Source organism: Brachybacterium sillae (genome assembly GCF_025028335.1).
GTDB classification, from domain to species: Bacteria; Actinomycetota; Actinomycetes; order Actinomycetales; family Dermabacteraceae; genus Brachybacterium; species Brachybacterium sillae.
In genome coordinates this window covers 1,545,691-1,601,153 of the sequence record NZ_JAFEUW010000001.1, presented here as the reverse complement: position 1 = coordinate 1,601,153, position 55,463 = coordinate 1,545,691, and the positions used below count along the sequence as shown (strand labels likewise).

The window sequence follows — 55,463 nt, the reverse complement described above, 5'->3', positions numbered from 1 at the left end:
TGAAGGCCGCCGGGTACGTCAACTACGGCACCGAGCTGACGAACCCCGACTTCGCGCAGCTCGCGCAGGGCGCGGGGATCCGGAGCTGGCGGGTGGAGCAGCCCGACGACCTGCCGGGCGCGCTGGCGGAGGCCTTCGCCCACCCCGGGCCGGCGCTGGTGGATGTGGTCACGGCGCGGCAGGAGCTGTCGATCCCGCCGACGATCACCGCCGAGCAGGCCAAGGGCTTCACCCTGTACGCGCTGCGCACCGTGATGTCGGGGCGGGGCGGGGAGCTGCTGGACCTGGCCGAGACGAACCTGCTGCGGCGGCTGCTGGACTGAGAGGGCGGGCCGGGGGACGGCGTGGCGCCACCCCCCGGCCCCTGTCTCGCGCCCTCGCTGCCCGTCAGGCCTGCGGCTTCGGGAAGGTCGGCAGCGCCTCACCGGCCATGCGCTCGATCACGCGCACCACCTGGCAGGAGTACCCGAACTCGTTGTCGTACCAGACGTAGACGATGGCGTTGGTGCCGCTGGCGTCGTCCTCGCCGCTGCGCTCGTGGGAGCCCGGGTTGACGATCGTGGCCAGGCCATCCACCACCCCGGCGCGGGTGGAGCCGACGAAGTCGGTGGAGACCACCTCGGGGGAGTGGATGTAGTCGATCTGCGTGCGCATCGGCCCGGTCAGCGACTCCGACCGCAGACGCCTGTTGAGCTCGTCCACGCTGGTGGCGCGACGCAGCTCCAGGTGCAGGATCGCCATGGAGACGTCCGGGGTGGGTACGCGGATGGCGTTGCCGGAGAGCTTCCCGGCCAGCTGCGGCAGGGCCTTCGCGACGGCCTTCGCGGCGCCGGTCTCGGTGAGCACCATGTTCATGCCGGCGGCGCGGCCGCGGCGGGCGCCCTTATGGAAGTTGTCCACCAGGTTCTGGTCGTTGGTGTAGGAGTGGACGGTCTCCACGTGGCCGTGGTCGATGCCGTACTCTTCGTCGAGCACCTTCAGCACCGGGGTGATGGCGTTGGTGGTGCAGGAGGCGGCCGAGAGGATCGTGTCCTCCGGGGTGATGTCGTCGGAGTTCACGCCGTAGACGATGTTCTTCAGCGCGCCCTTGCCGGGGGCCGTCAGCAGCACCTTCGCGACGCCTTCGGACTGCAGGTGCTGGCCCAGGCCCTCGGCGTCGCGCCAACGGCCGGTGTTGTCGACGACGATCGCGTCGTGGATCCCGTAGGCGGGGTAGTCGACGGAGGCGGGATCGTTCGAGTAGATCACCTGGATCACGGTGCCGTTGGCGGTGATGGTGTTCGCCTCGCGATCCACGGTGATCGTGCCCTCGAAAGGACCGTGGATGGAGTCGCGCCGCAGCAGGGAGGCGCGCTTGACGATGTCGTCGTCGCCGTTCTTCCGCACCACGATCGCCCGCAGCCGCAGCGAGGACCCGCCGCCCTGGTGCGACAGCAGGATGCGGGCCAGCAGACGGCCGATGCGGCCGAAGCCGTACAGCACCACGTCGGTGGGCTCGGCGACGCCCTCGCCACCCTTGCCGGCCACATCCGCCAGCTCGGTGTCGAGGAACGCGCGCACATCGCCACCACCGGAGCGGCGGAAACGGTTCGCCAGCAGCGCGAGGTCCACGGAGCAGGCCCCGAGGTTCATCTCCGCCATCGCCTCGACCAGCGGGAACGTCTCGGCGATCGGCAGCTCCGCCTCATCCACCTGGCGGGCGTACCGGTGGGCCTTGATGATGTCCACGACACCCTGACGCACCAGAGCCCGGCCGTAGATGCTGGTGATGACGTTGTTATCGCGGTAGAGGGTGCCGATCAGCGGGACCATCCGCTCGGCGAGGGTCTCCATGGAGCTCCAGGCCTCGAAGCGGTCCTGGACGAGAGTGAGGGAATCGTGTGCCACGGTGCGTCCGTCCTGGGCACCTGGCGGGCGACGCGGCGTCCTCGCCGCGGGCGCCCTGGGGTGCCGCGTGTCGTCGTCGAATGAGGAGCTGCCGCGACCACCGGCGGCCGGGCGCGTCCAGTCTACGGAAGGGGGGTGCGGCACCACGGGGCGCGGGCCAGGGGTGGTCCGGAATGCTGGACGGGGTGGGGGCGGGGTGGGTGCGTCGTACGGCGTCCGCACAGCGGAGCGCCCCTATCTTGGCATCCCGCCCCCGGTCGCATCCCTGACCTTCCGCGGGTCCACCCGTCGGGGGACGTCGGATCACCCCTCTGGGTGATCCGCGGAACCCCTTCGCCGGGAAGGATCGTCCTCTGACCATCCCTGCTGTTTCCCCCACCCCCCTGTCCGTCCGCGACACCTCGCCCTCTGAGCCCGCATCCCCCGACGCCACCCGTCCCGAGCCCGACTCTCACGACGCGACCAGGCCCGCCGCCCGCACCGCCCACCCTCGCGGAGTCCGGCCCGGCCTCACCAGTTCCGGTGCCCCGCGTCTCCAGGTGCTCGACGTGGTGCGGGGCCTGGCGCTGTGCGGGATCCTCTTCGCCAACATCGCGCTGCAGCTCGGTATCGACGTGCCGTGGACCTCTCCGCAGCAGCCACCCGTCAGCTACACCGCGCTGCATCTCCTGGTGCAGGAGCGGTTCTTCCCGATCTTCTCGCTGCTGTTCGGCGTGGGCTTCGGCATCCTGTGGCAGTCCGCCGGCCGACGCAGCCCGCACCCGCGGCTGGTCATGCTGCGCCGCCGGCTCTTCCTCGGACTGATCGGCGTGCCGCACCAGGTGCTCCACCCCGGCGAGGCCCTCCTGCCCTACGCCCTGTGTGCGCTGGTGCTGCTGCTGCCGGCCACGTTCCTGCCCCACCGCGCACTCATTCCCGGGGCCGCGGTGCTCGGCGCCGCCCTGCTGGTCCCGGGGGTGATGGCCGGTGGAGCACCGTTGATCCCGGGCCTGCTCCTGTTGGGTTTCGCGGCGGCGCTCGCCGGCCTGCCCGCCTGGAGTCCGACGCCCGCGCGGCCGGAATCCTCACCATGGTGGGTGCGCTCGCGTCGATCCCCCTCATCGTGCTGCAGCTGCAGTCTCCGGAGACGGCCGGGTTCTCACCGATCAGCGCCGGGGCGGGCCTCGCCATGGCCGCGACCTACCTCGGGATCACCGCTCTGCTGATGCACACCCCGCTGCGGGCGGCACTGGTCGCTGTGTTCGCGCCCCTCGGTCGCACAGCTCTGACCAGCTATGTCACCGTCACGCTGGTGGCACTGGGCGTGGCGACCCTGTGGTTCCGCCCGATCAGCTGGCTGCCGCGCACCGAGTACGTGCAGCTCACCGACGTCGGGATGGCGGCGGTGTAGGGCGGCTGCGCGGTGTTCCTCGCGTTGCAGGTGCTCATCGCCCGGTGGTGGCTGGCGCGATATGACCAGGGTCCGCTCGAGGCCCTGTGGCGGCGCGTGACCTGGTGGCGGTGACGCGGTGGGCGTGCGCGGGTGGTCGCGGGCCCGGCACGAGATACCCGAGGTGTTGCAGATGTAAGCGCAACCCCCTACGCCGGGTAGCCCGGGAGCGACGAAGGGGGCGCAATGGCTGGCGTGCTGACGGCCGAGAACATCATCATCGACGACACGGACGTTCGTCTGGCGAGAGAGACCCCGCATTCTCAGGGCGCGACACTCGTGCTGAAGACTGCAGATGGAGCAGAGACAACACTGCCGGGGCGGATCCAAGGCATGCTTCTGGCTGTCTTGGCGTCGGTAGCGGAGAACGGGGAGGCCACCCTTGGCCGTCTTCCGGAGGAGCGGACCAGCACGGTGGCGTCCGAGTGGCTTGAGGTCTCCCGTCCGACCCTTATGAAATGGGTCCATCAAAGGCGGATCTGCGGATTCACAGTGGCGAAGCGGCCAGACCGCGTGCAGCTCGACAACGCCTTGTACCGGGCCGATTGTCCACGATTTGCGGGACGTGTGCGGCAGGCGCTCACGCGGTTGGCCTGAGGGATTGCCGTACGGATTCGTCACTGCAGAGTCAGGCCCGTCGACTGGGCTGAGGGAGAGCCGTTCGCGGCGGCGCGTGCTGCGTCGTGACGTGCGCGCGGCCACAAGGTCAGATTGTCCGAACGAAAGGCCACCCACCGACCCGACGGGCGGGGCGGCAAGGCGCCGCCCCGCCCGTCGGGGATCCGTGAACTGGGGTTCTGGTCACTCCAGCCCCGAGAGCACCAGCTCCCCGTTCTCATCGACCGTGACCGTTCCTGAGACGGTGAAGTCGGTCTGCTCGGAGGTCGGGCCACCGGGGCTCCACAGCGAATCGGGGGCGGTGTAGGAGAACGTCGCCTCCCCCTGGCCGAACTCGCTCGAGACCCTCCACGAGGTGGCGGAATCAGGAACGATCCCGATCTGGGGGTACGTGTCGATCGTCCACGTCCCCTTGGTCTCCATGGGATAGATGTACACGCTGAACGGGCACCCGTCCGGAGCCGGTCCGGTCTCCTTGGTGCACGCGTCGAGCTTCTCCTTCACCATGGCGCGGATCCGATCTTCCCCGGTGGAGTTCAGAGAGGGCTGGATCATCGCCTGACTCTCGGTACTGTCGAGCTGCGCGGGATCCGCGGAGACCCGAGCCGTGACCGGGGCTGCCTCCACATACTTCGAGGCAGACGGCATGGATACCTCGTAGTCACCGGGCAGGGCGGGGAGGGAGAACACGGTGGCGTCTCCGTCATCGATTTCGGCCGCACCCGCGACATCGACATCGACACCGTTCACGGTGAGAGTCGTCGCCCCGCCGGGAGCCACGATGTTCAGGCGTGCACTGTCCTGGGTGGTCAGGTGCCATGCGGGGAAGAAGACGGCCTGACGACCCTGACGCTGGAGAGTGAACGACCGCTCAGTGGTCACACCGTCCTGGGTGACGGTGGCAAGCACCGTGGCAGTGTCGCCCTCGGTCTCCACCTTCGTGATCTCGTGGGCGCTGATCCGGTTCTGCGCCTTGCCGGCAATCTCGTTGGTCAGGAGAGCTCGCTGCTTCGTGGGAACGTTCGGATCCACCAGCTCGGACGCAGTCTTGGCGTCTCCATCCTCCAGGGCCGTGAGGTACTGCTCGACCTGCTTCGACGGGCCGTACATGGTGGAGGACAGCACATTGATGCCGACGATCGCTCCGATGAGCAGCAGGAGGGCGCCACCGGTCAGAGCAAGCCCGAGCCGAAGGCGCTTCCGAGCGGCAGGGCTGAGCTGCTTGGCGGGGGCGAAGGCGACGGGTTCCGCGCCGGCCGTCGTATCCGAGGCTGCATTCCCGGACGCCGCATCAGAGGTCGCACCTGCGCCTGCAGCACCCGATACGGGACCGGGGGTCGCAGCGGCGGTCGACTCGGCGGGAGTCCGGCCAGTCGTGCGCAGCCAGCTGAACATCCGCGGGGGCACGTAGGGCACGAGGGCCGACCCCGCGAGACGGGACACCAGCTCCACGGCCGCACCGACAAGGAGGAACAGCAACGGGGTCCACCCTGCGATACCCACGGAACCACGGAGGACGCCCATCTCACCCATGCTCTCCATGGCGCCGGAGAAGCCCGCGTGTGCCAGCGGCATGGCAACGAGTCCTCCGAACAGGTAGGCGAGTGGCAGCGCAAGCCAGGAACTGATCTGGGCCACCAGGCTGTTGGGCACGCGCGTCCGGCCCGCTGCCCACAGCACGGAGGCGGCGAGAAGCAGCAGAGCGCCGATCACCAGCGTGGCGAGCCACGCCCACCAGGGCAGGTCGAAGATGTTCGCGCGCTGGGTCTCCCGCGTCGCCGAGTCGAGGCTCGTGACCATGCCCGCCGAGACGTAGGACGAGGAGAGCGACGCGAGGCCGGTGGAGTGTGCAATGAGCTGCCCCAGCAACAGCGGGGACATCAGCAGCAGCATGAGCCCGGCGGTGGGAGTGTCGTCGCGGACCCCCTGGACCGTCATCGCGACCGCGGCGATCAGCGTCGCGAGGGCGGTGACGGTGAGAGCGTGGGCAGCTACCAGCCGCAGAGCTGCCGGGATGTCAGCCACCTGAGGCCACCACTGAGGACGGGGCAGGGCGGAGAGGCGTCCGAGACAGAGGGCAGCAGCAATGAGGAACCAGGAGCCGAAGAACGCGTCGAAACCCGCCGCGTGCAGACGGGTCGACGTGAAGGTCTCCGTGAGCGTCGGCAGCGGCTGAGCGAAGATCAGCGCAGCCAGCACCGTGGTCAGGGCGAAGCCGAACCCAGCGACGACAGGCACCACGACGGCATCGATCCGGCCACCACCCCAGCGGCGCTGAACGTACCGTCCGCCGAAGAACGCTGCGGAGACGGCCACCAGCGTGATGAGTGCGGGGATGAATCGCAGCGAGATGGCCAGGTCGCCTCCGACGCCAAACAGCGAAAGGGAGGCTCGACCCGAGTACGACCCGAAGAACGCCTGAGAGACGAGCTGGAACGGGATACGCAGGAGAAGAAGGACCGGGTTGATACCGGGGCCCAGGCCGTCCCCCGAGGTGACATCGGAGAAGTCACCAGTATCAGCCGGGAGGTCCGTGACGCCGTCCACCGCGTCGAACGCGCTGGTCAAGCTGGCCAGGAACGTCGTCAGCATGACCAGGCAGGCGGTGAGGAGTGACAGAACGTAGGTCCCGGCACCGACAGCGAACGTCGGCAGGGGATTGCCGATACCGCCTTTCCGCAACGGCCCGAGGACCGACTCCGCCGTGAACTGGGGCGCGGTCGCGGCACTTGCCGGCGCTTCACCGGCCGGTGTTCCCGTCGGTGTGTCACTGGCCGCCGTCTCAGTCGTCGGTGCCGGACTGGTCGGCGAGGAAGGACCGGGGGGCACGCTGTGTGACGGGGATGGCGGGACAGGGTCGGTCAGTGCGCTGCTGCCCGGCGGGGGTGGAGGAGGCCCGGCGGGGAGGTTGGGCGGGGTGTGCGGCGGCATGCTGCCGTCCGCGGCGGGCGTGGAATCAGTCATGGTGACACCTCTGCGGGGAAGCCAGGAAAACCCTGGCGGGGAAAAGGGAGACTCCCTCCGAAGGATTGTACACTCGCCGCTAGATATCCGATGGCGGGATCCCCGCACGGCCGCCCCAGGGGGAAGCGATGAATGGTCATGTCGGTGGTACGGGCGCCTCGGGGGTGCCGAACTCCGACTACAGTCAAGGGCCGGGAGTGGACGATCACGACGCGTTCGCCGCCTCGTCGGCGGACAGCCCGCTGGAGGAGCTCCGGCGGATCGCCGCGGAGCGCCCTGATCTCCACGCCGCGCTCGCGCGGAACCCGGCGACCTATCAGGACCTTCTGCGCTGGCTGGCCACCAGCGGTGATCCCGAGGTGGCAGAGGCGGCAAAGGCGCGCCTCAGCGGTGGTGGATCCGACGCGGCCTCGGAACCGGACCTGGAGGATGTGGAGCCGTCGTCGCCGGAGACGTCGGCCCGCGGTCGCCGACGCGTTCCGGTCATTCCGCTCGCCGCGGCCTCCGTACTGCTGCTGGCCGTGGGGGCGGGCGTCGGGATCGTGGCCAAGAATGCCCTGCCCGGTGAGGCGTCATCGCAGAGTGCCCCGGGAGCCTCCCAGAATGCAGCACCGTCGGCGGGTGAGAGGGGCAGCGCTCCCCAGGATCCTTCGGCTGCGGTGTCAGACGGGGGTGACACCGCGAGTACGGACGGTACGGCGAGCGCGGGTGCTGAGAACGGCGGGAGCAGTGCCTCCCCCGCGGGCACCTCGAGCGCGTCCGCTGCAGCAACCGACCCCGCCCCCACCTTTGAGGAGCTGTCTAACAGCGAGCTGGAAATCCCCGCGTCCTGCGCGGAATTCCTTGAGCTCGGGAGCGGCTCCGGAGAAACCGTGACGTTCACCGACGGGGTGGCACCGGGCGCGCGGTCCATGTCATCCATCACCCTCGAGAAGCCGCAACCGATGACGGTCAACGGTCAGAACGCAACCCTCGTGCAGGCGTCCTGCTACGGAGGCGGCTCGTATCAGTACCCGGTGATCCTGGTGTACGGCGCGGGGAAGGAGCTCCTGGGGAGCATCTCCACGCTCGACGACGACTACCCGACGCCGTGGGTCACGCTCAAGCCCGTGTTCGACGACGTGGTCGTGAAGGGCCAAACCATCACCTACACACACGGCGCGATCCAGCTGTTCGGCGATGACCCGTGCGCGGGGTGCGGTGGCAGCGGCCAGGCGACCATGACGTGGACCCTGACCGAGGACGGCATGGTCTCCGAGGACATCGTGCTCACGGCACCGTCGAAACCGAAGGTCGGCACGATCCGCCCGGTCGACCCCGACGATGTCAACGAGGTGATCTCGCTGTTGGCGGACGGAGACCGCGCGGGCGCGTGGAAGTACTTCATGCCCGGTCACTTCCCCGAGGAACTGGCGGATGAGCCGACGGTCGATGAGGAAACGCAGATAGTCATCCCGGCACTCTCGACGGTGTTCCCCTCGGACGCCCGGGTGGACGTCTGCCAGGTGATCGGAGGCGGTGATCTCGTCGCGCGGCCGGATGGGTCGCGCGGATACGAGTCCTACTACCTCGGTGGCCAGCAGATGCTTTTGTGGACGCTGGCCACCGGGATGCCGGATCCGTCGTACGACGTGGTCCCTGGCGACACTCTGTGCCGCCTGACCAGCGATGACTCGGAGTACAGCGCGTCCCAGGTGACTCTGATCCTGCAGGGAACGGAGGACGGATCAGTGCGGGTCCGCTCCCTCGACCTTGGATTGCTCGCCACCGATTGACATCCCGCCCCGGCGTGCACCTCCGGGCTCGCGACCTGCTTTTGGTGGCCCGTTCTCCGCGCACCCAAGGCCCGTGCCGCGGACCCTGGAGCTGGTGTCGCGCCTCGCCGGGGTCGCACCTCGGGGGCCCGGCTCCGTCGCCCCTGCCGCCGGGCGGCCACCCTGCGCGTTTTGCGCGTCTCGTTTCCACTTTCTGGAAACCAGGCGCGCAAATCGCGCACGCCGGGCGGGGCTTCGGGCACGAGGGGGGCGGGGCCCCGCGCCGCGCGAGGCCCCGCGCCGCGCCCCCGCACCCCGGGAACGCGTGGCCCGCGACCCCGCGCCGGACCCCCGCACCCCCGGCCTCACCCCCGCGCGGCGGCGTCGGCGATGTTCGCGTAGACGTCCTCGATCTCCAGCTGCACGCGGGCCCGCGGCTCCCCCTGCTGGAGCTCCGCGGCCATCCGCCGCAGCACCTCCTTGCGCTCCTCATATCGGGCGAGGTCGTGGTCGCGCACGGAGATGGTGACGCGGCAGGTGGCCTGGTCACCGGTGATGCCGTTGGCCCACTAGTAGCCCTCGCGACCCTCGGTGCACTCGGGCGTCTGCTCGGGGTCGAGCCGGGCGATGAACCGCCGCGCCAGAAGGATCGGGTTCACCAGCACGCCCTTGGCTTCCATGGGGTGCGCGGTGACACCTTCGATGGTCAGCTCGGCGGTCGCGGCGTTGAAGGTCTCCTCGACGAGCTCGCCGGTCTCCCCGGAGTCGATGGTGTAGGCGACGTCGACGGGGAAGCGGTCCATGTCGAGGGTGCGCACCCCGCGCAGGCCGATCTCCTCGTCGGGCACGAACGCGATCCGGATCTCACCGTGCGGTTCGGCTGCGGCACCCTGGCCCGTGCCGTCCGACCCGGCTGTGGCAGCAGCCCCCGTGGCTCTGCCGCCCGCATCCGCGGCCAGCAGCCGCGCGGCGAGCTCCATGATCACCGACAGCCCGGCCTCGTCATCGGCGCCGAGCACGCTCGTGCCGTCGGCCACCAGCAGCCGGTCGCCCACGTAGCGGGCGATCTCCGGGTGCTCGGCCTCGCGGATGGCGGCGCCGGTCTCGGCATTCAGCACGATGTCCCCGCCGGTGTGCTCGATGATCCGCGCATGCACCACGGGGGACAGGCCCGCATCGACGGTGTCCAGGTGGGAGCACAGCCCGATCACCGGGGCCGATGCCCCCTCGGGCAGGGTGGATGGGATGCACGCGGTGACCACGGCGGTCTCGGAGACGTGCACGTCGGCGGCGCCCAGGGCACGCAGCTCCTCGGCCAGGAGGGTCGCGAGTTCCCGCTGGCCCTCGGTGGTGGGGACGGTGGTGGCGGAGGCGTCGGACTGGCTGACCACCGCGCTGTAGCGGAGGAAGCGCTCGGCCAGGGCGTCCTCGAGGTCGGGGCGGTCACGGCGCGGGGCGGTGGGGCCCTCGGCGCGGCCCGTGGGGGCGCCGGGATGGCCGGTGGGAGTGGGGTTCGTGGAGGACGACGGTGTGCTCATGCCGTCGATCCTGCCCCCGGTCCATGCGGCCGGATCGGGACGGTCAGAGCGGCCCGGTCCCGCCCGGCCTGGCCCGACCGGCCCGGCCGCCACCGGGCCTGGCCGACCGGCCCGGCCGCCACCGGGCCTGGCCGACCGGCCCGGCCGCCACCGGGCCTGGCCGACCGGCCCGGCCCCGCCCCCGTCAGCGCTGCGGCAGCGTCGGATCCCCCGGGAACAGGCGCCGCCCCAGGGCGATCGCCACGTACACCAGTGCCACCAGCACCGGCACCTCGATCAGCGGTCCCACCACGCCGGCCAGGGCCTGCCCGGAGGTGACACCGAAGGTGCCGATCGCCACGGCGATGGCGAGCTCGAAGTTGTTGCCCGAGGCGGTGAAGGCCAGGGTCGTCGAGCGGGCGTAATCCAGGCCGATCGCCCGCCCCAGCAGGAACGACCCCAGGAACATGACCACGAAGTAGACCGCCAGCGGCAGCGCGATCCGCGCGACATCCCCCGGGGAGGAGAGGATCGCATCGCCCTGCAGCGCGAACAGCAGCACGATCATGAACAGCAGCCCGTACAGCGCCCACGGGCCGATCGCCGGGAGGAACCGCTCCTCGTACCAGGTGCGGCCCTTGGCGCGCTCGCCGAGCACCCGCGTGAGGAACCCGGCGACCAGGGGGATCCCCTGGAACACCAGCACGCTCAGCACGATCGCGCCGATCGAGAACTCGGCAGAGGTGGTGGGCAGGCCCAGCCACGACGGCAGCAGCTGCAGGTAAAACCATCCCAGCGCCCCGTAGGCGACCACCTGGAACACCGAGTTGATGGCGACCAGCACCGCCGCGGCCTCCCGGTCCCCGCAGGCGAGGTCCTTCCAGATCAGCACCATGGCGATGCAGCGGGCGAGGCCCACGATGATCAGGCCTGTGCGGTACTCGGGCAGGTCGGCCAGGAAGATCCACGCCAGGGCGAACATGAGGGCCGGGCCGACCACCCAGTTCAGCACCAGGGAGGTGATCAGCAGCCGGGTGTCGGCGCTGATGCGGCGGGTCTCGTCGTACCGGACCTTCGCCAGCACTGGGTACATCATCACCAGCAGGCCGATGGCGATCGGCAGGGAGCGGAGCCGATCCACACCGAGTCCAGAGCGGTGCTGAGGCCCGGCACGAGGCGGCCGAGCAGCAGGCCCACGGCCATCGCGGCGAGGATTCACACCGGCAGCCACCGGTCCAGGAAGGACATCTCCCGCAGCACGGTGGAACGGGCCGCGTCGGTCCCCTGCGGCGCGGTGGGGGTTGTGGTGCTCATCGCACTCCCTGAGTCGTATCGACGGATATCTATCGGTAGGCGATGCGTCGTATAGATGACTGTCAAAGTAAGGTGGGTGCATGAGCGAGACCCCCGGAACCCGAAGCCCCATGGCGTCCCGGAACCCGATGGCAGCCGATGAGGTCGGCCGATGCTGTGCCCTGACCACCGGCCCTCTCGACGCCGACACCGCCGACCGGATCGCCGGGATGCTCAAGGCACTGTCGGACCCCACCCGTCTGCGGCTGCTCTCGCACGTCGCCGCCCAGGGCTGTGAATCCGTGTGCGCGTGTGACCTCGCCGCACCGCTCGGCATCACGCAGCCGACCGTCAGCCATCACATGAAGAAACTCGTCGATGCCGGCCTGCTCACTCGCGAGCAGCGGGGCCGATGGGCGCACTACACGATCGTGGCCCCGGCGTTCGCCGAGCTCAGCGCCTTCCTCGACATCGCCTGACCCTCACCGATACCCGCACACCCCTCCAGGAGGCCCCCATGACCACCCGCCCCAGCGTTCTGTTCGTCTGCGTCCACAACGCCGGCCGCTCCCAGATGGCCGCCGGCTGGCTGCGCGAGCTCGCGGGCGACCGCATCGAGGTGCGCTCGGCCGGTTCCGCCCCCGCCGACAGCATCAACCCCGCCGCCGTCGAGGCGATGCGGGAGGTCGGCATCGACCTGTCGGACCAGTCGCCGAAGATCCTCACCCCCGAGTCGGTGCAGGCCTCCGACGTGGTGATCACCATGGGCTGCGGCGACGCCTGCCCGTTCTACCCCGGCAAGCGGTACGAGGACTGGAAGCTGCCGGACCCCGCCGGCAAGGGTGTGGAGGATGTGCGGCCGATCCGCGACGAGATCCGCACCCGTGTGGAGGAGCTCATCGCGAGCCTGCTGCCGCAGGACGACGCCTCCGACGCCCGCGCGTGAGCGGGCAGGATCCCTCCGGGGCGGCGGCCGACACGCCGACGCCCCGGCCCGGCTCCTGCACGGCCACCGCCCACCAACTGCCCGACCCGGCCTTCCGCGGGAACCAGTGGAAGCTCTCGGCCGCCCAGCTGTTCTCCGGCGTCGGCATCGCCACCGGTTTCGCCGTCGGTGGGATCCTCGCCGAGCAGCTCACCGGCCGCACCGACGCCGCAGGCTTCGGACAGACCGCCTCGATCCTCGGTGCGGCGCTGCTGGCCGTCCCGCTGGCGCGGCTGGCGGCCGCCCGCTCGCGGCGCATCGCCCTGTCGCTCGGCTTCTCCCTCGCGGCGCTCGGCGCCCTGCTGGTGGTGCTCGCGGCGGCCACCGCCGTCGCCCCGCTGTTCTTCGTGGGCATGGCGTGCTTCGGTGCCGCCACCGCTTCCGGCTTCCAGGCCCGGTACGCCGCCATGGACACCGCAGCCCCGCATCAGCGGGCGTGCGCGATGTCGATCGTCGTGTGGGCCACCACCGTCGGGTCCGTCGCCGGGCCGAACCTCGCCGGACTCGGAGGACGCCTGGGCCGCGCCGTCGGCATCGGGGAGCTCGGCGGGCCGTTCCTCGTGTCCCTGGCGGGGTTCGCGCTCGCCGCGGTCGCGACCTCGCTGCTGCGGGCGCCGACGACTGCCGCCGCCCCGGTCGCCACCGAACCCGGCCCGGTCGCCACCGAGCCCGCCCCGGCCGCCACGGCCCCGACCCCGCTGGCCCGCGTCCTCACCCGCTCACCCGCCGCGCTGCTGGGCCTGCTGGCCGCCGTGGTGGGGCACGTGCTGATGGTCGCCGTGATGGTGATGACCCCGGTGCACATGCACGGGCAGGGGCCAGCATCCGCGTCGTCGGCCTGGTGATCAGCCTGCACATCCTCGGCATGTATGCCCTGTCGCCGCTGCTCGGGATCCTCATCGACCGCATCGGCCCGCTTCCCGTGATCCGTCTGGGCCTGGCGTGGTTCGCCGTCGCGCTCGGCCTGGGGATCTGGGACGGCCTGGGTGCCTCCGACCATCTGCGCGTCACCCTTCGCGCTGATCGCCCTGGGCATCGCCTGGTCGCACACCTTCCTGGCCGGCTCGGCGCAGCTCACGCAGGCCCTTCAGGGTGAGGACCGGGTGCGGGTGCAGGGCGTCTCCGACGCGGCGATGAACTTCGGCGCCGCGGCGTTCGGCGCCGCGGCGTTCGCCGCCGGGGCCGGTCCGCTGCTGGCGCTCGGAGGGTTCGCGCTGATCAACGGCGTCGCCGCGGTGGTGCTGGTGCTCGCGGCGGTCACGATCATGGTGCTGGCGCGGCGCGCCCGGGCCTGAGCCCCGCGCCCGCGCCCGGGCCCGAGCCCCGCGCCCGCGCCCGGGCCCGAGCCGTGCGCCCGGGCTGGCCGGCAGCCGACGGGCTCGCCGACGACAGCTGCTGCTCGGCCCGCCGCACCCTCAGCCGCGCCGCCGCACGGCCTCGCCCATCCGCTGCACCGCCTCGGTGAGGATCTCCGGTCGCGTCGCGTAGTTCAGGCGCACGCACTGCTCACCGCCGCCGCCGAAGGTGTGCCCGGCGTTCAGCGCCACCTGCGCCTCCTCCAGGAAGAACCGGGCGGGGCCGTCCATGTCGCGCACGTGGTGGCCGCCGTCGGCCGGGCCGGGCAGCCCCAGTGCGGAGCAGTCCAGCCACGCCAGGTACGTCGCCTCCCCGGGCCGGTACCGCACCTGGGGCAGATGCTCGGCCAGCAGCTTCCGCAGCAGACGCTGGTTGTCCGCGAGGGCCGGGAGCAGAGCGTCGAGCCATTCCCGCCCGCTGGTCAGGGCCACCGTGTGCGCGAGGATCGCCAGGTGGCTCGCACCCTGCTGCGCCTCATAGGGCAGGTCCCCGACGGTCGTCGCCTCCGGCCCGGCGATCACCAGTGCCGCCTTCAGCCCCGGCAGGTTCCACCCCTTCGCGGCGCTCGTCACCACCACGGCATCCTCAGCGCCCGCCGCCGTCAGTAGCGGCGTGAACGGCACCGGTCCGTGGACCAGTGGGGCGTGGATCTCGTCGGCCACCACCCGGGCACCGGCCTGACGCGCCAGCGTCACCGCCTGCTCCAGCTCGGCGCGGGTGTGCACCGTGCCGGTCGGGTTGTGGGGGTTCGCCAGCAGCAGCACCGGCCGGGGGCCGTGGCGCCGGGCCCGATCGAGCGCGTCGGCGAGCGTCGTCGGATCCAGGCGGCCCTCCGCCGTGAGCGGTGCTTCCAGTACGGTGCGGCCGATGCGCTCCGGGAACTCGAAGAACGGCGGGTAGACGGGGGAGGTGACGACCACCGCGTCCCCGGGGTCGCTCAGCACCCGCAGCACCTCGGTGATGCCGGTCATCACGTCGGTGACCTGCGCCGTGTGTTCCACGTCGAGATCGGCCCAGCCCCACCGGTTCCGGGCGAAATCGGCGAACGCGCGGGCGTACCCGCGGCCGTGCGGATACCCGGTGTCCCCGGCACGCAGCGCTGCGGTCAAGGCCTCCATGACCGCCGGGGCGGGTCGCACATCCATCTCCGCGACCCACAGCGGCAGAACATCGGGACCGAACCGCTGCCACTTCACCGAGGTGCGGCGGCGGAGCTCCTCGAGGGTGAGATCGGTGAGGGGGTTCGGCACCGCGGAGTCAGAACCGGCGGGGTTCGGCGCGGTGGGGTTCGGCGCGGTGGGGTTCGGCGCGGCGGGGTTCGGCGCGGTGGTCGGGTCGGCAGGGGTCATGCCCCCACGCTACGGGCGCGGCGGCACGGTGGGGGAAACGGACCACCCGGTCTTGTCACGACCCCCATCGCGCCGGGGAACGGGCTACCGTCGAAGGGAACCCTGCGTGTCTGCGCAGGACGAGACTCGGGAAAGGACCCCTCATGCGACGCCTTCGCTACGCCCTCGCCGCCCCCGTGCTGGCACTGTCCCTCGCCGCCTGCGGTGGCGGCGCCGATGAGGAGCAGCAGGCCCCCGCCGAGCAGCAGCAGGAGCAGCAGGACGGCGGCGACCAGGGTGACGGCCAGCAAGGTCAGGACGATGACGCCGACGACGCGGACGACACCGACCAGACCGACACCGACACCGACGACACCGACGCGGACACCGAGGGTGACGACGGCGACGACACCGACAACGGCTGACCGCAGGCGGGACGCCGAGCACAGACCGCGGGCCGCGTGGCACTCCAGCCCCGCGGCTCGCGGCATGTCACCTCGGCCTCAGCCGCGGGCCACCGGCGACGGGGCCGATCCGATGGCGGTCGGCCCTCCCCCAGCCGACCGGCGCATCATGCGTCCATGAGCACCCCGCAGCCCGGCCCATCGTCGGCGCACCGTCCCGCCACCGACCCCACCTATGTCGTCGCCGGACACCGCGTGGACCGCGTCGGCTTCGGCACCATGCGTCTGCACGCTGTGCCGCCGCAGTACACCGACGCCGTCCCGGTGCTGCGCCGTGCCGTGGACCTCGGGGTGGACCACATCGACACCTCCGGCTTCTACGGCCCCGGCACCGCCAACGAGGCCGTGCGCACCGCCCTCGACCCCTACCCGGAGGACCTGCTGATCGTCACAAAAGTCGGCTGGACCCCGCAGTTCAGCCCGGCCTTCGCCCCGCAGCAGCTGCGGGAGGCCGTCGAGCTGAACCGTCGCACCCTCGGCCTCGACACCTTGCCGATGGTGAACCTGCGGCTGGACGATCGCCTCCACGCCCGTCCCGAGAGCATCGATGAACCCCTTGGGGTGCTGCAGGCGGAACAAGAGGCCGGACGTATCGGCCGCATCGGCATCTCCCACGCCCCCCCGCCGAGCATGTGCGCCGCGCCCGCACCCTCACCGACCTCGCCTGCGTGCAGAACCTCCACAACCTCTCGGCCACTCGCGATGACGCCCTGATCGAGGAGCTCGCCCACGACGGCATCCCGTACGTGGCGTTCCTGCCGCTGCAGGGCCGGCCCGACCCCGCGACCGCACGGCGGATGCAGCACCTGCAGCAGGCCACCGGTGCGCCGACGACTGCCGTGATCCTGGCCCTGCTGCTGGCGCGCCATCCGAACCTGCTGGTCATCCCGGGGACGAGCTCGGTCGCGCACCTGGAGGAGAACCTGCGGGCGCGGGAGGTGCTGGGGGCGGTCAGCGGTCTGGAATGAGCGGGCTGGAATGAGGGGACGGTGTTGTCCCCGAGCCCCACACCGGAGGCTCCCCCCGACGGCCGTCGGCACCCGCCGCGGCCCCGACGCCCCGGGAGAGGCCATGCCGATCTTCGAGAGGACCCGCCACCGCCACACCAGCGCCGCCCCTCAGCAGGTGCTGCCGCTGCTGCAGGACTTCCATGAGTGGGAGACGTGGTCCCTGTGGGAGGGGGTGGACCCGCAGCTGCGCCGCGAGTACTCCGGTCCGGAGCGCGGCACGGGTGCCCGCTACGCCTGGTCGGGCAACAAGAAGGCCGGTGCGGGGTCGATGGAGGTGGTGCGCGCCGACGACCACGGCATCGCGGTGGATCTGCGCTTCACCAAGCCGTTCCGTGCTCACAACGATGTGCGGGTGGATGTGGTCGAGGCCCGCGACGGCGGCAGCGACCTGTTCTGGACGATGACGGGGGAGCAGAACGTCCTGGTGACGTTGCTGTTCCGCGTGATGCGCATGGAGAAGGCCCTGGCCCGCGACTTCGACCGAGGCCTGGCGCAGCCCGCGGCCGAGGCGGAGAAGGGCGCCGCCGCGCGCTGAGGCCCCCGCCCGCGGAGCATTCCGCGCACTCTGCCCCCCCGCGCCCCGGGCATGGGCAGAAGTCCCCATGGTCCTGCCGCGCTCCCCTGGCTAGGGTCGAGCGCATGGCCGAGATCGACGTGGAGGATCGCCGGGCCGCAGCCCAGCTCGACACCCAGCCCCGCCTGTCGCGGTTGCCCGGGCCCAGCCGCCTGGTGCGACTGCCGCAGGCCGCGTGGGATGCCATCGCCGCGAACCGCGCCAGCGAGACGACCCTCCCGCCGGAGGTGTTGCAGGCCCTGCACCGGGCGGGGTTCGTCGAGGACTCCGGCATGCCGTCGGCCGACTGGGATCTTGTGCTGCGCGGCGCCTCCCGCTCCGCGGTTCGGCTCGACCTGGTCGCCGTGCATGGCCAGACGGCGTGGCGCACCGCCGTCCATGTGCTCGGCCGGGATCTCGTGGTCGTCGACCAGGTGCACACGGTCCACTCCCGGGGCGGGCAGATCGAGCTGGGGGTGCCCTCCCCGGCGGTGACCGTCGGCGTGGCCCGCCTCGACCACCTCAGTGCTGTTCTGGCGACGCTGCTGCCGCTGGTCCCGGCCTTGCAGGGCGCGGTCGACGGCGCCGGCAGCGACGGTGCCGCCGACATTCCCTCGGTGGATCCCCTCGCCGTGGCGCAGGCCCACCTGATGGTCACCAGCGCCCCGGCCGGCCGGCCGCCGTTGGCTCTGTCGACCTCCTGGTACGCCGTCGGCCCGGACGGCACCCGCCTGCTGACCCTCCGTCCCGGCGACGCCCCCGCCGATCACCCCGGGGCAGCCACCAGCGGTGGGACTGGTGCTGCCCCCGCCGCCGACCCGGTCGTGGTGCATCCGGCAGAGCTGTATGGCCTGGTGCGCGCTCAGCTCGCCTCCGCCCTGCAGCACGCCGAGACCGCTCAGGAGGAGGCGCGATGACCTTCCTCGGGATGGACCCGCAGCAGGTCCTCGCCCATGCGGACACGCTGGACCGCTGCGCGCGACGTCTGGATGATCTGCTGGGTGCGCTGGAGACCACCGTCCGCTCCGTGACCTGGACCGGGCCCGACGCCGACAGTTTCCGCGAGACGTGGAGCGCCACCCAGGCCCGGGCCCGTCAGGCCGGGGTCGACGGCCTCCACGCCCGGGCGCTGCTCCTGCAGCGCGAGTCCGACGAGCAGGAGTCGACCTCGGCGACGCTCACCGGCGGGGCCATCGTGGCCGGTCCTGCGGGGCCGGATCTGCGCGATGGCCTCTTCGCCGCACCTGACCGCGACGGCTCCACCCTCCCGGACGTCTGGGCGTTCCTGCGGGGGGCCGATCCGGTCGTCGATGTGGCGCCGATGGCGGACCTCTCCCTGCCCGAGCACACCCGGGACGCCACCGACCTGTGGGCCGGCTTCGGGGAGTACGGCGCCGAGCTCCGCGAGAACCTCGTCGAGACCCGTGAATCCCTCGGAGGTTTGCTGGAGCTCGGTCGTGATGCCGTGATCGACGGACGCTGGACCGAGCTCGCGGAGGTGATCGGTAGCGGCGCCGATGTCACCGGGGACCTGCTCACCACGGGGATCCATGCCCTCACCGGATGGTCGCCGCACCTGATGGACGACGGCACCGGGGTGGCGTCGCCGCCCGAGCTCTTCGACGGTTTCGGTGGTGAGAACCGGATGAGCGCCCCCGGCTCCGTGGGCGACCTGATCTGGAACACGACCGTCACCGGCCGCAGCCCCGATCCGGCGATCTCCCTCAGTGTGGTGGGCGACCCGGCCGCCCCGCAGGCGGTGATCGTCAACATCCCCGGGACGAAGACCTGGAGCGTGAGCGGTGGCGAGAACCCCTTCGACCTGGGCAGCAACCTGTCGCTGATCAGCCCGCAGGCCTCCTCAGCCGCCTCCGAGGCGGTGGCCCACGCCGTCGACCAGCTGTATGCGCAGCACAACATCCCCGGCGACACCCCCATGATGCTGCAGGGGCATTCGCAGGGCGGCATGATCGCCACCGCGCTCGCCGCCGACGAGGACTTCACCGGGAAGTACGCCGTGCAGGACGTCCTCACCTACGGCTCACCCGTGCAGACCTTCGAGGTCATCGAAGGCCGGCAGCTCAACCTCCAGTTCCAGGACGACGCGATCGCGCACCTCGACGTGGACGGCCCGTGGCTGGACCTCGACGGGTCCTGGCGGAAGCCGGAGGTCACCGGGAACGCCACCACCGTCACCTTCGACGGCGGCTGGCAGGGCGGGGCGATCGAGACCCACCGGGACACCCACTACCTGGAGGTGGCCGCCGCCGATCCCGACGTGCAGCGGTACGCCGAGCAGCACTTCCGCTCGTACTTCGCCGACGGCGCCGAGGTGCGGCACTTCCTCTCGGAGATCCGCCGGGAGCAGTGACCGCCGCCCTGCCCGGTCCCGGGTGCGGACGCGTCGCTGTCGACCGGCGGCGGCCCCTCAGCGAGGAGCTGTGAGCTCCGCCGCCCGCACAAGGGCGCGCAGCAGCACATCGGCCGACATGAGTGCAGTGCGGGCCGCCGCCCGCACCAGCCGCGGGTCGTCGGCCCGGATCGCCGCCGGGCCGTGCGCACTGAGCATTCGCAGCACATGCCGCACCACCGCCCGGCGGGTATCGAGCAGGCTGTGTCCGACGCCCGCGACGGGCACCAGGTGACCGTGCGGCGCGAGCCGCGCGACCTCCCGGGCGACCGACCGGGGAGTGCGCAGATCGCGCTCACCGGAGAGCACCACCACCGGCACCGTCAGACCCCGCAGCATCTCCCGCAGGTCGTATGGTTCGCCGACGAAAGCCGGGAAGGACTGCGCCACCTTCTGGAACGCGGTCGCGGCATCGAAGGGCAGGCCGTCGGGCTCCGGTGCGTAGTTCAGCTCCCGGAACGCGATCGTGCCGACCAGGTCGAACTCCAGGACGAACGGCAGCACCCGGCGGGTGTCGAGGGTGCTCCACCGCAGGATCCGCCGCCACACGCGCTCGCCGCGCCCGGACGCCCGCAGCGCCAGCAGCCGCTGCAGCACCTCGGGGCCGCTGACCTCGTACAGCAGGCGTGCCACTGGTTCGGCCTCCGCCAGCGGCACCCGTCCCGACTCCACCAGGGAGCGCACGGTGGCGCGGGAGGCGGTGCGGGAGGTGCCGCTGCCGTCCCACAGCACCGCCCGTTCCGTGGCCCGCACCGCCTCATGGTCCCGGGCCGAGAGGATCACCGAGTCCAGCACCAGGGCCGACACCCGCTCCGGGTGGACGGCGGCGACGGCCTGCACCACGTAGCTGCCGTACGACACCCCGTACAGCACCGCCCGGTCCACGCGCTCGGCGTCCAGCACGGCGACCACGTCGTCGACCACATCGGCGATCCACAGATCCTCCGCGCCGAGATCGCGGCCCGCGGTGTCGCAGCGGGACAGGCCGACGCCGCGATGCTCGATCATCAGCAGGTCGACGCCCTCACGTCGCGCCCACCGCATCAGATCCGCGTACGGCACGACGGAGCCGATGCCCGGTCCGCCCGGCACCACCACGATGGTCGGCCGTCCCGGTACCGGACCGGAGCGCACCACCGCCAGGGGCAGGGTGCCACCGGAGCGCAGGGGCCGTTCGACGCTGCGGACACGGTGGCGGTGGCGCAGCTGCGCGGCACGGCGGGATCGGCGCATGGAGGTGACGCTACCGGCCGCGGCGGCGGGGTCGTCCACGTCAGGGCGCACACTGGGCGGGTGACGTGGTTCGACGGGCTCGACCCGATGCTGTTCGCTCGCACCCTGGTGGGGATCGCCGCCATGGTCGCGGTGGTGATGCTGCTGCTGCGCTGGGCGGGGGTGCACCTCGGTGTGCAACCGGTGACGGCGGTGGCCCGCGCCATCGGTCAGCTGGGCCTCGCCTCGGTGATCCTCTCGGGTGCCCTGAGCATGCCGTGGTTGATCGCAGCGGTGCTGCTGCTGATGCTCCTCACGGCCTCCGGCACCTCCGCCGGGCGGCTGCGGGGACTTCCGGGCGGCCGCGAGGCGGCGGTGCTGGGCGTCGTCACCGGGGGAGTCGTCGCCACCTCCGCGGTCCTGGCCCTCGGGGTGATGCCGCTGACCTCCCGGAACGTGCTGGCGATCGGCGGGATCATCATCGGCAACGCCATGACCGCCGCGACCCTCGCCGGCCGGCACTTCCGCACCCTCGCCCGGGAACGGTCCGGGGAGGTCGAGGCGTGGTGGGGGCTCGGCGCAACCAGCCCCATCGCCTACGCGCAGGTGGCGCGGGAGGCCGTCACCGACGCGATGATCCCGAACCTCGACCAGACCCGCTCCACCGGGGTGGTGACGCTTCCCGGGGCGTTCATCGGCGCTTTGTTCGGCGGCGCGAGCCCCCTGGAGGCGGCCCGTTTCCAGGTCGTGGTGCTCACGGCGATCATGCTCGCCCAGACGGTCACGGCGCTGACCGTCACCCGGCGACTGTCCCGCATGACCCGCCTGCCCGCGGAGGGCTGATCGCGGCGGCGCGGCGCCTCGGGGTCGACGCGCCGCGCCCCCTCAGAAGCTCGCGCGCAGGGTGGTGATCATGAACGGACGCATCTCCAGCGTGATCTCCTCGGTGTCGGCCGCGGCCGCCCGATGCCCCAGCGGCATGCCCTCGCGCAGTGGACGCTCCAGCAGATCCACCACCTCCAGGCGCCGCGCCCCGGGCACCCGCACGGTGGTGCGCTCCCGTCGGCCCGCACCCTCGTAGAGCCGCACCACCAGGTCACCGGAGCGGTCCTCGGCGAGCTTCACCGTCTGCACGCGGGCGGCACCCTCCAGAACCTGCGCCACCGGTTCCACGGCGGCCCCGGCCGGAAGCGTCCGCGCGGCCAGGTTCAGGGCCTCACCCAGGTCGATCGCCTCGTCGATGCCCGCGTCGGGACGGATCGCATACCGCAGCCGGTAGCGGCCCTCATCGGCGCTCCAAGCCGAGGTCGAGAGTCTCCTGACCAGCATTGAGCTTGTCCCGGCCGGCCCTCATCAAAACAGCGAGCTCAGCCTCGGTATGCGCGGACCCGAGGTGCTCAAGGATCTTGTTCCGCCGACCCTCCTTAGCGACCACCTGCACGGCAGTCGCGCCAGACGCCGTGGTCACCTTCCTCAGAAACGGGCTCACAACCCCCGACCCTACCCCCAATTAGTGACCCATCCAGCCACCCTGGAAACCCCACGACCAGCAGAAACGCTACTGAAATCCCTCAAACCAGACCCAAGAGGTCCAACTCAGGTCGGAGGACCCGACCCCAGAGCAGACGCAGCGAGCTGAGAAGGAGGAGCGCGCGGAGTAAGGAGCGCCTGCGCACCCTGCACCGCACGTTCTCGGACGACCCGGACTTCCCGGTGCGCGCCGCCCACCACGGAGACGACCTCGCCTCACCGATGGGCACCCCCGATGAGCCGATCCCGGACACCGGACAGTTCCTGGCGGTCGAGCCTGACTTGGACCTCTTTAGTGTGTCACTCGCTGAAGGACGTGTCGGGCGTCGTCGGTGAGTTCGGGGCTCGCGGTGATCTTTTGCCCGGCGATGGTGATAGTGACGTCCTGGAGGGGACGGAGTGTCCGGATGATCCGGCGGATGCTGAACCCGGTCGCTGCTTGGAGGTGTCTGGCGATCGCCAGGGCCGTGAACACGATGGTGAGGTGGGCTTCGATCGCGTCACGGGTGCGGTGGAACATGGGCCTGGCCTGCAGGTCTGTCTTGCTCATCCGGAATGACTGCTCGACATGCCAGAGGTCGTGATAGCTGGAGACCACCTCCGCCGCCGGCATCGTGGCGGCAGGAATGTTCGTGACGTAGCCCTTCAGCCCGACCAGACTTCGTGCCCGCTCGAGCGAGGCCGTATCGAGGGATCGGCCGCTCGCGGTGGTCTTCACGAATCTGGTCGACTTCACCGACGCGTCCCCGTCGATCACGGCTCGGGCCCGGTTCTCCTGCGCGGTGAGGGTGTGATTGTCGCGGGTGGCACGCTTGGTGCGGTAGCTCCAGATGGCACGCCAGTGCCCGGGATGCTCCTGTGCGTCCCAGACCGGCTCCTTGCGGCGCTTCGTCGTGGAGGGTTTCGTGTTCCCGTGGCGGGGCGTGATGGTGTCGATCAGCTGCCCGTCCGTGAACGCGTCCCCGTTCCCATGGAAGTGATTGGCCAGGTCACCCGGGGCTTTCGCCTGTCGTGAACCGACGATGAACTTCAGGTCCGCTTCGTCGAGCTCGCGCAGGTTGGCCGCCGAGAGCATCCCGGCGTCCGCGACCACGACCATGTCAGCGAGGTCGTTCCGGGCCTGGAACTGGCGGATGATCGGGACGATCGTGCGGGTCTCAGCATGGGGTTCCCCTCGAAGCAGCCGATCTCCAGCGGGAACCCGCCCCGGTCCACGAGCAGGCCGACCACGATCTGCGGATCCACGCGGCGTTCCTTCGAGTAGCCGACCTTCCTCAGCGCATCCTCGTTCTCCGCCTCGAAATAGAGCGTCGTAACGTCGTAGAGCACCAGCGAGATGTCGCCGCTGGTCGCGGCATGCTCGAAGCACCTCGTCGCGATCTGGCCGCGGTAGTCGTTCGTGGCGATCCGGGCCAGGCAGCGTTTCATCGTCGAGCGATGCACCGGGTCGATCCCGACCTCCGCCAGCACTCTGGCGGAGTCGCTCATCGAGGTCGGCTCGATCAGGCGTGCGGCGACGAGCTGGAAGAATGCCTCATCACCGATCGCCGTGAACCCCAGCGCCGCCCACGCGGACTGCAGAGTCTCCAGCAGCAGCCGGGACTGCTTCGACGTGATCGTCGCGGGGCTCGTCGACGTTGCTGTCCCCAGGTCGAGGACGCCCTGACCAGCGTTGATCTTCTCCCGACCCGCCTCCATCAGGCCGGCGAGCTCGGCTTCGGTATGAGCCGACCCGAGATGCTCCAGGACCACATCCCGACGGTTCCGCCGCTCAGCAATCTGCACAGCCGTCGCCCCCGACGCCGTCCTCACCTCCCGCAGGAACACCACCCGCTTAGTGTGTCACTCCAGGCAGGCGCGAAGTGCTCACCAGCACCGATACACCCAAAACCCGCGTCGATACCCCAGAGAGGTCCAAGTCAGGACACCGGACAGTTCCTGGCGGTCGAGGAGCGGCGCAGCGAGGGCGATGGGGGAGCGGGGAGTGGGCCCGCCGGCGGTGGATCGCACCGCGCCGACTGAGGCACAGGTGAGGAGGGCCTGGACCTTCGCCCTGTCCGTTCGTCCAGTTCGCAGGCGTCAGCGAGTGGTACGGGCGGCTGCGACCACGACGTCGGTGCCGTCGGACGAGATCAGCACCGTGTAGGTGGCGTTCGGATCCCTGGGGTTGGAGCCGCTTTCCCAGCGCATTCCCGTGTGCACCTCCTCCGGCGCTATGCGCGGGGAGATGGGGGCCCCGTCCTCACTGACGGGGAGGCCGTTCGTACCTTCCCCGAAGGCATCGGCCATCCACGTCTGCACCGTCTCGGCGCTGCCCGTGAAGGTGACTCGCAGACTCCATTCGAGGAGTTCGGTGTTGACGATTCCTTCGCTGAGAGTCAGTTCTGCGTCGGGGACAGGCAGGCCCACAGCGGTGAGTGCTTCTTCAGGAGTACTGGGCTTGCTTGTCATAGCCGTGGTCTTCTCACTCTTCGGATCGGAAATGCTGCAGGCCGTCAGCAGTGACGGTGGAACCAAGCTCAGAGCCCCGATGAGGGCGATTCGACGTCTCATGGCCCTGTCGTCCTTCTTGCGGTCGATCCGTGAAGAAGGAACTCCTTGGCAAGACCCGCTCGATGCAGCTCGGCGAGCTGCTGATCCGTGACGGTCGGGTCGAACGGTCCCGGCAAGTCGATAACTGTGGACTTGGATCCGTCCCAGTTGTACTGGTCACGGTAGTGGAGTGTGGTGTCCATTTCGAATCTCCATTCGGGATGATTGGCATCCGGTGGATAAACGGTGACCTGCCCATGCATGGAATAGTTTCCAGATCCGGTGGCGTAGTACCAGTTGCGGGATGCCGCTTCCACGCCGGGCCAGCCTGTTTGTACGGGAAATGTCACTGGACCCTCGATGCCGGATGTCTTGGCCCTCTCGATCGCCGCCAATCCGATGCTTCGTTCTCTCGACTGTATGGCAGTGCGGATCTCGGACTCGTCCTCCAGATATGCGTCGAGATCCATTTGCTTGTCCGCGCCAGAGTTGCTAAGGAAGTGAAGAAGGTTGTCCGAGGCGTCGGGCCAGGTCGATGACATGACGGTCGCGGCCAATGTTGCGGCCTCATGGGATGCGTGGTCGGCAATAGTTGCATCCTCACTGGACCAGTCGCCGGCGCCGGGATCAACAGGATGCCATTCCGTCATCCCCGGGTCATTTGCAGTTGTGCCTGGCACTGGGTCGCCGAGACCGTCAGGGAGTCCGGATCCCAGTGGCCCGTCGGGGGGCCCGACTTCACTTCCATCGCCACGACGGTCATGCGCACGACCACCCTCGCGCCCCGCCCTGCTCGGTGTCTCCGGTCTTGGTGAAGCCGGGGGAGGGAGATGGGTCTGCACGCCCACGGGGTCAGAGGCCGCAGAGGCGCCGTCCTGTTCATCCGCATGAGCATCGGCTTCGCCGGCCAGGGTGCTGAACCTGGACGTCACGTCGATGAGGACAGGGAGAACGTCGGTGCGGACCGCGATTCGGAAGCTGTCACCGTCTGGCCCTTTCCAGATCGGGTCGCATTGGGCTGCCAGCTCCAGAATCGATCGAGTTCGCTCCAGCGCCTCTTGCCGGTCACGGAGGAGCTGAGCGAAGCGTCGAACGGCTTCCGGATCGCTCCCCAGAAATGACGACATGCCCCGGCCTTCCTCCTGGCGATCTCTACGTCGTAGAAGTATAGCCTCGATCTTTCATCGGGCTGGTGAGCGGTCGCGTTCGGCGTCGTTGCCGGTGTTCAGCTGCTGATTGTGGCATTCGGGTATGACAGATCGTCGCAGTGTCCGTTGCGGGCGGTCGGGTTCCACTCCCGAGAAGAGATGCTGCTGGTCGGTGGGACGGGCGGCCTTGCCGGATCAGGTCTGCGCGACGGCAGTGCGGAGCCGGTTGACGCCAGTCAGGACGGTGCGGGCTTCGGGAGCGTGCTGGGCGAGGTGGAGGAGGTTGTGCCGGCTGCGGCGCACGAGGGTCGCGGGGATCTCGAACAACCGCGCGCGGAGCCGTTTGGGCTCCCACTTCCGTGCATCATGGCCGGTCAGCGCGACGGTCTGCATCCAGGCGACGAGCTCGCTGGCGAGCTGGACGATCTGGCACCAGAGCTGATTCTGCGCGAAGCCCTGCAGCGGGAACTTCATCAAGCCCAGGTCCTTGGCGTTACGGATCCGGTCCTCGCAGCGCGCCCGGCGACGGTGCCGCAGCTCCAAGACCGGGAGCTGGCCGCGCGGGGAGTTGGTCGCGAACGCGGTGATGCGCATCCCCTCGTGATCGGTGATCCGCAGCTGCGCCCCAGGATGAGGACGTTCCTTCCGCACGATCACCCGCATCCCGGGCGGCCAACCCTGAAGATCCAGCAGCCCGGTCAGCTCCGCCACCCATGCCCCCTCGCGGATCCCGTCGGTATCGGTGTCATAGGCCGGAGTCCACGCCTCCGCCTCATCGATACGTTCCAGCAGGTCAGGAGTGTTCGCAGGGAGAGTGAACCCGACCGAGTAGGCCAGACGCTGCCGCTGGAGCCAGGCCAGGAAGTCCTTGGTGCCGCCGGCTCCGTCGGTGCGGATCAGGATCTTCTTCGACCCCCGCCCGCCCCGGGCCAGCAGGCCCGCAGGCAGCTGCGCGAGAGCCTGCCGGGTGACGGTGATGTGATCAGCGGCGGTGTTCGAGCCGGCGTTGCCGGGGCGCAGGTGGATCGCCAGTGGTTCCCCGGTCCCTTCGCTGCCGTGGTCCAGGAACGCGCACAACGGGTGGTATCCGAAGCCGCGTTTGAACGTCGGTGCGGCCTGCTCCTTCTCGCTGTGGACGTTGATCAGGGTGGCGTCGAGGTCGACGACCAGCGGGTTCTTCGCACTGACCCCCACAGTCGGGGAATGGTCTCCGGCGAGGGTCCAGGCTCTTTCACGCGCGGCCCGGCGGGCTTGGGAGATCGCCTCGATCACGGTGGGCGCGTCCTGGGCGAGGGTGGTGAGCGTGCGGGAGATCGTCGGGGTCGAGGCGACATCACCGAACAGGCCCGGCTCGCACCGCAGCAGATCAGTATCCGAAGCATGCTCCCCGCCGCTTATGGTGACCAGCGACGCGCACTCCGGGTTGAAGCACGCGATCAAAGCCGTGCTGCCCGGCGCGTCATGGCAGCGCTGCCGGGTCCATTTCGCCCGCAACATCACCCAGATGCTGGGCTCTGCGCGCTCCAAGCCCGTCAACGCCCTGGTCTCCACGATCTTCGTCCAGACCAGCCCGGAGACCGTCAGGGAGACGTATCAGCAGGTCACTGCCTCGCTCGAGAACTCCTTCCCCCAGGTCGCGGCGATGCTGAAGGACGCCGAAGCAGACCTGACCGCGTTCGCTGCGTTTCCGATCGAGCACTGGCGCAAGATCTGGTCGACTCCCCCGCAAGCGGGAGGTGCCCCCACCCCATCGAGCGTGTGAACCGCGAAATCAAGCGCCGCGCGGACGTGGTCCAGATCTTCCCTAACCGAGACTCCGCCACCCGTCTCGTCGGCGCTGTTCTCCAGGACCAGCACGAGGAATGGCAGTACGGCGAGCGTCGCTACATCAGTGACATCTCCCTACGCCGCCTCGCCGACATACTCACCACCGACACCCCCGAGACCGCCAGCCGGCTCCTCATGACCGCCTGACCCAAAAGCCACCACTCAAAGGGACTTGACCGACAGCTGCCCGTTGTACGTGTCGACCGGCGGGAAGTGGGCGAACTGCACCGTCCCGTCGATGCCCTCCCACCAGAAGGTGTGGTGCGGGAACCGGGAGTACTGGTTCCACGACACCTTCTGCGTGAGGAAATCCTCCTGCCCCGCGAGCGCGCAGATCTGCGGCAGCGCCGCCGAGTACCCGAAGGAATCCGGCCGCCACGTCTGCGTGGTCTCCACCCCGAACTCCCGCAGGAAGAACGACTTGCCGTGCAGGAACCGACGGGCCATCGCCTCACTGCCGGGCATGTTCGTGTCGGACTCCGCCCACATGCCGCCCACCGGGATGAACCGGCCCGCCGCCACCAGCGCCCGGATCCGCTCGAACAACTCCGGGTAGTCGTCGCGGATCCACTGGTACTGCTGCGCCGAGGAGCAGGAGAAGTTCAGATGCTCGTACCGTTCCAGCAGCCAGCACACGTTCGCGAAGGTGCGGGCGCACTTGCGTTTCGTCTCCCGCACCGGCCACAGCCATGCGGAGTCGATGTGGGTGTGACCGGTGGCGATTACCGTCATCGCCGAGGCGTGCGCGGGTTTGGCCAGCTCCGGGGCGAGCTCGGCGCGGGCCGCGGCGGCGGTGCCATGGAGGTCATCGACGTCGGCCGCATCCAGCGCCCGTTCGATCGCCCGCAGCAGATCGGCCCGGCGCAGGGACTCCTCCGGCAGCGACCGCATCAGCCCGCCGAGGGCCCGCAGGTCCTGCTCCAGCTCCCACACCACCCGCGAGCGCCACGCCAGGTGCAGCCGGGTGATCCGGTAGATCGGGTCATCGCCGGCGCTCTCCCACTCACCCAGCTGCGTGGGCGCGAACGACCAGTCCCCGGCGACGTTCGGGTTCGCCGCGCATTCGATGAACAGGTCGACGGGGTCATCAGCGGGCAGCGTCAGGTACTGGTTGAACGGGTTGATCGCCTTGACGATGTGCCCCTGCGGCGTCCACACCAGCGCCTCCGCCTGGAACCCCGGCATGTTGGAGAACGACAGGTCCAGCTGCAGTTCGACGTCGGTGGTGTCGTCGGAGGTCCAGTGGGCGGGGGCGGTGCCGGTGACGTGCAGCCACATCGTCGACCACGGCCGGCCCCACGCGTGGCCCTCGGTCACGGGGGTGAACTCCTGGGTGATCGCCTCGGTGAACGGCACCGGCTCCCCGGGGGCCTCCCAGGCGCCGATCGTCAACGGCGCGGTGGCCAGGTGACGCCGCCGCGGGAGCGACTCCCCGAGGAAGCGCTGGAGGCGGCCTTCGCTGGTGCTGCGGTTGTCGTGCACGGTGGGCTCCTGGGGACGTGCGGGGAGGGGATGAGGCTCGGCATCCATGCCATCACGACCGTGACCGGCAGCACATCCCCGTCGGTCCCGGGGCCGGGCCGAAGGTCCCACGGGGCGTCCGGGCCGATGCCCTACCCTCGCCCCCATGTCCAAGAACGACCATGTCTCCTCCGGCGCCCCCGCCAAACTCGACAAGGCCGCGTACGAGGCCGAGCTGGAGCGCCTTCAGGCCGAGCTCGTCGCCATGCAGCAGTGGGTGATCGAGAACGGTGAGCGCGTGGCGCTGATCTTCGAGGGCCGCGACGCCGCGGGCAAGGGATCCGCCATCAAGCGCATCACCCAGTACCTCAACCCGCGACACGCCCGCATCGTCGCCCTGCCCGCTCCGACTGAGCGCGAGCAGACCCAGTGGTACTTCCAGCGGTACATCCAGCATCTGCCGGCCGCCGGGGAGATCGTCATCTTCGACCGCTCCTGGTACAACCGCGCCGGCGTGGAGCGCGTGATGGGTTTCTGCACCGACGCCCAGTACCACCGCTTCCTGCGGCAGGCGCCGGAGTTCGAGCGGATGCTGGTCGAGGACGGCATCCGCTTGATCAAGTACTGGTTCTCCGTCTCCGACGAGGAACAGGAAGCCCGCTTCCGCTCCCGCGCGAACGACCCCATGCGCCGGTGGAAGCTGTCGCCGATGGACGTGCAGTCGATCTCCCGCTGGGAGGATTACTCGCGCGCCAAGGACGCCATGTTCGCCGCGACCGACACCCCGTGGGCCCGCTGGTACACCGTCGAGAGCGAGGACAAGAAGCGCTCCCGGATCAACGTCATCCACGACATCCTGTCGCGGGTGCCGTGGGAGTACGTGGCGCCGCAGGACATCGAGATCCCGCAGCGTCCGCCGAGCGAGGGCTACGAGCGCCCGGACCGCTCCGACTACGTGTACGTGGCCGATGTGGCCTCCGCCCTGGAGAAGGACGCCGTGGCCCGGCGTGTGGGCAAGGGCGGCAAGAGGACGAAGAGCGCCAAGGGTACGAAGTCGGCCAAGAGTGCGAAGAGCACCAAGGCTGCCACGGGCGAGAAGGCCACCAAGAGTGCCAAGAACGCCGGCAAGGGGGCGAAGGCGACCACCGCGAAGGCCGCGAAGCCGAAGCGCTCGACGGGTGATTCGTCCGGCGCGGGCGAGGCGAGCGGGGCGACCGAGACCGCCTGAGCACCAAGAACACCTGAGCGCGGCGGCGGGGGCCTTACCCCTTGGCCCTCACTCCCGCCGCAGGTCGGCCGCGGTGGGGCAGGGGATCTCGGGGTCGAAGGGGATCATCGGTCGGGCGATGCGTGCGTGTCCCAGGCGGTGCAGGTCCTGGTCCACGCCGCCGGGGGTCAGCGCGAGCAGCCAGTCGGCGGCGGCGTCGTACTGTTCGGGTTGGAGGTACCCCATCTTCACCACCACCGCGTCGGCACCGCGCATGCGGAGGCCCAGACGCGCGAACATCTCCTCGGTGGCGTACTGCGCCCCGCGGGACGTGACCACCACCGTCAGCCCCGTCTCGGTCTGCGCCTCTGTGCTCTCGTGCAGCACCCGCAGTGCGACCGCGCGTCCGGTGTCGGGGGAGTCATCGCAGGCCACCACCCGGGCCGACGGTGTCCTCTCGGTGCAGTGACCCTGCATGCCGGTTCCGGGCCGGTGCCCTGGAGGGACATCGCGTCGTGTCACCCGTCGGTGTGGACGGTGCCTGGAGAAACGAGGACCCGAGATGACGGTGGCCGCTCTGGTGGTGGCAGTGCTGGCGGTGGCGCTCGCCGTGGTCGCCCTGCCCATGGCCCGCCGCGCCACCGTCCGCGCGAACGAAGCGGAGGAGCGTGCCGACGAGGCCGCCCGTCTGGCAGAGTGATGCCGCGCGTTGGCGACCAGTGCGCCGTGCGGGAACGCCAGCGCCGTCACGCCCGCCACCCGGGACGACCCCGCTGAGGACCCGGCCCCGAACTTCACCCGCGCCACCGCGGCCCAAGGTCGCGGCCTGAGCCCGGTGGGCGGTCAGGCCACCGAGGCGCGACCGATACCCGCCCGCCAGGCTGACCGGCACGAGGTGGAGGAGCGCCGGGCCGCCGCCCCTTCTCGACACCCCGCATCATTCCCCCGCCGTCCCCGGTGACACGGCTCCCCGCCCGCCGTACGATGACGCCGACAGCGGCAGCGGACTGCAGTGACGCAGGAGCGCAGCGCGGTCGCCCTTTCCTTCGCCGCCCTGGGGAACGGCAGCCGTCGGGGCCCGCAGCCGCGGCCGCCCACACGCTGAACCGGCCCGGGGCCCCACCTCGGGAGCGGCTATGCACCAGATCACCCTCACCCGCCGCCACGCCCTGTCCGCACTGCTCGCGGGCGGCGCCGTCGCCGCCACCGGCTCTGCCCTCGCACCCGGGGCCCAGGCCGTCGGGATCTTCTCCGATGTTCCGGCCTCCACCCTGTTCTTCGCGGAGATCCAGTGGATGCACGACCAGGGGATCTCCACCGGCTGGACCGTCGGGGATCGCCTCCAGTACCGCCCGGCGGAGTATGTGCACCGCGACGCGATGGCGGCGTTCTTCTACCGGCTCGCGGGCGAGCCCCCGTTCGCGGCGCCGCGCACCTCCCCGTTCCGCGACATCCGTCCGGGGCAGATGTTCTACAAGGAGATCACCTGGATGGCCGACTGGGGCATCTCCACCGGGTGGCCCGACGGCAGTTCCGTCCGCTGGCGAACGTCAACCGCGACGCCATGGCCGCGTTCCTGTACCGCCTGGCCGGCTCCCCGTCGTATCGTCTCCCGTCCACCTCCCGGTTCCGCGATGTGCCGCTGAGGAGCCAGTTCGCGAAGGAGATCCACTGGCTGGCCTCCACCGGTATCACCACCGGCTGGCCCGACGGCACCTTCCGTCCTGTCACCCCCGTCACCCGTGAGGCCATGGCGGCGTTCCTCTACCGCTTCTGGCACAAGGTGCTGCTGGGGATGCCGACCGACGGCGGACGGCGCCCCTACGGAGGCTGGTTCGCCTTCCGATCGGGATTGTCCGTGAGCGTCTCCGCGCCGCAGCCGTACACGCCGTCGTCGACCGCCGCCGGTCACGAGGGGTACCCGGCAGCGGTGGTCACCACCGTCACCCTGCGCAACGACACCGGGGGTGCCATCAGCCCGTTCGATATCTGGGTGAGCGCCGATTCCGCGTCGCAGGAGGCGTCGGAGATCTTCGATATGGACCGGGGCATCGACGGCCCTCCGGACATCTCCATCGCCCCCGGTTCCTCCGCATCCTGGAAGGTCGCCTTCGGGGTGGACGATGCGCGGGATGTCGTGGTCCGAATCAAGGTCTTCACCAGTGACTTCGGCACGGCGTACTTCGCCTCCTGAGACCCGCGGGCTCCTGGGGTCCGTCAACGCTCCCGACCATCTGGAAGTCGGGAGCGTTGACGGCCCCCCCGGGGGGTCTTACCGTGAAACGCACCACTGAGTAGGAAACGCCCTCCGACCTGCACTGACAGCGGGGTTGGGGGGTGTTTCCCGGTTCGCCCCGCGTGCGACCGTCCGTCGTCTCAGGCCTGGGATTCCGGACCGCCTCGAACGGTCGTGGCGCGCGGGCCCTGCCTCGAGGAGGACGCATGACTGGCTCCACCCCCTTCCCCCGTCCCCCGGCCCCGCAGCCCGGTGCCTCCCGGCGCCTGGTGCTCGGCGGCCTCGCCGGGCTCCCGCTGTTGGCCGCCTGCGGTGGAGGGACGAACTCCGCCGACCAGGCGCAGCAGAACGCTCCCGAGGTGGAGGAGGCCGCTCTCCCGGCATACACGGAGAACACCACCGCCCCGACCCCGGACATCCCCGGGAAGGACGGCTCGACCCCCGGGTACACCAGCTACCCGGCGGAGCGCCCCACCACGGTGGAGAAGAAGCCCGGCACCGGTCAGACTTTCACCGCCATGGTCCCCACCTGGAGTGGCGTGAAGGACGACCTCGACAACGACTACACCCGCACGCTGTTCGAGGCCCTCGGATCGACCCTGCAGTTCCAGATGACCACCGGCAACGATTACCGCGACAAGCAGGCCGCGGTGTTCGCCTCCCCGAAGGACGTCGCCGACTGGGTGGGCGTGTTCGGGTGGAACCCGCCGGCGCGGTTCGACCAGGCCGTCGAGGCGCTGTTCCAGGACCTCACCCCGTTCCTGGCGGGCGACAAGATCAACCGCTGGAAGAACCTTGCGAACCTGCCGACCGACGCCTGGCGCTTCGGCATCTTCCACGGCAAGCTGTACGGCCTGCCGGTGCCCGGTGAGGCCGTGACTGACGCGATCTTCCACCGCCCCGACCTGTTCGGCGCCGCCGGGGTGGAGGCCCCGACCACCGCCGAGGAGTTCCTGGAGGTGTGCAAGGCGCTGACCAACCCCGACCAGAACCGTTGGGCGACCAACGACATGGGGGTCGGTGCCCCGAATCTGATCTTCGGCGCCCCGCCGGACTGGCGGGTCAAGGACGGCGCCCTGCAGTACCGGTGGGAGACCCCGGAGTACCGGGCGGCGCTGGAGTTCCAGCGGGAGCTGTACGCCAAGAAGTACGTGCACCCGGAGGCCGCTGCCGACGCCGGCGACTCCAAGCAGCGTTTCGAGTCCGGTCAGGTGGCGCTGCACTACGACGGTATCGGCGCCTGGACGGAGATGCGCAAGCGGGTGCGCGAGAGCAACCCGCAGTTCGACATGGCGCCGCTGTCGGGCCTGTCGGCCGGGGACGCGAAGCCGCTGCGGTACCGCGGTGCCCCCGCCAACTTCTTCTCCTTCCTAAAGAAGAGCGACGACACCGCCCGGATCGAAGAGCTGCTCGGCATCGCCGACTACCTGGCCGCCCCGTTCGGCACCGCCGAATGGGAGCTGGTGAACTTCGGCAAGGAGGGTGTGCACTTCACCCGCGACGACAAGGGCGTGCCGGTGCCCACCGACGCGCTGGGCGAACAGCACCCCGGTGTGCTCGGCACCCTGGTCACCGGCCCGGTCGCGAAGTTCGACGCCACCGACCCGGAGCACGTGAAGGCGTACTGCGAGTGGATGCAGGGCGAGATGGCGTACGTCGTCGACGGCCCGTTCTACGGGCACCAGGTGGTGCGACCGGTCGAATACGCCACGCTCGACCAGCCGATGTACGACCTGGAGAAGGACGTCGCCCGCGGCCGCCGCACCATGGAGGACTTCGACAAGGCCGTCACCACCTGGAAGAACTCCGGGGGTGACCGCATGCGCGAGCATTACCAGGCCGTTCTCGACGAGATCGGCCAGTGAGCGCGCGCTCTTCTCACGACGCCCCGGAGCCGACCCGCCCCCACGGGTCGGCCCCGGCGGCGTCGGCCCCGGCGGCGTCGGCCCCGTCCCCAGCCGCGGCGCGCCGCCCGTCGGCCCCGCTGCGTCGCCGCGTGCCCCTGCGGGTGCGGCTGCGTCGGGACGCACCGCTGCTGTGGATGGTGCTGCCCGCAGCCCTGCTGCTGCTGGTGTTCCAGTACGTGCCGATGCTCGGCAACGTTATCGCCTGGCAGTCGTACTCCCCGTACACCGGCATCACCGGGAGCCCCTGGATCGGGTGGGCCAACTTCCAGCGGGTGTTCACCACCCCCACGTTCTGGGAGGCACTGCGCAACACCCTCGCCATCACGGCGTTCCAGCTGGTCTTCTACTTCCCGGTGCCCATCGCCCTGGCGCTGCTGCTGAACTCGGTGCTGTCCCCGTGGCTGCGCACCACCATCCAGTCGATCGTCTACCTGCCACATTTCTTCTCGTGGGTGCTGGTGGTGACGATCTTCCAGCAGCTGCTGGGGGGCGCCGGGCTGCTGAACCGGGTGCTGCGGGACATCGGTGCCCAGCCGATCGACATCATGACCAACCCCGACACCTTCCTGTTCCTGGTCACCAGCCAGGCGGTGTGGAAGGACGCCGGGTGGGGGATGATCGTCTTCCTCGCGGCGCTCTCCACCATCGACCCCTCGCACTACGAGGCCGCCGCGGTGGACGGCGCCAACCGCTGGCAGCGCATGTGGCACATCACCCTGCCGGCACTGCGGCCCGTGATCGTGCTGCTGCTGATCCTGCGCCTGGGCGACGCCCTCACCGTCGGCTTCGAGCAGATGATCCTGCAGCGCGGCGCCGTCGGACCGGCCGCCGCCGAAGTGCTCGACACGTACGTCTACTACCAGGGCGTGCTCGGCGGTGACTGGTCCTATGCGGCCGCGGCCGGGCTGCTCAAGGGTGTCGTGTCGCTGCTGCTGGTGCTCGGGGCGAACAAGCTCGCCCACATGGCCGGTGAGGCCGGGGTCTACCAGAGGGAGGGGCGATGAGCACACCCGCGAACGATCCGGAGGCCCTCGCAGCCGCCGAGACCGCCCGCCGCGGCGCCGGCACTGCCGACCGCAGCGGTGATCCCGCCGGGCGGCGCGGTGATCCCACCCGCCGGGGCACCGGGCGCTCCCGCCGCGGCGCCCGGGTCCGTGCCCAGCGCCCCATCTGGCAGGAGGCACCGCCGCTGCCGGAGCGCCTGGGCCGGGGTCTTGTGCTGCTGCTGGTGGCCCTCGCGGTGCTGCTGCCGCTGTACACGGTGGTGCTGACGTCGTTCTCCACCGAGGCGACGATCCAGCGCGCCGGCGGCATGGTGCTGATCCCCGGAGAGCTGACGCTGTCGGCGTATCGCAGCGTGCTCGGCGGGGGAGTGGTGACCCGCTCCGTGCTGGTGAGCCTCGCCGTGACGGCCGCCGGCACGGTGCTGTCGACGGCGGTGTCGGTGCTGGCGGCGTACGGGCTGTCGCGCACCGGGACCGTGCTGCACCGGCCGCTGCTCGGCTTCTTCCTGGTCACGCTGTTCTTCTCCGCCGGTCTGATCCCGACCTACCTGGTGGTCTCGAACCTCGGGCTGATCGACAGCTATCTCGCGCTGATCCTCCCGGGGGCGGTGTCGGCCTTCAACATCCTCATCCTGCGGTCCTTCTTCCAGGGCCTTGACCAGGGGATTCTCGAGGCAGCGCGGATCGACGGCGCCAGCGAGCTGCGGATCCTGCTCACGATCGTGCTGCCGATGTCCACCGCCGTCATCGCCGTCGTGGCGCTGTTCTACGGCGTGGGGTACTGGAACTCGTTCTTCAACGCCATGCTGTACCTGCAGGACAGTGGCAAATGGCCCCTGCAGATGGTGCTGAGGAGCTACGTGCTGGAGGGGGTGCAGCTGCCCGGATCGGAGCTCATGCCGGCCGGTGTGAACGGCGCCCAGCGTCCCGCGAGTCTCGCCGTGAAGATGGCGATCGTGGTGCTGGCGCTGGTGCCGATCCTGCTGGTGTACCCCTTCGTGCAGCGGCACTTCACCCAGGGCGTGCTCATCGGCGCCGTGAAGGGCTGACCGACCGATCCCGATCCTGTCCATCCCCGTCGACCGATCCCGATCCGAGACGTGATCCCCATGACCTACCCCGCCCCCCAGCCCGGCCGTCGGCCCCGTGTCGTGCCGTTCCCGATCCTTCTGCCCGGCTGCTGCGGCTGCGGTGGCGTCGTCGTCGGCGCGCTGCTGATCGGGGGCTCCCTCTTCGGGGCGTTCGCCCCGGCCGACCACGCCCCCGAGGCGCAGGCCCCGGCCGGTGTGGAGCAGGTGCAGACCCAGCCCTGATCCCGCGTCCGCCGGGCGCGCGTGACGACGGCCTGGTGGGGGCCCTCCATGCCCCACGGGGCCCGGTGGGGATCCCCCATGCCCCACGGGGCCCGTGATGTGCCCTGTCCGTTCCATGTTCGGGAACGGACAGGGCACATCAAGTGGAGGCGCAGGGGGCCCGGAGATCCTCGGGCCTGGGGTAGCATCGAGGAACCGAGGAACGCCCGCGCCACGGCATCCCGAGGGTCCGCCCCGCGGGGCCCGCGCCGCGCCCGTTCCGTTCCGTCCCTGCCCCTCCCCAGGAGCCTCCTCCATGTCACCCCTGCGTCTCGACGCGCAATGGATCGACTATCTGATCATCGCGCTCTACTTCCTGTTCGTCCTCGGTGTGGGGTGGTGGGCCAAGCGGGGGGTGTCGAACTCGATCGAGTTCTTCCTGTCCGGGCGGTCCCTGCCCGCGTGGGTCACGGGCCTGGCCTTCATCGCCGCGAACCTCGGCGCCGTCGAGATCATGGGCATGAGCGCCACCGGCGCCCAGTACGGCTTCCCGACGATGCACTACTTCTGGGTGGGTGCGGTGCCGGCCATGCTGTTCCTCGGCGTGGTGATGATGCCCTTCTACTACGGGTCGAAGGTCCGCAGCGTCCCCGAGTTCATGCGGATGCGTTTCGGCACCGGCGCCCACCTGGTGAACGCCCTCTCCTTCGCGGTGGCGCAGCTGCTGATCGCGGGCGTGAACCTGTCGCTGCTGGCAACGATCGTGAATCGGCTGCTCGGCTGGCCCTTCTGGGTGGGCCTGGTGGTCGCCGCGGCCTTCGTGCTGTTCTACATCAGCGCCGGCGGCCTCACCGCGGCGATCTACAACGAGGTGCTGCAGTTCTTCGTGATCGTGGCGGCGCTGCTGCCGCTCACCCTCATCGGCCTGCACAAGATCGGCGGCTGGAGCGGCTTCACCGAGGCGGTGCGCGGGGACGGCATGCTCGGCGCCGAGCAGCTGCACACCTGGCCCGGCCAGCAGCTCTCCGGGTTCGACAACCCGGTGCTGTCGGTGATCGGCATCGTCTTCGGCCTCGGGTTCGTGCTGAGCTTCGGCTACTGGACCACGAACTTCGTGGAGGTGCAGCGGGCGATGGCCTCGAAGTCCATCACCGCCGCGCGGATGACGCCGATCATCGGTGCCTTCCCGAAGATGTTCATCCCCTTCATCGTGATCGTGCCCGGCATGATCGCGGCCCTGCTGGTGAGCGAGATGCGCCAGTTCAAGCAGCTCACCATGACGGGGGACACCGCCGGTGCCGCCGCCACCGGGGTGCAGTACAACGACGCGCTGCTCCTGCTCATGCGCGACGTGCTGCCCAACGGCCTGCTGGGTGTGGCGATCGCCGGACTGCTCGCGGCGTTCATGGCGGGCATGGCCGCGAACGTCTCCGCCTTCAACACCGTCGTCAGCTATGACCTGTACCAGCAGTACGTGAAGCCGGGGATGCCCGACGACCACTACACGCGCGTGGGTCGGGTCGCGACGGTCGTCGCCTCCGTGGTCGCGATCTTCACCGCGCTGATCGCCAGCTCGTTCAGCAACGTCATGGACTACCTGCAGACGCTGTTCGGGTTCTTCAACGCCCCGCTGTTCGCCACGTTCATCCTGGGTATGTTCTGGCGTCGCATGACGCCGACGGCGGGCTGGGCGGGCCTGGTGGCCGGCACCCTGTCGGCCGTGGCGCTGTGGGCGTCCTCCGAGTTCCTGGGCGCGTTCACCCTGCCCGGGCAGGGTCTCGCCTTCGTGGCCGCCTCCACGGCCTTCGTGGTGGACATCGTGGTGTCGGTGCTGGTGACGCTGGTGACGCGTCCGAAGCCCGCCCATGAGCTGAAGGGGCTGGTGTACTCCGAGACCCCGAAGACCGACCTGGTGGACCCGGAGGAGGCGGACCTGCCGATCTGGCGGCGCCCGGTGCCGATGGCCGCGCTGGGTCTGGTGCTCGTCATCCTGCTGAACGTGGTGTTCGCATGAGCCGCGACACCACGCATCGTGCTGACATGAACCGCGGCGACATGAATCCCGCCGAGCCGAGGAGGGCCGACATGACCGGAAGCCGCACCGTGCAGGGCGGGGGCCACGAGTCCGCCCACGGGACCGCCCCCGAGAGCGCCCCCGTGGCCGCCTCGGAGACTGCCTCCGGGACCACCCCCGGGACAGCCCATGTGGAGAACGTCGGGGCCTTCGACATCCGCCGTTTCATCGGCGCCCTGATCGGCCTGTTCGGCCTGCTGCTGACTCTCATGGGCCTGTTCGCGCACTCCGCGGCCGACCTGGAGAAGACCGGGGGCGTGAACGCGAACCTGTGGGCGGGTCTGGCGATGCTCGCGGTCGCGGTGGCGTTCGAGGTGTGGGCGCGGGTGGACCCGATCCGCATCGTGGTGCAGGACAACGACGAGGGCGCCGAGGTGCCCAAGGACATCGCCCCGGTCGACTGACGGCGTTCCCGCGGGAACGTTTCTCGAGGCCGCGTCGCTCCGCCCGGGCCGTGACGTGCGGCGTCAGATCCACTCTCTGGAACGGACGTGGCACGTCACGGAGGCGGGGCCCGCTCCGGTCCGGCGCCGCGGCCCGCTCAGCCCCACCGGGCGTTCGTGAGCACCGGAACCTCCCGACGCGCGCGGGCCACGAGCTCCGGGTCGAGGTCCGCGATCAGCAGCTGCGGTGCCTCACCGGCCTCGGCCACCACCGTGCCGTACGGGTCCACCACGAGAGATCCTCCGACACCGGTCGGTGCGCCCTCCACCGCGTCGACACCTGACATCGCGGGCACCGCTTGGCCGCAGCCCAGCACGTAGCTGGTCGAGTCCGCGGCCCGGGCGCGGCACAGCAGTCGCCACTGTTCGGCCTTGCCGGGGCCCGGGGCCCAGGAGGCCGCCACGGCGATCGCCTGCGCACCCGCCCGTGCCAGACCCAGGAACAGCGGCGGGAAACGCACGTCGTAGCAGGTGGCAAGCCCCAGCTCGAGACCACGGGCCCGGGTGCGGAGAAGCGTGTCCCCGGCCTCGATGGTGTCGGACTCCCGGTACCCGTGCGCGTCGTAGAGGTGGATCTTGTCGTACCCCCGCACCTCGACCCCGTCGGTGACCAGCAACGTGTTGCGCACCCGCGGTCGCTCCTCCCCACCGGTCGCCGCCTCGGTCCCCGGTGTGAACATCCCCGCCACGATCGTCAGACCCAGCTCCGCGGCGGTCTCCCGCACTGCGCTCGCGAACGGCCCGTCGAGCGGCTGGGCGACGTCCCGCGCGGAATGCCCGAACGCCCGCATCGTCGCCTCCGGGAACACGACCAGCCGTGCCCCCGCCTGCGAGGCCTCAGCCGCGAACTGCCGCACCAGCTCCAGGTTCGCTGCGACATCCGGCCCCGAGCAGATCTGCGCCAGCGCCACCCGCACGGTCATCCCCCGCCCGGCCGTCACGGCACCTTCCAGCCGGCGGCCCGCACCAGCTCGTACCACTCGGGTCGGGTCAGGCGGATGTCCGACCCGGCGGCGGCGTCGGTGACGCGCTGCGGCGTGGTCGTGCCCAGCACCACCTGGATGTTCGCCGGGTGGCGGGTGATCCACGCGACGGCGATGGCCTCCGGCGTCACCTCGTACTGCGCGGCGAGGCGGTTGATGACGGCGTTGAGCTCCGGGTGCTTGTCGCTGCCGAGGAACACGCCGTCGAAGAATCCCGCCTGGAACGGCGACCACGCCTGCACGGTGATGCCGTGCAGGCGGCAGTAGTCGAGCACGCCGCCGCCGTCGAGGGTCACGGCCTGCTGCTCACCGAGCATGTTCGCGGCGATGCCCTGGGTGATGATCGGCGAATGCGTGATCGACAGCTGCAGCTGGTTGGCGACGATCGGCTGGTCGACGCTCGCGCGCAGCAGGTCGATCTGACGCGGGGTGTGGTTGGAGACGCCGAAGTGGAGCACCTTGCCCGCCGCATGCAGCTCGTCGAAGGCCCGCGCGACCTCATCGGGCTCCACCAGGGCATCGGGGCGGTGCAGCAGCAGGATGTCGAGGTAGTCGGTCTCCAGAGCCCGCAGGGAGCCCTCGACGGACTCGATGATGTGCTCGTACGAGAAATCGAAGTAGGGGCCGTCGGGGACGATCCCGCATTTGGTCTGGATGATCCACTGCTCGCGCTCCGAGGGGCTCAGCTGGAGCGCCTGGGCGAATCGCTCCTCGCAGCGGTGCATGGTGCCGCCGTAGATGTCGGCGTGGTCCAGGAAGGTGATGCCGGCGTCGCGGGCTGTGTGCACCAGGGTGCGGATCTCCTCGTCGGACTTCTCGGCGATCCGCATGAGACCCAACACGACGTTCGGCACGTCAAGCTCGGCGCTGGGAAGGGTGAAGGTCTGCATCTCGGCTCCGTGTCAGAGAGGTAGGTAGGGGGTGGGGACGGTGCCGGCGAACCGGTGGCGTCAGCGTAGCCCCACCTCTCCCCGGGGTGGCGTCCGGGACCCCGGAACCGCCGCACGCGCCCTGGTGTGACGCACACCGCCCCGGGCGGTAGCGTCGGCGGTGTCGACGTCGACAGCGCCCGGCGTCACCCGATCGAGCGTTCGAGGGAGAACCCATGAGCACCAGCCCCGCCCCGACCCCCGCCACCCCGACCGACCCCACCGCGCCCGACCGCAACCTGGCGATGGAGCTGGTGCGCGTCACCGAGGCCGCGGCCATCGCCGGCAGCCGATGGGTGGGCCACGGCGACAAGAACACCGCGGACGGCGCCGCCGTGGACGCCATGCGCGCCTTCATGGACACCGTGGCGATGAACGGCACCGTCGTGATCGGTGAGGGGGAGAAGGACGAGGCCCCGATGCTGTTCAACGGGGAGCAGGTGGGTGACGGCACCGGCCCCGACGTCGACGTCGCCGTCGACCCGATCGACGGCACCCGCCTGACGGCCATGGGGTACCCGAACGCCCTGTCGGTGTTCGCCGTGGCGGAGCGCGGCTCCATGCTCGACCCCTCGGCCGTGTTCTACATGGACAAGCTCGTGGTGGGGGCCGAAGCCGCGGAGGCCGTCGACCTCGCTCGACCGGTGGCTGACAACATCCGGGCCGTCTCCGAGGCGCTCGGCAAGCCGATCAGCCAGGTGACGGTGTGTGTTCTGGACCGTCCGCGCCATGAAGGCCTGGTGCGGGAGATCCGCGAGGCCGGCGCCCGCGTGAAGTTCATCATGGACGGCGATGTCGCCGGGGCGATCGCCGCGGCCCGACCCGGCACCGGCGTCGACATGCTGCTGGGAACCGGCGGCACCCCCGAGGGGATTGTCGCGGCCTGTGCGATCAAGGCGATCGGCGGGATGATCCAGGGGCGGATGGCGCCCGGTTCCGACGAGGAGCGCGAGAAAGCCCGCGCGGCCGGTCTGGATGTGGAGCGGATCTACTCGACCGGGGATCTGGTCACGAGCGACAACTGTTATTTCGCGGCCACGGGAATCACCGATGGGGAGCTGCTGCGTGGCGTGCGCTTCGAGCACGGCCGACTGGTCACCCAGTCGTTGGTGATGCGCTCCGCCAGCGGCACCGTGCGCGTGGTGGAGGCGGAGCACAGGCTGGAGAAATGGAGTCGCTGGCTGCGTGACTGACGCCCGACCTGCAGGTCAGCTCGGGCGCGGCCAGTAGGTCCACGGATCAGCGGGCCGTATATTGCCTCCACGGCCGCCAATTCCCGCCGACCGCGAGTCGTGCCGGTGGGATGAGGGCGGACGGACGATCTGTCTGCTCCCCCCGGCACAGAGGAGAACCCCCATGCAGCGCCCCGTGCGCGGCGCCGACCCCCGCTCGATCCGGCACTGGAACGAATACGCCGTCTGGAGACCTTCTACGCCCACGGTTCCCAGCGCATCAGCGAGTTGCGCGACCGCACCGGCATCACCCCCGGCCCGCTCGGCCAGCTGCTGCGCGGCCTCGAGGAGAAGGGATGGGTCACGTCCGAACGCGCACCCATCGAAGGCCCCGGTCGCCCGGCGCAGATCTATCGGATCGTCTCTCCCGACGCCTACACCGTGAGCGTCGACCACAGTGCGCGGGCCATCCGCGTGCTGCGTCGCGAGCTCACCGGCTCCACTGCCGTGAAGCTCGAGCAGCCCGTCGCCGAGGACGCCTCCGCGGCCGAGCGCGACCGTCTGATCCTGTCCATGATCGATGAGGCAGTCGGTGACGTCCCCGAGGAGAAGATCTGGGGCGCGGGCCTGGCCGTCTCCGGCGCTCTCGATGACGACGGCGTGCTGGTGACCTCCGTCGCGACCCCGCAGCTGGAGGGCACCCGCCCCGCGGACGTCCTCACGGGCCGGTTCGAGTGCCCGGTCATGGTGATCGGCGACGGCCGGGCCGCCCTGAGCGCGGAGAACGTGCTGGGCGTGGGCCGCACCGCGTCCGACATGATGCTCCTGGCTCTCAGCCGCCGCCCCTACATCGGTACCGTGCTTGATCGCTTCCCGCGCATCGGCGCCCACCACCTCGCCGGGGATGTCTCCCGCATGTCCCTGGGGAACGATCTGCTGGACGTGAGCGGCTGGGCTGGTGATTCCGGGGAGGACTTCCCCGACGTCGCCGCCGCCTTCCGTGCGGTCGCCGCCGGTGACAAGGCCGCCCGGCGGGAGCTCACCCGCCGCCTGGAGGCCCTCGCGGACCACATCGCCGTCGCGATCAGCGTGGTCGACCCGGAGCTGGTGGCGATCGGCGGCGCCGGCCGCCTCGCCGCCGACCAGGTCATCGAGATCCTCACCCCGCTGCTGGAGAAGCGTCTGGTGGCTCTGCCGCGTCTGGAGGCCGCCCATCTGGACCAGTTCGGGGTGGCGCTCGGGGTGACGGAGATGACCCGGTACCGGATCTTCGCCACGCTCGCCTCTCCCGACGGGGGCCTCGCGGAATTCAGCCGGGACGAGTTCATCGCGCGCTCGGGCGGGGACGTCCAGGTCCAGTGACCCGGCCGGGAGAGACCCTGATCTCTCCCCGGCAGCCGTCGGGGCGGGGGGGCGGTACCCTGAACTGATCCCCCGCCATCGCTCGCGCACGCCCTGGCGCGAGCCCATCTGAGAGGTCCTGCATGGGCGAACTGAACCTGACCTTCGAGATCGGCGTCCTCGTCGCTCTCGTGGCCATCCTCGTGGCCGACCTGCTGCTGGTCGTGAAGCGCCCGCACCTGCCGTCGATGAAGGAATGTGCGGCGTGGATCGGCTTCTACGTCGCCCTCGCCCTGATCTTCGCCGGGGTGCTGTTCTTCGTCGGGGGTGCCCAGCCGGCCACGGAGTTCATCACCGGCTGGCTGCTCGAGTACTCGCTGAGCGTCGACAACCTGTTCGTCTTCATCGTGATCATGGCGAAGTTCGCCGTGCCGAAGAAGTACCAGCAGGAAGTCCTGATGGTGGGCATCGTCATCGCACTGATCGCCCGCGCCGCGTTCATCCTGCTCGGTGCCGTGATCATCGAGAACTTCGCCTGGGTGTTCTACATCTTCGGCATCTTCCTGCTGTTCACCGCCTGGAAGCAGGCCCGGGAGGACGACGACGAGGACGACGGCGATTCGTTCATCATGCGCACGGTGCGCAAGATGCTGCCGGTCTCCGACCACTACGACGGCAACAAGCTGCGCACCGTGGTCGACGGGAAGAAGCTGTTCACCCCGATGCTGCTGGTGTTCATCTCCATCGGCCTCACCGACGTGATGTTCGCGCTGGACTCGATCCCTGCAATCTTCGCCGTCACGCAGAACCCGTTCCTGGTGTTCACCGCGAACCTGTTCGCGCTGATGGGTCTGCGGCAGCTGTACTTCCTGCTGGGCGGCCTCATGGACCGTCTCGCCTACCTGCACTACGGCATCGCTGCGATCCTCGGGTTCATCGGCGTGAAGCTCATCATCCACGCGATCCATGAGGCGCCGCTGGAGTGGATCCCCGGCTTCGCGGCCCTCGAGAAGATCCCCGAGGTGCCGATCTGGCTGTCGCTGTCCGTGATCGTGGTGTCGATGACGGTGGCGACCGTTGCCTCGATCATGTTCCCGCCGAAGCCCGGCACGACGCACTCCCGTGACGCCGACTCCCACAGGCAGCACGCTGGGTCCCACGGGGAGCGTGTGCACGCCGCGCAGGCACACGGGACCGTGGGAGCCGCAGAGTCCGTGGCGCTGGGCTCCGACTCCGGAGCGGCCACCGCCTCCGACCTCGACTCCCGGGTGACCCGCCAGGACCGCCGGGACATCGAGGACCGCACCCGGTACAACCCGCCGTCCTGACCGCCGGGCCCCCTGACGGGGGCGCTGCCCGGTCGCCAGCCCAAGGGCCGGTCCCGCACCTCTGCGGGGCCGGCCCTCGCGTTGTGGGGGGCGGCGGGCGCGCCCGGCGCCCGGCTCGGTCGGTCAGCCCGCCAGATCGACCACCCATGGTGCGGGGTCGAGCGTTCCGGGCTCCCAATGCTCCAGCACGTCCCGGGCGGTGCGGCAGTCATCCACACCGAGCGACGCCCCGATGCGTCGCATGACATCGGCGGGGGTCTCACCGAGCGCGATCCGGTCCCGCAACGTCACTGCCCCGTCGCGCTTGGCCAGGCGGCGACCCTCTGGCCCGACGGCGAGGGGCACGTGGGCGTACTCGGGCTGCGTCACCCCCAGAAGATGCGCGAGGTATGCCTGGCGGGGTGCAGAGGAGAGAAGGTCGTCCGCGCGACACACCTGGTCCACACCGATCGCGGCATCGTCGACCACCACCGCCAGGTTGTAGGCGACCACGCCGTCGCCGCGCCGCAGCACCAGGTCGTCGACCGCACCGGTGACCTCCCCCGCGAACAGGTCCTGCACCGTCCACGTCGCGACCTCGCTGCGAAGCCGCAGGGCGGGTTCCCGATGCAGCTCCCCCATTCGGGCGCGACCGGCCTCCCGCTGCACCGGGTCGAGGTCGCGGCAGGTGCCCGGGTATGCCCCGGGTGGGGAGTGCGGGGCGCGGGGGGCGTCGAGGATCTCCCGCCGCGTGCAGTAGCACTCGTAGGCCAGGCCTCGTTCCTGGAGGTCTGTGATCGCGACGTCGTGGGCGGCGCCGCGTTCTGATTGCCACACCACCTCGCCGTCCCAGTCGAGGCCGAGGGCGCGCAGATCCTCGACCTGCCGGTGAGCCGCCTCGGGGCGGGAGCGGTCGACGTCGAGGTCCTCGATGCGCAGATGGAAGGCGCGGCCGCTGCGCCGCGCCAGCGCCCACGCGAGCACGGCGGTGCGCAGGTTGCCGAGGTGTAGGTCACCGCTGGGGGAGGGGGCGTACCTCCCGGCCCCGGCGGTCCGTGGCGACGGCTCGTCAGGCGGCACCGGGGAGGAGAGCATGCGCCGAGTCTACGGAGCGAGCGCCGACCACCGGAGACAACGCCGACCACCGGAGACGACCCGGACACTTCCCGGAGCCAGCCGGGCCGGAATGCCGCGGACCCCGTCGCACCACAGGGGAGCGACGGGGTCCGTGAGGGGTCGAGCTCGGTGACGCGTGCTCACGCGAGCGCGTTCACCGGCACTCGATCAGTGGTCGGCGCGGTGGTTGCCCTTCTTGCCGGGCTCCTGGAAGGCCTCACCGATCTCCGGGTCCTGCGGGTTCTCCTCCGGGTTGCCCACCGGATCGATGACCTTCGGGGCCTCCGCGGAGGTGGTGCGGGCATCGGAGGTGGTGCGGGAGTCGGAGGAGGTCGTCCACGCATCGCCCGAGGAGGTGGTGGTGGTCGTGGAGCGGCGATCGCGGTCGGCGTCGCGCACCTCGGCCGGCGTGGAGTCGGCGGAGTCGACCTTCACGGTCTTCGGGGAGACGTCACCGGTCGCTCCACCCTTGAGGGAGGAGGCGACGTCACCGGCCTCCGCACCGGCGACGGTGTCAGAGACCTGCGAGGAGTCGGAATCGGTCGCGGCAGCGGCCGGGTAGTGGGCGCGGGCGAAGTCGGCCGGCGGGGCCCACGGGTCCTCCACCGGGCGGGTCTTCTTCCACGCCACGTACCCGGCGGCGCCACCGGCAGCGGCCAGGGCCAGAGCGAGCGCGACGGTGCCGGCGACGTTCCGGTTCTTCTTCGGCGCGAGGGAGGTGGTGGCCGCGGCGCGGATGTCGCCCTGGCCCTTCTCGAACTCGCGGCGGGCGGCCTCGACACCGGCGGCCACGGCGGCGGTCAGCACCGCGTTGGTGACATCGGCGGTCTTCCGGGCACGCGGGATGTAGTCCTCACGCACGTTGTAGCGGAGCTTCTCCGCCTTCGGGCCGAGGTCGCCGGCCAGGGCGGCGATCTTGGTGCCCTGCAAGCGCAGCTGCTGCTCGATCAGCGGACGGTAGGTGTCGAACGCCTCGGAGGCGCGGGAGCGGGCCTGGTCGGCACCGGCGGTCACCACGTGACCGGTCTTCTCCGCCACGAAGCCGAGACGCTCGTTGGCGGCGGCACCGAGATGACGCAGGGTCGCGGCGGCGTGATCACCGGCGGCGTCCGCGTGCTTCTCGGCGCGCTTGTCCTTCTTCACGGCGCGCTTCTCGAACTTCGCCGCGCGCGCATCCTTCCCGAAGGCCATGGGGTTCCCCTTTCGGTCGAGACCGCCGCCGACGGCGACGGTGGTCGGAGCGGGGCGGCCGCGTGAGCTACGGCACGCCACGTGCGTCGTCACTCTATCGCGGGGGATCACGCACGATTCAGGCGATCTGCAGGGAAGTGCGGTCATCCGCCGGTGTTCTGTCGAGCGCCGGTGTTCTGTCGACCGTCGGGCCCCTGTGGAACAATCGGCCGCATGTTCGCAACTCTGCACACCAACCAGGGCGACATCCGCCTGGAGCTCTTCGAGAACGCCGCGCCGACCACCGTCCAGAACTTCGTGGGCCTGGCCGAGGGCAGCAAGGAGTTCACCGACCCGGAGAGCGGGCAGAAGGTGACCCGCCCGTTCTACGACGGCGTGATCTTCCACCGCGTCATCGCGGGCTTCATGATCCAGGGCGGCGACCCGCTGGGCACCGGCACCGGTGGCCCCGGGTACACCTTCGACGACGAGATCAACGAGAACAACTTCAACGAGCCGTACATGCTGGCCATGGCGAACGCCGGCACCCGACCGAACGCCATCACCGGCCGTCCTTCGGGCACGAACGGCTCCCAGTTCTTCATCACCGTGGTGCCGACCCAGTACCTGCACGGCAAGCACACCGTGTTCGGGAAGGTCGCCGACGACGAGTCCAAGAAGGTCGTCGACGCCATCGCCACCACCAAGACCGACATGCGCGACCGTCCCCTCGAGGAGGTCGTCATCGAGAAGGTCACCATCGAGAAGTGACGCCCACGGCGTGACACCGGGCCCGGTCCGATCGGACCGGGCCCCGTGTCGTTCTCCGCGCGTCACACCGCGCGGCCGGGCCACCACATGCGGTCACCGACCAGCGCGAACAGCGCCGGCACCAGCGCGGTGCGCACCAGCAGGGTGTCCAGCAGCACGCCCAAGCCGACGATCAGCCCCAGCTGCCCGAGCACCACCAGGGGCAGCACCCCGAGGGCCGCGAACACCGCCGCGAGCACCACACCGGCACTGGTGATCACCACCCCGGTCGCCCCGACGGCCCGCACCATCCCCTGCCGCACCCCGAGCAGCGCCGACTCCTGCCGCGCCCGGTGCACCAGGAAGATCGTGTAGTCCACGCCGAGCGCCACCAGGAACAGGAACGCGAGCAGCGGCACGGTCACATCCAGGGCGGGGATGTCGAACACCGTGCGCCCGACCCACAGCCCCAGGCCGATCGCCGCGACGGCGCTCAGCAGGTTCACCGCCAGCAGGATCAGCGGCGCCACCACGGCGCGCAGCAGGAGCACCAGCACCACCAGCACGACGGCCAGCACCATCGGGGCGATCACCACCAGATCGCGGCGGGAATCGGCGCGGACGTCCACCGCTCGGGCTGAGGTCCCCCCGACGAGAGCCTGATCGTCGACCGACCGGGCGGCCGCGCGCAGGGCCGCCACCTCCGTCGTGGCCTGCGGGGATTCCGGCAGCGCCGTGCCGGTGGCGCTCAGCACGCTCCAGCCGTCGGCCGTGCGACCGGTCGACGTCACGGACGCGATCCCCGGCACCTGCTCCAGACGCGTCACCATCTGCTCCGCCGATGCCGTCGGGACCGCGACCTGGTGCGGGGCGGACTGCCCGGCGCCGTAGTGCTCGACGATGTTCTGGAAGCCCACCTGTGCGGGGGACGGGGTGGCGAACTGCTCGTCCTGGGCGAGGCCCACGCGGGTGCCGAGCAGGCCGGAGGTCAGCACCCCCAGCACGGCCAGGGACGCGAGCGCGGCGAGCAGCGGCCGGCGCACCACCGACTGCGCGATGTGACCGAAACCGGTGCGCTCGGGCGCGGCGGTCCGGGTCTGCCCGGGCCGCGGCACGAACGGCCAGAACACCCAACGACCCGTCACCGCCAGCAGCGCCGTGAGCGGGCCGAGCACCGCCAGCAGCGCCACCAGCAGACCGGCGGCCGAGGCGATCCCCAGGCCCCGCGTCGCCGGCATCACCGCCACCCCCAGACACAGCAGCGCCAGCACCACCGTCAGGTTGGAGGCGAGGATCGCCGGTACGCTGCCGGCCCACGCCCGGCGCAGGGCCTCGCGGCGGTCCTCGGTGCGCCGCAGTTCCTCCCGGTAGCGGGAGATCAGCAGCAGCGCATAGTTCGTGCCGACGCCGAACACGAGCACGCTGATCACCCCGGCATCGAAGGCCAGGGAGAACCGCTCTCCGAGGGTGTCGGCGAGGTTCCCGGCGACGGCGTCGGCCGTCGCCACCACCAGCAGCGGAAGCAACCACAGCACGGGGGAGCGGTAGGTGGCCAGCAGAAGCACCGCCACCACCGCGATCGTCACCGCCAGCAGCCGGAAGTCCGCTCCGGCGAAGGCCCCGCGGATGTCGGCCGCGACGGCGGGTCCGCCGGTCACCTGGGCGGTGAGGCCGGTGCCCTGCAGGACGGTGTCGACGCGGTGGCGCAGGGCGGCGACTGCCTCGTCGGCCTGCTCATCGGACAGGTCGGCACGCTGGCTGGCCAGCACCAGATCGGCTCGGCCGTCCTCACTGGGCATCGGTGGCGGCGGGCGGGAACCGGGCGTCGCGAGCTCGGTGCGCAGCTGCTGGAGCACGCGGGCGTCCTGCGGGGTGAGGGCGGCGCCGTCCTGGCGCGTCACCACCACCAGCAGTGTCTCCTCGTCGGAGGAGGGGAGCCGGTCGGCCACCTCCTGGGCGCGGACCGATTCGGCCGTGGAGGGCAGAGCATCCATGCCGGCCACAGGGCCGCCGCCCCGCAACCCGCCGAGCAGGGCGAGCGCGAGCAGCAGGCCGATCGCGAGCACCGCCCAGGCGCTGCGGCGGCCGGTGAGCACATGCGCCAGGCGGTCTGTCAGAGAGCGATCGAGGGACTGAGAGGACACAGGTGTCTCCGGGGTCGAGGGGGCTCACCCGGGGCCGGGCCGCAGCGGCGCGTCGGCGCAGGTGAGCGGGCACGATCCACGCTAGGAACGCGGTCGGTGGGTCGGATCAACCGAACGATGGATCGTGCGGCCCCCTCGGCGACAATGGGGGCATGAACCGCCCCGAGTACGACTACGGCTACACCCCCGACCCGAAGCCCCACGGCGCCGAACCGGCCGGGCTCCCCGATATGTCGGGGCGGGGGGAGCACCCCGCGTCGCACCCCTCGGGGAGTTCGTTCGACGCCATGCCCGCCCCCGAGACCTCCTCCCGTGGCGCCCAGCGCCCCAGCTTCGGGCTTCCCGCCCGGGACGACACGCCCACGGGAGCCGCGCCCACGGGGGCAGGGGCCACGGGTGTTCCCACGCAGGCCGACGAGCAGCCGCCTGTCTGCCCGCGGCATCCCGATCGCGTCAGCTACGTGCGGTGCCGACGCTGCGGCCGGCCCGCCTGCGGGGAGTGCCAGCGTCCGACCCCGGTCGGCATGATCTGCGTGGACTGCGAACGGGACCTGGCGCGGCTGCAGGCCGGGGCCGCTCCGCGCACGGCTCTGGGGGGCCGGGCCTCCGGGATGGTCCGGCCGCTGGTGACGTATTCGCTGATCGGGTTGTGCGTGGTGCTGTTCCTGGGCCAGATGGTCGGCGGCGGGGTGGTCGAGCAGCTTCTGGCCTTCACCCCCGCACGGTCGCTGCTCATGCCGTGGACCTTCGTGACCAGCGGGTTCCTGCATGGGGGCCTTGCCCACATCGCGCTCAACATGTTCGCGCTGTGGTCGATCGGCCAGTACCTGGAGCGTGCGATGGGTCCGGTGCGTTTCCTTGCGCTGTTCCTGCTGTCCGTGATCGGCGGGCATGTGGCGGTGCTGCTGCTGACCTCCGTCGCCGGACAGGGCTGGATGACCATCCACTACGGCGCCAGCGGCGGCATCTTCGGCCTGTTCGCGGCGATGTTCGTGATCGGGCGACGCACCGGCGCGGATATCGCCGGGATCGCGGTGGTGCTGGTGTTGAACCTCGTGCTCACGTTCACCATGCCGGGGATCTCCTGGCAGGGGCACCTGGGCGGCCTGGTGACGGGTGCGGCCGTGACGGCGGCGCTGTTCGCGGTGCGTCCTCAGGCGCGTCCCGGGGCGGACCGAGCGGCCCTCGCCCGTCACGCCGCGACCCGCCACGCCCTGGTGCTCGGCGGGGCGGCTGTGATCCTGCTGCTGCTCGTGGCGGTCAAGGTGGTCACGACCGGCACGCCGATGTTCGGACTGATCTGAGGGCTCCGACGGGCTGACTCCGCCCGGATGGTCCGCGCTGTTCGCGCTGGTCGCACCGTGGCGCCCCGCGAATCACACCACTGTGATTATCCCCAGCTGTGGACCGCGGTGTGGATAGCGGGGGATGTGGTGGGGAGAACTGGGGATAACTCCCCTCCGGCTGGGGATGACCGCAGGCGGACGGGTCTCCCACCACAGCCGCGACACAGATCGTTCTGGCCAGCGCATCCCGGGGGCCGGCGCCCGCGGCCGGCCCCGTCCACCCCGGCATCAGCCCCGGCGCTATCCCGCACACAAGGGGCTCTGACCTGCGCAGATGAACGACTACGACGAACGTCCAGAGGCCACCGGCCGCCCCATCCGGCGCAGCGAGCGTGACCGGCGGCGGCCGCGCCGGACACGTGACGACACGGAGGGTCCCCACCTGCGGAACCACATGGATGTCATTCGTCCCCATGGTGGACAGAGGTGTGGATAACTGTGTGAGGAGGGTCCGACGGCACACTGGAGTCATGTCCGCCTCTCCCCGCGCCGCGTCAGATCACGCCGCCGGCGGTCGCGCAGCCTCTGGCCGCGTCGTGTCCGGCAAGGCCGACTCCTCCTTGGCGCCCGGGTCGCGTCCCGACCGGGCCGCCCTGGAGGCCGCGCGCGACCGCGAGGTGCCGGACCTGCTGCCGGAGCCGCTGAAGCTTCTGGTCGTCGGCATCAACCCGGGGCTGTGGACCGCCGCGACTGGCGCCCACTTCGCCCGCCCCGGCAATCGCTTCTACCCGGCGCTCGCCGCCGCCGGGATCACCCCGCACGTCATCGATGCCTCCACCGGGTACCGATCGGAGGATCTCGCGCTGCTGCACCGGCTCGGCCTCGGCATCACCTATCTCGTACCACGTGCGACGGCCCGCGCCGACGAGCTCAGCGCCGCGGAGCTGCACGCCGGTGGGGAGCGCCTGGTCGGGACCGTCCTCACGCACCGGCCGGTCGCCGTGGCGGTGGCGGGGGTGACCTCCTTCCGGCAGGCCTTCGGGGCACGGTCGACGACGGTCGGGCGGCAGGAGGGCTGGCCTCCGCGGGCCCTCGAGGCAGCGGGGGAGCACGCCACCACCCTGCAGGCCACTCCGCTGTTCGTCGTGCCGAACCCCAGCGGACTCAACGCCCACGAGACCGTCGAGTCCCTCGGCCGCGCCTACGCGCAGGCGGCGCAGGCCGCGGGACTCGACCTCCATCCCTCGCGTTGATTCACCGGGGCCTCAGTCCTCCCGACCCGCACTCACGCGCAGATCCTGGGCGGCCTCCCGCGCCGCCACCACCATCTGCGTGAGCGCGCGGCTGGTCGCTTCGACCTCGAGCGCCGACTCCGGTGGCACGTGCACGAAGCCGCCGCGGATTCCCGCGCACCCCGGCCGGGTCGCCAGGGCATGCTGCAGGTGGAAGAAGAGGTCATTGCACACGTAGCTGCCGGCGCTCAGCGACACACTCGCGGGCACGCCGACCTCCCGTGCCGCCTGGGTCATCGCCTTCACCGGCAGCGACGTGAAATACGCGGTGGGGGCGCCGGCCACGCAGGGCACATCGATCGGGGAGGCGCCGACGTTGTCGGGGATCCGCGCATCGCGCAGGTTCACTGCCACCCGCTCCGGCGTGACCTCCGCGCGTCCCCCCGCGACTCCCGTCGCCACCACCAGCTGCGGGCGCAGTGCGTCGACCAGCGCCACCAGCTGCTCACCCGCCGCGCCGAACACCACCGGCAGCTCATGCGCCTGCACCGTGATCCCGCGCTCGCGCAGGGCGTCCGCAGCGTGGCGCACCGCCTCCCAGGAGGCGTTCGTGGAGTGCCCATCGAAGGGCTCGAAACCGGTCAGGAGCACGTCGAGGGCCATCACCCCAGCGTACGGCCGGAAAAACGGGGTCCGAAAAACACTGTCGCCCACCGTGGCGCCGCCCTACCCTGCCTCCATGCCCGCCGACCTCGCGACCCTGTTCCCGCCGTTCGCCCTGCGGCTGCGTTCGGGTGACCTCACCCTGCGTCTGCTGCGGGACGAGGACCTCCCGCAGTACGCCGAGCTGCTGCGCCGGCCGATCTTCGCCGATACCGGGGCCGACCACGTCTTCCCCTGGTACGCGGTGCCCGAGGAGGAGCGCATCGCCTCGGCGATCACCTATCAGTGGGCCCTGCGCACCCGCGTACAACCGGAGGACTGGACGCTCTCCTTCGGGGTGTTCGCCGGGCAGCGTCTGATCGGGATGCAGGACCTGCGGGCCCGGGAGCTCCCCCGGCGCGGAGTGATCGAATCCGGGTCGTGGCTGACCCTGTCGGAGCAGGGCCGCGGATACGGCGGGCGTATGCGCCGGATGGCCGTGGCGTTCGCGTTCGACCACCTCGGGGCGCTGCGCGCCGAATCGTCAGCGGTGCTCGGCAATGAGCCCTCCCTCGCGGTGTCGAGCTCCTGCGGGTACGTCCCGAACGGCACGGAGGTCGTGGTGGAAGGAGGCCGGCGCCTCATCCAGCAGAGGGTGGCGGTCACACCTGAGACCTTCGAGCGCCGCGGCCTGGAGCTCGAGGTTGACGGGCTGACCCCCGCCCTGCGGGCTCTGCTGGGGGCAGGCCTCACAGAGGCCTGATAGGAGGTGCGGGGGTCAGGTGAGCGTCAGGATGCCGGACGCATCTCGCTCTCGACCATCCACTTGTGGTTGCGCATGGTCATGCCGCCGTTCATCTCGACGTCGACCTGGTAGACGGTCTCGTCGGTGGAACTGACGATCCGGCCCTTCGCGCCCTGCATGCCGGGCATGTGGTTCGCGGTGATGGTCACCGGGGTCCCGGGTGCCAGCGGCGCCGGGCCTGCATCCTGCAGCTCCTCGTGCACCACCCATTTGTGGTCGGTGACCTCCGGGCCACCGGTGGTGGGCGAGTAGTCGACGGCATACGTGGTGGTGCGATACGCACCGACGACCCGCGCCCGCGCCCCCTCCATACCCGGCATGTGGCCGGCGGTCAGCACGACCTCGCTGCCGGGGGCGAACGTCGGGGACGGCGCCGGGGTCATGCCGGCCGGGACGGGGCCGCCGTCCATCATGTGCTCGTGGCCGCTGCCGTCGGACATCATCCCGCCCGGCATGCCGTCGGCCGTCGCGGGGCCCGACATCATGCCGCCGCGGTCCGCGTCGTCCGCGTCATCGGCCGTGCCGTCCGGATCGGTGCCGCAGCCTGCGAGAACCAGGGCGGCGGGACTGAGTAGCACCAGTCGGCGTGGGAGGCGTCGCGAGGGGTGCTGGGTGCTGCGGGAAGTCGACATGGGAGCTCCTTCCGGGGGGTCAGCAGCGGGGGAGGTGTCGCTGTGGCGCGGGGTGCGGCGTCCGGTCGGGTCCGGATTGCCCCTCTGGGGTCGAGGGTGGCAGACCTTGCCGGGAGGTTGCGGGACGTTTGCCCCGAGCGCGCTGGGACCCCCGGGGGGTACTGCGGGAGGCCGGACCTCACCGACCGTGACGCGCCTCACCCTTAAAGTTGAGTGGAGGAGACCCAAGAGGGGAATAGCAGGGCGACTCAGGTCGTTGGACCGGACATCGGACGCAGCAGCGCCCGGACTCACGAGGGGTCGCAGCAGCGGCCCGCAGATGGAAGGAGTTCACCATGGCTCGCACTTTCTCCCCCTTCGCCGAGGTCGACCGCCTGTTCGCGGACATGACCCGCACCCCCGCCTCGCTCGCCATGCCGATGGACCTGTACAGCGACGGCGATGCCTTCGTCGCGGAGATCGACCTGCCGGGCGTCGACCCGTCGACCATCGACGTGGACGTCGAGGACCACA

General features: G+C 70.6%; 53 protein-coding genes and 6 pseudogenes (2 of these 59 only partly in view). 37 read left to right on the top strand and 22 right to left on the bottom strand.

Translation table 11 applies throughout. The features are described 5' to 3' along the window. Positions 1-323, top strand: a pseudogene (poxB, locus tag JSY14_RS07365) (ubiquinone-dependent pyruvate dehydrogenase) (it extends 1,411 nt beyond the left edge of the window). Between the two features lie 64 nt (positions 324-387). On the opposite strand, the gene JSY14_RS07360 reads toward poxB, so the two are convergent. Then, a complete protein-coding gene (locus JSY14_RS07360) occupies positions 388-1,887 on the bottom strand; it encodes a glyceraldehyde-3-phosphate dehydrogenase (RefSeq protein WP_259558114.1) in 1,500 nt (499 codons plus the stop codon). 539 nt (positions 1,888-2,426) lie between these two features. Between JSY14_RS07360 and JSY14_RS07355 the strand changes: the two genes are divergently transcribed. From JSY14_RS07355 to JSY14_RS07345, 3 genes and pseudogenes are all read left to right on the top strand, one after another. After that, on the top strand, positions 2,427-3,092 hold the full coding sequence (locus JSY14_RS07355; RefSeq protein WP_259559708.1) for a DUF418 domain-containing protein: 666 nt from the start codon (positions 2,427-2,429) through the stop codon (positions 3,090-3,092). Then, a pseudogene (locus JSY14_RS07350) lies at positions 2,978-3,391 on the top strand (DUF418 domain-containing protein). Before JSY14_RS07355 ends, JSY14_RS07350 begins: the two are co-directional and overlap by 115 nt. A gap of 120 nt (positions 3,392-3,511) precedes the next feature. Then, positions 3,512-3,913 carry a DNA-binding protein gene (locus tag JSY14_RS07345; protein WP_259558113.1) on the top strand — a complete coding sequence of 134 codons (402 nt, stop codon included), beginning with the start codon at positions 3,512-3,514 and terminating at the stop codon, positions 3,911-3,913. 204 nt (positions 3,914-4,117) lie between these two features. Here JSY14_RS07345 and JSY14_RS07340 read toward each other — a convergent pair whose 3' ends face one another. Next, on the bottom strand, positions 4,118-6,526 hold the full coding sequence (locus JSY14_RS07340; protein WP_259558110.1) for a hypothetical protein: 2,409 nt from the start codon (positions 6,524-6,526) through the stop codon (positions 4,118-4,120). Positions 6,527-7,095: 569 nt separating this feature from the next. Here JSY14_RS07340 and JSY14_RS07335 point away from each other — a divergent pair. Then, positions 7,096-8,673 carry a variant leucine-rich repeat-containing protein gene (locus tag JSY14_RS07335; RefSeq protein ID WP_259558109.1) on the top strand — a complete coding sequence of 526 codons (1,578 nt, stop codon included), beginning with the start codon at positions 7,096-7,098 and terminating at the stop codon, positions 8,671-8,673. 344 nt (positions 8,674-9,017) lie between these two features. Here the strand turns inward: JSY14_RS07335 and JSY14_RS07330 are convergent, their stop codons facing one another. The 3 genes and pseudogenes from JSY14_RS07330 to arsB all read right to left on the bottom strand — a co-directional run bounded on the left by JSY14_RS07330 (position 9,018) and on the right by arsB (position 11,372). Next, positions 9,018-9,170 carry a hypothetical protein gene (locus tag JSY14_RS07330; RefSeq protein WP_259558108.1) on the bottom strand — a complete coding sequence of 51 codons (153 nt, stop codon included), beginning with the start codon at positions 9,168-9,170 and terminating at the stop codon, positions 9,018-9,020. 51 nt (positions 9,171-9,221) lie between these two features. After that, positions 9,222-10,190: a peptidase dimerization domain-containing protein gene (locus tag JSY14_RS07325; RefSeq protein WP_259558107.1), complete on the bottom strand. Its 969-nt coding sequence runs from the start codon at positions 10,188-10,190 to the stop codon at positions 9,222-9,224. 184 nt (positions 10,191-10,374) lie between these two features. After that, positions 10,375-11,372 (bottom strand): annotated as a pseudogene (gene arsB, locus JSY14_RS07320) (ACR3 family arsenite efflux transporter). Positions 11,373-11,593: 221 nt separating this feature from the next. Here arsB and JSY14_RS07315 point away from each other — a divergent pair. From JSY14_RS07315 to JSY14_RS07300, 4 genes are all read left to right on the top strand, one after another. Next, on the top strand, positions 11,594-11,941 hold the full coding sequence (locus JSY14_RS07315) for an ArsR/SmtB family transcription factor (RefSeq protein WP_259559615.1): 348 nt from the start codon (positions 11,594-11,596) through the stop codon (positions 11,939-11,941). 38 nt (positions 11,942-11,979) lie between these two features. Then, complete coding sequence (locus JSY14_RS07310) at positions 11,980-12,408, top strand: arsenate reductase ArsC (protein ID WP_259558106.1); 429 nt, start codon at positions 11,980-11,982, stop codon at positions 12,406-12,408. Further along, a complete protein-coding gene (locus tag JSY14_RS07305; RefSeq protein WP_259558105.1) occupies positions 12,405-13,292 on the top strand; it encodes an MFS transporter in 888 nt (295 codons plus the stop codon). The genes JSY14_RS07310 and JSY14_RS07305 overlap by 4 nt, the downstream gene beginning before the upstream one ends. 141 nt (positions 13,293-13,433) lie before the next feature. After that, a complete protein-coding gene (locus JSY14_RS07300; protein ID WP_259558104.1) occupies positions 13,434-13,742 on the top strand; it encodes a hypothetical protein in 309 nt (102 codons plus the stop codon). A 120-nt stretch (positions 13,743-13,862) separates the two neighbouring features. Here the strand turns inward: JSY14_RS07300 and JSY14_RS07295 are convergent, their stop codons facing one another. Continuing rightward, positions 13,863-15,152: a MalY/PatB family protein gene (locus JSY14_RS07295; RefSeq protein ID WP_259558103.1), complete on the bottom strand. Its 1,290-nt coding sequence runs from the start codon at positions 15,150-15,152 to the stop codon at positions 13,863-13,865. Positions 15,153-15,295: 143 nt separating this feature from the next. Here JSY14_RS07295 and JSY14_RS07290 point away from each other — a divergent pair, with 143 nt between their 5' ends. The 6 genes from JSY14_RS07290 (at position 15,296) to JSY14_RS07265 (ending at position 19,529) form a co-directional block, all read left to right on the top strand. Continuing rightward, the gene (locus JSY14_RS07290; RefSeq protein ID WP_259558102.1) at positions 15,296-15,556 is read left to right on the top strand and encodes a hypothetical protein; all 261 of its coding nucleotides are present in this window, start codon (positions 15,296-15,298) and stop codon (positions 15,554-15,556) included. A gap of 156 nt (positions 15,557-15,712) precedes the next feature. After that, positions 15,713-16,309, top strand: coding sequence for an aldo/keto reductase (locus JSY14_RS07285; RefSeq protein WP_259558101.1), 597 nt, complete (start codon positions 15,713-15,715; stop codon positions 16,307-16,309). Then, positions 16,264-16,563: an aldo-keto reductase family protein gene (locus JSY14_RS07280; RefSeq protein ID WP_259558100.1), complete on the top strand. Its 300-nt coding sequence runs from the start codon at positions 16,264-16,266 to the stop codon at positions 16,561-16,563. The genes JSY14_RS07285 and JSY14_RS07280 overlap by 46 nt, the downstream gene beginning before the upstream one ends. A gap of 103 nt (positions 16,564-16,666) precedes the next feature. Continuing rightward, positions 16,667-17,140, top strand: coding sequence for an SRPBCC family protein (locus JSY14_RS07275; RefSeq protein ID WP_259558098.1), 474 nt, complete (start codon positions 16,667-16,669; stop codon positions 17,138-17,140). A 104-nt stretch (positions 17,141-17,244) separates the two neighbouring features. Next, positions 17,245-18,075, top strand: a complete 831-nt coding sequence (locus tag JSY14_RS07270) for a hypothetical protein (protein WP_259558097.1) — start codon at positions 17,245-17,247, stop codon at positions 18,073-18,075. Then, on the top strand, positions 18,072-19,529 hold the full coding sequence (locus JSY14_RS07265) for a WXG100 family type VII secretion target (RefSeq protein ID WP_259558096.1): 1,458 nt from the start codon (positions 18,072-18,074) through the stop codon (positions 19,527-19,529). Before JSY14_RS07270 ends, JSY14_RS07265 begins: the two co-directional genes overlap by 4 nt. Positions 19,530-19,586: 57 nt before the next feature. Here JSY14_RS07265 and JSY14_RS07260 read toward each other — a convergent pair whose 3' ends face one another. Continuing rightward, entirely contained in the window at positions 19,587-20,801 is a 1,215-nt protein-coding gene (locus JSY14_RS07260; protein WP_259558094.1) for an alpha/beta fold hydrolase, read from the bottom strand. A 60-nt stretch (positions 20,802-20,861) separates the two neighbouring features. Here JSY14_RS07260 and JSY14_RS07255 point away from each other — a divergent pair, with 60 nt between their 5' ends. After that, entirely contained in the window at positions 20,862-21,623 is a 762-nt protein-coding gene (locus JSY14_RS07255; protein ID WP_259558093.1) for an ABC transporter permease, read from the top strand. Positions 21,624-21,665: 42 nt separating this feature from the next. On the opposite strand, the gene JSY14_RS07250 is transcribed toward JSY14_RS07255, so the two are convergent. From JSY14_RS07250 to JSY14_RS07230, 5 genes and pseudogenes are all read right to left on the bottom strand, one after another. Next, positions 21,666-22,109: a glycosyl hydrolase-related protein gene (locus JSY14_RS07250; protein ID WP_259558092.1), complete on the bottom strand. Its 444-nt coding sequence runs from the start codon at positions 22,107-22,109 to the stop codon at positions 21,666-21,668. Then, positions 22,075-22,269: pseudogene (locus JSY14_RS07245) on the bottom strand (IS1634 family transposase); the annotation flags it as partial. The pseudogene JSY14_RS07245 and the gene JSY14_RS07250, both read right to left, overlap by 35 nt. A 333-nt stretch (positions 22,270-22,602) precedes the next feature. After that, positions 22,603-24,140 (bottom strand): annotated as a pseudogene (locus JSY14_RS07240) (IS1634 family transposase). Positions 24,141-24,389: 249 nt separating this feature from the next. Beyond that, positions 24,390-24,863, bottom strand: a complete 474-nt coding sequence (locus JSY14_RS07235) for a hypothetical protein (RefSeq protein WP_204409615.1) — start codon at positions 24,861-24,863, stop codon at positions 24,390-24,392. Then, positions 24,860-25,492 carry a hypothetical protein gene (locus tag JSY14_RS07230; protein WP_259558090.1) on the bottom strand — a complete coding sequence of 211 codons (633 nt, stop codon included), beginning with the start codon at positions 25,490-25,492 and terminating at the stop codon, positions 24,860-24,862. Before JSY14_RS07230 ends, JSY14_RS07235 begins: the two co-directional genes overlap by 4 nt. 237 nt (positions 25,493-25,729) lie before the next feature. Between JSY14_RS07230 and JSY14_RS07225 the strand changes: the two genes are divergently transcribed. Beyond that, a complete protein-coding gene (locus JSY14_RS07225; protein WP_259558089.1) occupies positions 25,730-25,963 on the top strand; it encodes a hypothetical protein in 234 nt (77 codons plus the stop codon). A gap of 222 nt (positions 25,964-26,185) precedes the next feature. On the opposite strand, the gene JSY14_RS07220 is transcribed toward JSY14_RS07225, so the two are convergent. After that, on the bottom strand, positions 26,186-27,544 hold the full coding sequence (locus JSY14_RS07220; protein WP_432803652.1) for an IS1380 family transposase: 1,359 nt from the start codon (positions 27,542-27,544) through the stop codon (positions 26,186-26,188). Between JSY14_RS07220 and JSY14_RS12550 the strand changes: the two genes are divergently transcribed. Both JSY14_RS12550 and JSY14_RS12545 read left to right on the top strand, forming a co-directional pair. Beyond that, positions 27,435-27,752: a transposase gene (locus tag JSY14_RS12550; RefSeq protein WP_432803651.1), complete on the top strand. Its 318-nt coding sequence runs from the start codon at positions 27,435-27,437 to the stop codon at positions 27,750-27,752. The two genes, JSY14_RS07220 and JSY14_RS12550, sit on opposite strands and share 110 nt — an antisense overlap. Beyond that, a complete protein-coding gene (locus JSY14_RS12545) occupies positions 27,749-27,964 on the top strand; it encodes a transposase (RefSeq protein WP_432803620.1) in 216 nt (71 codons plus the stop codon). Before JSY14_RS12550 ends, JSY14_RS12545 begins: the two co-directional genes overlap by 4 nt. Positions 27,965-27,979: 15 nt before the next feature. On the opposite strand, the gene JSY14_RS07210 is transcribed toward JSY14_RS12545, so the two are convergent. Beyond that, entirely contained in the window at positions 27,980-29,299 is a 1,320-nt protein-coding gene (locus JSY14_RS07210) for a glycoside hydrolase family 38 N-terminal domain-containing protein (RefSeq protein WP_259558088.1), read from the bottom strand. Positions 29,300-29,444: 145 nt separating this feature from the next. On the opposite strand from JSY14_RS07210, the pseudogene ppk2 reads away from it, so the two are divergent. Then, positions 29,445-30,269: pseudogene (gene ppk2, locus JSY14_RS07205) on the top strand (polyphosphate kinase 2); the annotation flags it as partial. A 285-nt stretch (positions 30,270-30,554) separates the two neighbouring features. Here the strand turns inward: ppk2 and JSY14_RS07200 are convergent. After that, positions 30,555-30,962, bottom strand: coding sequence for an MlrC C-terminal domain-containing protein (locus tag JSY14_RS07200; protein ID WP_432803619.1), 408 nt, complete (start codon positions 30,960-30,962; stop codon positions 30,555-30,557). 85 nt (positions 30,963-31,047) lie between these two features. Here JSY14_RS07200 and JSY14_RS07195 point away from each other — a divergent pair, with 85 nt between their 5' ends. From JSY14_RS07195 to JSY14_RS07155, 9 genes are all read left to right on the top strand, one after another. Continuing rightward, positions 31,048-31,185, top strand: a complete 138-nt coding sequence (locus JSY14_RS07195; RefSeq protein WP_259558087.1) for a hypothetical protein — start codon at positions 31,048-31,050, stop codon at positions 31,183-31,185. 436 nt (positions 31,186-31,621) lie between these two features. After that, entirely contained in the window at positions 31,622-32,131 is a 510-nt protein-coding gene (locus tag JSY14_RS07190) for an S-layer homology domain-containing protein (RefSeq protein ID WP_259558086.1), read from the top strand. Continuing rightward, positions 32,050-32,679 (top strand): S-layer homology domain-containing protein, encoded by a 630-nt coding sequence (locus tag JSY14_RS07185; RefSeq protein ID WP_259558085.1) that lies wholly within the window; start codon positions 32,050-32,052, stop codon positions 32,677-32,679. Before JSY14_RS07190 ends, JSY14_RS07185 begins: the two co-directional genes overlap by 82 nt. A gap of 248 nt (positions 32,680-32,927) precedes the next feature. After that, complete coding sequence (locus JSY14_RS07180; protein ID WP_259558084.1) at positions 32,928-34,586, top strand: type 2 periplasmic-binding domain-containing protein; 1,659 nt, start codon at positions 32,928-32,930, stop codon at positions 34,584-34,586. Beyond that, positions 34,583-35,632, top strand: coding sequence for an ABC transporter permease (locus JSY14_RS07175; RefSeq protein WP_432803618.1), 1,050 nt, complete (start codon positions 34,583-34,585; stop codon positions 35,630-35,632). Before JSY14_RS07180 ends, JSY14_RS07175 begins: the two co-directional genes overlap by 4 nt. Further along, positions 35,629-36,681, top strand: a complete 1,053-nt coding sequence (locus JSY14_RS07170; protein ID WP_259558083.1) for a carbohydrate ABC transporter permease — start codon at positions 35,629-35,631, stop codon at positions 36,679-36,681. The genes JSY14_RS07175 and JSY14_RS07170 overlap by 4 nt, the downstream gene beginning before the upstream one ends. A 60-nt stretch (positions 36,682-36,741) precedes the next feature. Next, entirely contained in the window at positions 36,742-36,945 is a 204-nt protein-coding gene (locus tag JSY14_RS07165) for a hypothetical protein (protein WP_259558081.1), read from the top strand. A gap of 295 nt (positions 36,946-37,240) precedes the next feature. Further along, entirely contained in the window at positions 37,241-38,938 is a 1,698-nt protein-coding gene (locus tag JSY14_RS07160; RefSeq protein WP_259558080.1) for a sodium:solute symporter family protein, read from the top strand. Beyond that, the gene (locus tag JSY14_RS07155; protein ID WP_349773598.1) at positions 38,935-39,402 is read left to right on the top strand and encodes a hypothetical protein; all 468 of its coding nucleotides are present in this window, start codon (positions 38,935-38,937) and stop codon (positions 39,400-39,402) included. Before JSY14_RS07160 ends, JSY14_RS07155 begins: the two co-directional genes overlap by 4 nt. A 137-nt stretch (positions 39,403-39,539) precedes the next feature. Here JSY14_RS07155 and JSY14_RS07150 read toward each other — a convergent pair whose 3' ends face one another. Then, the gene (locus JSY14_RS07150) at positions 39,540-40,358 is read right to left on the bottom strand and encodes a carbon-nitrogen hydrolase family protein (RefSeq protein ID WP_259559609.1); all 819 of its coding nucleotides are present in this window, start codon (positions 40,356-40,358) and stop codon (positions 39,540-39,542) included. Between the two features lie 20 nt (positions 40,359-40,378). Next, positions 40,379-41,314 carry an aldo/keto reductase gene (locus JSY14_RS07145; protein WP_259558079.1) on the bottom strand — a complete coding sequence of 312 codons (936 nt, stop codon included), beginning with the start codon at positions 41,312-41,314 and terminating at the stop codon, positions 40,379-40,381. A 215-nt stretch (positions 41,315-41,529) separates the two neighbouring features. Between JSY14_RS07145 and glpX the strand changes: the two genes are divergently transcribed. From glpX to JSY14_RS07130, 3 genes are all read left to right on the top strand, one after another. Beyond that, positions 41,530-42,546: a class II fructose-bisphosphatase gene (glpX, locus tag JSY14_RS07140; RefSeq protein WP_259558078.1), complete on the top strand. Its 1,017-nt coding sequence runs from the start codon at positions 41,530-41,532 to the stop codon at positions 42,544-42,546. A gap of 267 nt (positions 42,547-42,813) precedes the next feature. Further along, complete coding sequence (locus JSY14_RS07135; protein WP_259558077.1) at positions 42,814-43,887, top strand: ROK family transcriptional regulator; 1,074 nt, start codon at positions 42,814-42,816, stop codon at positions 43,885-43,887. Between the two features lie 122 nt (positions 43,888-44,009). After that, positions 44,010-45,194 carry a TerC family protein gene (locus JSY14_RS07130; RefSeq protein WP_259558076.1) on the top strand — a complete coding sequence of 395 codons (1,185 nt, stop codon included), beginning with the start codon at positions 44,010-44,012 and terminating at the stop codon, positions 45,192-45,194. 123 nt (positions 45,195-45,317) lie between these two features. Here JSY14_RS07130 and gluQRS read toward each other — a convergent pair whose 3' ends face one another. Together gluQRS and JSY14_RS07120 are read right to left on the bottom strand one after the other, a co-directional pair. Next, positions 45,318-46,268, bottom strand: coding sequence for a tRNA glutamyl-Q(34) synthetase GluQRS (gene gluQRS / locus JSY14_RS07125; RefSeq protein ID WP_259558075.1), 951 nt, complete (start codon positions 46,266-46,268; stop codon positions 45,318-45,320). Between the two features lie 189 nt (positions 46,269-46,457). Then, complete coding sequence (locus tag JSY14_RS07120) at positions 46,458-47,480, bottom strand: hypothetical protein (protein WP_259558074.1); 1,023 nt, start codon at positions 47,478-47,480, stop codon at positions 46,458-46,460. A gap of 213 nt (positions 47,481-47,693) precedes the next feature. Here JSY14_RS07120 and JSY14_RS07115 point away from each other — a divergent pair, with 213 nt between their 5' ends. Next, the gene (locus tag JSY14_RS07115) at positions 47,694-48,230 is read left to right on the top strand and encodes a peptidylprolyl isomerase (protein ID WP_259558073.1); all 537 of its coding nucleotides are present in this window, start codon (positions 47,694-47,696) and stop codon (positions 48,228-48,230) included. A 62-nt stretch (positions 48,231-48,292) separates the two neighbouring features. Here JSY14_RS07115 and JSY14_RS07110 read toward each other — a convergent pair whose 3' ends face one another. Further along, positions 48,293-50,353, bottom strand: coding sequence for an MMPL family transporter (locus tag JSY14_RS07110; RefSeq protein WP_259558072.1), 2,061 nt, complete (start codon positions 50,351-50,353; stop codon positions 48,293-48,295). Between the two features lie 152 nt (positions 50,354-50,505). Between JSY14_RS07110 and JSY14_RS07105 the strand changes: the two genes are divergently transcribed. Both JSY14_RS07105 and JSY14_RS07100 read left to right on the top strand, forming a co-directional pair. Next, the gene (locus tag JSY14_RS07105) at positions 50,506-51,657 is read left to right on the top strand and encodes a rhomboid family intramembrane serine protease (protein ID WP_259558071.1); all 1,152 of its coding nucleotides are present in this window, start codon (positions 50,506-50,508) and stop codon (positions 51,655-51,657) included. A gap of 512 nt (positions 51,658-52,169) precedes the next feature. After that, positions 52,170-52,892, top strand: a complete 723-nt coding sequence (locus tag JSY14_RS07100) for a mismatch-specific DNA-glycosylase (protein WP_259558070.1) — start codon at positions 52,170-52,172, stop codon at positions 52,890-52,892. Positions 52,893-52,904: 12 nt separating this feature from the next. Here JSY14_RS07100 and JSY14_RS07095 read toward each other — a convergent pair whose 3' ends face one another. Continuing rightward, positions 52,905-53,534: a pyroglutamyl-peptidase I gene (locus JSY14_RS07095; protein WP_259558069.1), complete on the bottom strand. Its 630-nt coding sequence runs from the start codon at positions 53,532-53,534 to the stop codon at positions 52,905-52,907. 76 nt (positions 53,535-53,610) lie between these two features. On the opposite strand from JSY14_RS07095, the gene JSY14_RS07090 reads away from it, so the two are divergent. Beyond that, complete coding sequence (locus JSY14_RS07090) at positions 53,611-54,276, top strand: GNAT family N-acetyltransferase (protein ID WP_259558068.1); 666 nt, start codon at positions 53,611-53,613, stop codon at positions 54,274-54,276. Positions 54,277-54,302: 26 nt separating this feature from the next. On the opposite strand, the gene JSY14_RS07085 is transcribed toward JSY14_RS07090, so the two are convergent. Continuing rightward, a complete protein-coding gene (locus JSY14_RS07085) occupies positions 54,303-54,950 on the bottom strand; it encodes a YdhK family protein (RefSeq protein WP_259558067.1) in 648 nt (215 codons plus the stop codon). Positions 54,951-55,285: 335 nt separating this feature from the next. Here JSY14_RS07085 and JSY14_RS07080 point away from each other — a divergent pair, with 335 nt between their 5' ends. Further along, positions 55,286-55,463: the start of an Hsp20/alpha crystallin family protein gene (locus JSY14_RS07080; RefSeq protein WP_259558066.1), read on the top strand. 326 nt of this gene lie beyond the right edge of the window; 178 of the gene's 504 nt are visible here — the first part of the coding sequence; it begins with the start codon at positions 55,286-55,288; the stop codon falls past the right edge of the window.

What these genes read in the sequence shown, in the direction of transcription:
- JSY14_RS07340 (WP_259558110.1), bottom strand. Translation starts at nt 6,526, where the DNA reads ATGCTGACGACGTTCCTGGCCAGCTTGACCAGCGCGTTCGACGCGGTG.
- JSY14_RS07325 (WP_259558107.1), bottom strand. Translation starts at nt 10,190, where the DNA reads ATGAGCACACCGTCGTCCTCCACGAACCCCACTCCCACCGGCCATCCC.
- JSY14_RS07315 (WP_259559615.1), top strand. Translation starts at nt 11,594, where the DNA reads ATGGCGTCCCGGAACCCGATGGCAGCCGATGAGGTCGGCCGATGCTGT.
- JSY14_RS07310 (WP_259558106.1), top strand. Translation starts at nt 11,980, where the DNA reads ATGACCACCCGCCCCAGCGTTCTGTTCGTCTGCGTCCACAACGCCGGC.
- JSY14_RS07295 (WP_259558103.1), bottom strand. Translation starts at nt 15,152, where the DNA reads ATGACCCCTGCCGACCCGACCACCGCGCCGAACCCCGCCGCGCCGAAC.
- JSY14_RS07290 (WP_259558102.1), top strand. Translation starts at nt 15,296, where the DNA reads ATGCGACGCCTTCGCTACGCCCTCGCCGCCCCCGTGCTGGCACTGTCC.
- JSY14_RS07285 (WP_259558101.1), top strand. Translation starts at nt 15,713, where the DNA reads ATGAGCACCCCGCAGCCCGGCCCATCGTCGGCGCACCGTCCCGCCACC.
- JSY14_RS07275 (WP_259558098.1), top strand. Translation starts at nt 16,667, where the DNA reads ATGCCGATCTTCGAGAGGACCCGCCACCGCCACACCAGCGCCGCCCCT.
- JSY14_RS07270 (WP_259558097.1), top strand. Translation starts at nt 17,245, where the DNA reads ATGGCCGAGATCGACGTGGAGGATCGCCGGGCCGCAGCCCAGCTCGAC.
- JSY14_RS07265 (WP_259558096.1), top strand. Translation starts at nt 18,072, where the DNA reads ATGACCTTCCTCGGGATGGACCCGCAGCAGGTCCTCGCCCATGCGGAC.
- JSY14_RS07260 (WP_259558094.1), bottom strand. Translation starts at nt 20,801, where the DNA reads ATGCGCCGATCCCGCCGTGCCGCGCAGCTGCGCCACCGCCACCGTGTC.
- JSY14_RS07250 (WP_259558092.1), bottom strand. Translation starts at nt 22,109, where the DNA reads ATGCTGGTCAGGAGACTCTCGACCTCGGCTTGGAGCGCCGATGAGGGC.
- JSY14_RS07235 (WP_204409615.1), bottom strand. Translation starts at nt 24,863, where the DNA reads ATGAGACGTCGAATCGCCCTCATCGGGGCTCTGAGCTTGGTTCCACCG.
- JSY14_RS07230 (WP_259558090.1), bottom strand. Translation starts at nt 25,492, where the DNA reads ATGACGGAATGGCATCCTGTTGATCCCGGCGCCGGCGACTGGTCCAGT.
- JSY14_RS07225 (WP_259558089.1), top strand. Translation starts at nt 25,730, where the DNA reads ATGAGCATCGGCTTCGCCGGCCAGGGTGCTGAACCTGGACGTCACGTC.
- JSY14_RS07200 (WP_432803619.1), bottom strand. Translation starts at nt 30,962, where the DNA reads ATGCAGGGTCACTGCACCGAGAGGACACCGTCGGCCCGGGTGGTGGCC.
- JSY14_RS07195 (WP_259558087.1), top strand. Translation starts at nt 31,048, where the DNA reads ATGACGGTGGCCGCTCTGGTGGTGGCAGTGCTGGCGGTGGCGCTCGCC.
- JSY14_RS07190 (WP_259558086.1), top strand. Translation starts at nt 31,622, where the DNA reads ATGCACCAGATCACCCTCACCCGCCGCCACGCCCTGTCCGCACTGCTC.
- JSY14_RS07185 (WP_259558085.1), top strand. Translation starts at nt 32,050, where the DNA reads ATGGCCGCGTTCCTGTACCGCCTGGCCGGCTCCCCGTCGTATCGTCTC.
- JSY14_RS07180 (WP_259558084.1), top strand. Translation starts at nt 32,928, where the DNA reads ATGACTGGCTCCACCCCCTTCCCCCGTCCCCCGGCCCCGCAGCCCGGT.
- JSY14_RS07170 (WP_259558083.1), top strand. Translation starts at nt 35,629, where the DNA reads ATGAGCACACCCGCGAACGATCCGGAGGCCCTCGCAGCCGCCGAGACC.
- JSY14_RS07165 (WP_259558081.1), top strand. Translation starts at nt 36,742, where the DNA reads ATGACCTACCCCGCCCCCCAGCCCGGCCGTCGGCCCCGTGTCGTGCCG.
- JSY14_RS07160 (WP_259558080.1), top strand. Translation starts at nt 37,241, where the DNA reads ATGTCACCCCTGCGTCTCGACGCGCAATGGATCGACTATCTGATCATC.
- JSY14_RS07155 (WP_349773598.1), top strand. Translation starts at nt 38,935, where the DNA reads ATGAGCCGCGACACCACGCATCGTGCTGACATGAACCGCGGCGACATG.
- JSY14_RS07145 (WP_259558079.1), bottom strand. Translation starts at nt 41,314, where the DNA reads ATGCAGACCTTCACCCTTCCCAGCGCCGAGCTTGACGTGCCGAACGTC.
- glpX (WP_259558078.1), top strand. Translation starts at nt 41,530, where the DNA reads ATGAGCACCAGCCCCGCCCCGACCCCCGCCACCCCGACCGACCCCACC.
- JSY14_RS07130 (WP_259558076.1), top strand. Translation starts at nt 44,010, where the DNA reads ATGGGCGAACTGAACCTGACCTTCGAGATCGGCGTCCTCGTCGCTCTC.
- gluQRS (WP_259558075.1), bottom strand. Translation starts at nt 46,268, where the DNA reads ATGCTCTCCTCCCCGGTGCCGCCTGACGAGCCGTCGCCACGGACCGCC.
- JSY14_RS07120 (WP_259558074.1), bottom strand. Translation starts at nt 47,480, where the DNA reads ATGGCCTTCGGGAAGGATGCGCGCGCGGCGAAGTTCGAGAAGCGCGCC.
- JSY14_RS07115 (WP_259558073.1), top strand. Translation starts at nt 47,694, where the DNA reads ATGTTCGCAACTCTGCACACCAACCAGGGCGACATCCGCCTGGAGCTC.
- JSY14_RS07105 (WP_259558071.1), top strand. Translation starts at nt 50,506, where the DNA reads ATGAACCGCCCCGAGTACGACTACGGCTACACCCCCGACCCGAAGCCC.
- JSY14_RS07100 (WP_259558070.1), top strand. Translation starts at nt 52,170, where the DNA reads ATGTCCGCCTCTCCCCGCGCCGCGTCAGATCACGCCGCCGGCGGTCGC.
- JSY14_RS07095 (WP_259558069.1), bottom strand. Translation starts at nt 53,534, where the DNA reads ATGGCCCTCGACGTGCTCCTGACCGGTTTCGAGCCCTTCGATGGGCAC.
- JSY14_RS07090 (WP_259558068.1), top strand. Translation starts at nt 53,611, where the DNA reads ATGCCCGCCGACCTCGCGACCCTGTTCCCGCCGTTCGCCCTGCGGCTG.
- JSY14_RS07085 (WP_259558067.1), bottom strand. Translation starts at nt 54,950, where the DNA reads ATGTCGACTTCCCGCAGCACCCAGCACCCCTCGCGACGCCTCCCACGC.